The sequence below is a fragment of the Aquirufa originis genome (assembly GCF_042714495.1).
Lineage (GTDB): Bacteria > Bacteroidota > Bacteroidia > Cytophagales > Spirosomataceae > Aquirufa > Aquirufa originis.
This window is the reverse complement of the sequence record NZ_JBBKXY010000003.1, coordinates 460,997-518,224: the sequence shown is the minus strand read 5'-3', so window position 1 is coordinate 518,224 and position 57,228 is coordinate 460,997. Positions and strand designations below refer to the sequence as shown.

The window sequence follows — 57,228 nt, the reverse complement described above, 5'->3', positions numbered from 1 at the left end:
TTCGGAATGATAATGGGAGGAAATCCCGCCTTCACTAGCTGTAGGTTAATCAGTACCCTCCCCATACGTCCATTCCCGTCCACAAAAGGGTGAATCGTTTCGAATTCGGCATGAAAGTCTGCAATGGCATCTAAAAAATAGCTGGTTTTATCTTTTTTAAACCTATCCACTAACTCCTGCATAAGTGTCGCCACAAAAGCTGGATTAGCCCCTAAATGGTTGCCCACTCGCACCCATTCTTTACTAATTCTAAATCTACCAGCAATTTTATCTTCAATATGACTGAGCAGTATTTTATGCCAACCTAAAATGAGTTTGAGGTTTAAAGTAGCCTTGCTATTCTCCACAACCGATTCAGTTAGTATGGCCAAATTTTTCGCTTCATACACTTCCCTCACCTGCACATTTCGCCCTAAAATACCACCCGAAAGAATGATTTCAGTATCCTCTAAACTAAGTGTGGAGTTTTCAATGGCATTTGAGTTATAGACTAACTCTGGAATTTCAGCCAAGGCTATCTCTTTTAACAAACGCTCATTGCCCTTTATTAAGCTTTCATACCGCTTTCGCAATACTTCTATCTTATCTTTTGTGGCTTGATTGATCATGTTGAGCTTAGTAACTTACCGTGAAATATGGTATAAATATACAACTTTTCACGGCAAGTTAGAAGGGGTTATCGTTTTTTTGACTTTCGTAGGGTCACTCTCTGAATAAACCTACACGCTGCGTAATCAAATCCTTGTATTGAATTTTATTCTTATTATTCAAAAAAGAACAATCAATTAGTTCAGCGGCTTGAGGTAACCAAGCGTCCAGTTTTTTATAAACAGAAACTATCTGCTTTTCATTTAAATTTAATACTTCTCCAAAACGATTAAAATACCCTTTATTGAAGTTTTTCTTTTTTCCACCTAATAAAAGGGCCGTATCATCTAAATCCTTTGGCAAAATGATTTTGACATTTAATAAATCATAGGCCTTTGATAGCACCCAACCGAATTCCGACAGCCACATCGAGAAATTCTTCAGGTGCATGTCATTATTTCCAATGATGTAGTTAAAAAGAGTCAATTCAAAAAAGCAATATTTGTCTAACAAGGTATTGACAGATAAGTCACCAATAGTTTTCCCTAGATTTTCCATTGTCCCTAAATACTTATCTTCTAATTCTAATATTTGCAAAAAGTCAATCATGTGAATTTTAGCATTGTCTTTCCCCCTATCTATTCGTCTAGTAATGTAACATAATTCACCTGTGGCCAATCGGATCATATTAGAAGGCACTACATCAATTTTAAAGAGCTCGGCTAATTTCATCGATAAATGTTCATTTTCAGGCATTTGATCATATTGTGTATTTTGAGGTTTCAAAATATACAATCCTTCTAATGCATCCATAATAGTAAGGCGACCATTTTTGCCCTCTTCAAGTGTGCTTTTTATCCAACCAAGAGACAGCTTTGGTTGGACTCCAGGAACAGTAACAGACAAATCAACAGCGTCTTTTGCTAATTTTTCCATCTCGTCTAAACGATAAGGTAAAGCCGGCGCAGACGTAGTTCCATAGAAGGATTTAATACAAGAAAGATGGTAATCACCGGTATCATTTATCCCCAATTCCCTGTAACAAGATAAACACTTATTCATTTTCAATTTCTTTTATGGGATGAACACTTACGGCACCAATGGTATGCTGACAACAGGCCAAGAGCAACCCCATTCGATCTTTTTTATTTATTCTCCAACTTTCTGACGCAATGTTCAATAACCAACCTTCAGGTATTAATCCATCAAAAAAAGGAAAAAGAGATTTGCTTCTATAAGGGGCAGATCTGACGGGCATTTGGAAAGTAATAAATAATGATGTTTGACTTTGTACATATTGTTCGTCATACACAAACTCATATTCACCAGTATCCAATTCCGTAAGCAATCCGGCATGCAGGTTGTTATACTTAATATTCGCTTGTCTCATCAGTTCCTCTCATTTATGGGACCCACAACGTGTCCAAACATCTGCAACACTTGATTTACTTTAGATAAACTTAGGTTTTCTTTACCCTGCTCAATTTTTCTAATAACCGTTAGCGCAACTCCCGCCTTTAACGCAAATTCCTCTTGTGTAAGTTTCAATTGTTTCCTTCTCGTTTTAACAAATTGCGTGATTGTATCCATAATTATATGTTTTTACATACAAAAATAATAAATAATTTTAAATTATATGTAATTAAATATAATTATACAAAAAATGTATTGATTATATGCAATTAGATATAATTATTGCCACCTCAATTCAATTGGCAGGAACTGCAAGAAAATAGTTTGACATATAGATTTAATCCCCCTTTCGCAACTTCCTGCGATTCTTATTCCGATTGTAATAACTCCGGGAATTTATTCGATTCTTAAATGCCCTTTTAGAAGAGCTCACTCCCATTCTGGCGTGGGCTTTTCTTCTTTGACCAGTTTGAGTTGTACTCGCTCTTGAGTAAGACGACTGCCTCGTTTTCTTCGAATAGTCGATGGGTTTAAGATCGCAGGAGAAGAGAAAAGTGGAAAGCAGCAGAAAGGAAAGGATGTTTTTGTCAAACATAGGTTAATCGAATTATGTTTGAAAGTACTAGTTTAGAAATAGAGAAGCAATCCCCTGACCTTATTTGGCAATTATTTACCTCTCATCACATTACCACTAAAATCGTAGTTTAAAACACTTTTGTTTTTTACTTTGTTATTGATTTATTCATCCATCTAATCGTAAAAACCGAATGAAACCTACCCTACAATTTTTTGTGCGAGGAATAATGGGATTATTCTTCCTACTTTTTGCTGTAATGCCTTCAGAGGCTCGTTTTTCTGCCTATGCTAAAGAAGATTCGAGTTTGTACAAGCAGTTTAAAGGATCGGTTTTGGACAGCAAAACAAGAAACGAACTCATCTACGCGAGCATCACCGTTTCCGGAACCACCATCTCCACCATCAGTAATAGCGAGGGTAAATTTTCCATCAAAGTTCCTGCCGAAAATCAGCATGCAACCCTCCTCATTTCCTTCCTAGGCTACAAAAACAAAGTCGTTTCCATCCAAGATTTAAAGCCAGAAAAGAATGTACTGTATTTAGAACCTAGCACAACCTTTCTGGAAGAGGTGGTAGTAAAAGGTGGAGATGCAAAAAATATCTATACTGGGGTTTTGGCAAATCGTCTACAAAACTATGGCGACGATCCCATCCAGATGACGGCTTTCTACCGCGAAACCATTCGCAAACGCCGCACCTACGTCTCCCTTTCCGAGTCCATCGTTAATGTGCTGAAGCAACCCTTCCAAGGTGGTTCTCAAGATCAAATCAGTCTATACAAGGGCAGAAAAAATACCGATTACACGAAGTTAGACACTGTCAATTTCAAGCTACAAGGTGGTCCATTCTCCGCCCTGTTCATCGATTTAGTGAAGTATCCTGACTTTATCTTTTCAAACGAGGCCTTCGACCTGTACGATTTCAACCTAGAAGAAAACACCCAAATAAATGACAACCAGGTTTTAGTATTAGCCTTCAAACAAAAACAAGGCATCGAAACCCCGCTTTATTACGGGAAATTATACATCGATGCGAAGAGTTTGGCCGTCGTTAGTGCTACTTTCGCCCTAAATGTCGAAAATAAAGTCAAAGCCGGACTCATGTTCACGCGCAAAAAGCCAGCCGGCCTTGACATCTACCCCACTGAAGTCCGCTACCAGATTAACTATAGACAACAAAAAGACAAGTGGATTTATGCCTATTCTCGCGCGGATTTGACCTTTAAGTTGAATTGGGCCAAACGTATTTTCAACACCGTCTACACCACCTCCATCGAAATGGCAGTGACCGACTGGAAAAAACAAGATAAAAATGAGAATCCAGACACCCAAAAACTAAGTTCTAACGTCATCATGTCTGACAAGGTGAAGAGTTTAGGGGATCCAGATTTTTGGGGTAAATACAATATCATCGAACCCGAAAAATCAATCGAAACGGCTATCCGGAAACTTCAAAGAAAGGCGGTAAGTGAGGGTGTGGAATAGTTTACATCGATTTGCAGAGTCTGCAAATTGATGTAAAATTCAGTTGTTGCAAAATCTGTAACAACTGAATTTTACAGCACAATCGTTAAAACCGAATCCGCTGCTAATTCTATATTCTGCTTACCTAGGGATAGGCTCTTTTTAGCTCCCTCATTTTGAACAAGTACAACTATTTTTCCATCAGGTCGCTTAAAAGCCGCCGCCTGAATACCCAATGGAGCAGAAATGCCTATGCGTATAGATCCGGGTGGGATAAATTTAGCCGCTTGCATGATAATGTAATACGATTGATTTCGCGTAATTTCTTGACCACCAATGGTTAGTGCTCCTAGGCATTCCGTACACCCACCTTGCGTGTGAGGCCCATAGGTAGGATCGGTGGCTAAATTCCATTCGATGACTGCTTTGGCATGATTATTAACGGAACCAATAATGACATTCTTCATGTGCCACATAAATTCACTCGCAAAATCTCCCTTTGCACCGGTCCACTGCTCTGTAAAATACAAATCCTCATCAGGATGCGCCTTTTGTACTTGACTCATGGCCGAAATATCCCCACCATACAAGTGAAAGGCAGAACCGTTCACATACTTGCGAACCTCTGGCACATTTAATAATTCAATCGCATATTCTGGATGATCGCAATTGTGATCATAAATGACGATTTTCGTCTGAATACCTTGTTTCTCAAATACTGGTCCCAAAGCTTTGGCAATAAAAGTACCCTGCATCAGTGCACTCATATACATACTCGGATTATTGCCCGGATTAAGGGGTTCATTCTGTGGAGTTAAGGACCAAATCGGTATACCTTCTTTGGCCATCTCCTGTATATACTTCGCCAAATATTCCGCGTAGGTGACATAGTATTTTTCCATCAACGAGCCGCCCCTGCTAGAATAATTGTCCTTCATCCAAATAGGCGCAGACCAGGGTGACGCCATAATTTTAATGGCCGGATTAATCGCCAAAATTTCCTTCAAAAGGGGAATTAAGTCCGGTTTCGATTTGGCCAAACTAAACGTTCCTGGCTCATCCTCATAAGAAAATACCGCTGAATCTAAATCAGACGCACCCACACTAATGCGCAACACGGTCATCCCATTTTTCCCAAACAACTCCTGCAACAACGCAGCCCTCTTCACCGGTTCCAAGCGATACATCACTTGCGCACTCCCTCCCGTCAAGGCCAATCCAAAACCATCGATAGTTTGAAATGTTAAATCAGGATTTACAACCAACAGATCGCCTGAACCACTCGCTCCAGGCTTAACAATTTTCTGATAAAAGGATTTCTGTTTAGGAAGACTTTGGTAGAATTCAGCGTTTGAAAAATCAAGAGATGGCGCCGTTTGAGTCGGCACCTGTTCTTCTTTACTACAGGAAAATAAAAAAGCTAACGTGCAGATTGTTAGCAGAATGTATTTCATTAGTTGTTAATAATTTCGTTAAAGGTATTGAATCTAAACGGATAAAATGTACAATGACTGAATAAGTTTAGCTCCTCTTTAATAAACTACAAATAACTCAACCACCACTTCTCCTTGTGTGCCGTCTTGTAGGAATCATACCACTTACACAAAGGATACAGGCCGGCTATCAACAGAATCCAAATAAGATAAACGATTTCTAGACTATACCCTTCTCCCGGAATTTGAAAAAAGAAGGGGATTTTTTGAAGCGCTATCACGGCATCATCAAGCGAATGTCCTCTGTAAAAAAACAAGACGGCCGCTATCAGGTGCGCCAGATAAAAGTGCAGGATATAATAGAAAAATGCCGTTCTACCGAATGTGCGGAATACGTTCGTTACTTTATTGTGAATATTTTCTAAAAAAGCCAGAGCTAAAATAGCTATCCCAATCATCACGGACATGTAAGCCAAAGAAGGCGGGTATTTGTTTACATTGATAAAGGACAAAAAGGTATCGAACCCATTTGCCTGAGTCGACCACGGGTGCGGATCGCCATAGACATTAATCGCTCTCAGAACCACAAAAAAGACCAATAAGAATGACCCGATCCTTGTTAAGATTTTTTGTCTTTCAGTCGCTGTGAATTTGGCAGTAAAGAAAACTCCAAAACAATAACCTAAAATCATCAAACCCGTCCAAGGGACAAAAGGGTACATAATGGCCAGGTAATGATCACCTACGATAGGATAAACCGCAAATAAACCATGGTGAAACAAATCCCACCAAAACCCGGCCTTAAACCCAGGTTCAGCCTCCCAAAAATCCAACACATTATGACCCAAGACAATCACCAACCCAATGGCCAAAACCACTTTGTACGGCAGCCGACTCAGAAAACCCAAAAGAATCATACTAATCCCTATCGCCCAAATAACCTGCAACAAGACTAAATTATAAAATGGATTGAACGTAATGGCTAAAGTTATCAAAACCAACTCCACGAATACCAACCAAATCCCCCGCTTAAACAGGAACGAACTCAACTCTGCCTTAGACTTGCGAATACTCTGAAGATAAATAGAAAGCCCAGATAGAAAAACGAACGTAGGCGCACACAGGTGCGTAATCCAACGCGTAAAATACAATACCGGAGTCGTTGTCAACACATTCAGCGGGTCACCCGTATAGGCCTGATCGTGTACAAAATCCCGGACGTGATCGAGCGCCATAATAACCATGACAATGCCTCGCAACACGTCGATGGAATCGATTCGCTTCAGGGTGGGATTTGATGACATAAATGCTTATTGAATTTTACTAATCTTAATCGCTTTCACGTTCGCGTTATCGTTTGATTGCAAATGCAAAATATAATTTCCCCCATTTAAATTCCTCACCTCAATCCGTTCCCCATCATTCACCGATGCCTTTTTAAACTGAACGTTTCCAGACATATCGACAATTTTAACCATCGCTGTCTTGCCAAATTCGACAGGGAAGCTCACCTTAAATTCGCCGCCTACCGGATTAGGAGAAACTGACACCTGACCTAAAATGGTCTCCTCTGTCGAAGTAACCACAAGGTTATAAGGCTTACTTATCTCGCTTGCGCAAGGCGTAACCACCTTCACTGTGTAATTCCCACTCTTCGTAGGATTAATGGTCTTTTGGGTGGCATTATCAATTTTGACACCATCAAAATACCACTGATTACCCTCTGAAGCACTCGAAGTCAATCCACCATTCGCTTCCATCGTGATCGTAGGAATGGCAGGAATGGGATTAACGACTACAGTAGAGGCAGCACTCAACGGACTACTGCAATCACCACTAATCGCTTTCACTTTATACGTTCCTGCAGCGTTTGCGGTGTAAGTCACCGCCGTCGCATTAGCTATCAATTTGTCATTCAAATACCATTGATTGCTCGACCCATTACTGTTCAATACCACATTTTGTCCAGCGCAGAAGGTGAGTGGTGTGGTGGCGGTGATGGTGGGGGTGGCTGGGATTGATTTTTGTGTAACTACTAACGTATCACTTTTTAGCACACACCCTTCCAAACTTGTTTCAGTTATAAATAAATTACCCGTCTCTTTAACATAGGATAAGTTTTTAACTGGATCATAAACTGAATTCTTATTATTAAATGATATGGAATAACTAGATTTAGAATTAATAGAATTTAACTTAACACTCAGACTATCATTCTGTAAACAAAGACCTGAAGATCCATAAACTAACTTTGGTCTTGGTAAAAATTCACAATTCATCTTGTAAGCAATGATATTCGTGAACATATTATCTTGATCTTTATTCATTTTAAAATACTGCAAAAATGTAGTATGTGATTTATAATCATAATCAGGCCAATAGGATAAAGTATCAGTCGGTGGTTGTTCAGCTAAAAGTTTAATATCGTAGTTATGAAGTTTTTTTAGCTCATATTTTTTTATTTTCGGATTAAACAAAAAATAAGAAAATTGGCCCTTGTATTTAAAACCCATACCATGAATAGGTAAGATATCTATATATCCATCATCATTTATGTCATCAAATACGTCTGACATACCCGCGGCAATTTTACCTATTTTATAATTTAAGCTATCACTAAAGAATTTACTACTGATATCTTGTCCTTTATCATTAAATATTACTGCATAGGTTGTTTCATCTGTATTTCGCCAAAAAGAAAACAAGTATTCATTTTTCCCATCACCATCTAAATCCTGCACGAAACCTTGCCTTCCATTATTATGATGAGGCTTTCGTGATAGCCCAACTGGAATTGAAATATTAGAAATGGCTTTTTTTTCTGTAGCCGTTATATACCCAAACATATCAATCTTAGAACTACCTAATTCATTTCTTGGATCTTTCAATAAGCCAAATAATGTATCCTGTTTGGTAAACATTGGAATAAATTGCAAATTCCTAAAAAGCGTATCTGCCGAATTCCTTTGAATCAATTGAAGCGTTTTTCTCTGAAATTTCCCTTTATAATCAAAGACTTGAAGTGAATCTTCAAAAGGATATGATATCGGTATGGTTTTGTTTAGGTCATCACGCATCCCAACAAATGCCAATTCATCATCGTTATCTTTATCAATATCTATAACTTGATAATGCCTCGTCGACCCTCCTGTATCATTAAAAAAGCTACCTTCGAATGATTTATTAGACTTATTAATAAACATATACTCCCCCATATTCTCTCTTGAATCAAAATACTTAGGCATAGTAGCCCTTGTCCCGTGCCAATTGTCTGTGGGTTGATATACATCTAAAAAGCCGTCGCCATTCATATCTAGAACAATTTGACCTTCATCTCCTCCTTTAAATGTGAAAACCAAATTTGAATCCAATTCAAAATTATTATTTCCACGATTAACAAATACTGCCTTAAATCGCCTAGAATCAATTATAGAATCTTGCCAAAACATCCTTGTAGTGCCCACAGAGGCAAATTGCAATACTATATCTGGCAAACCATCTTTATTAAAATCCCCTGTCGACATCCATCTGTTTTGAGTTCCATGAAAACCAGGATACTTTTTGGTCATATTAGTCCACCAATCTTTATTAATGGCAAGACTATTCTTAGGCAATATTTGCGCGTAAATTGATGTAAATGCCGTTATTAAAAGGGCGAAAAGTAAAAGTGGTTTTCTCATTTTAATCATATTCATAAAATGAAATTACTAACTAAAATCCTTTCGGATAAAAAATCTTATTTAACGGTATCCCACCTAATTATCAGTTAACAGTAAATGTTATTTAAAATAAACCCTTAAATTCAGCCTACACTAAAAAAATCAATACACCATGGGACTATTTTCAGCCATTTTAGGAAACGCCGGAACCGTTAGTAAGGAGGATTTATTGAAAGATTTTGGCAAACTGCTCATCGAAGGCGAAGACATCGAACTAGGCTTCAAGCTCATCCGAGATACCTTCATATTTACTTCTAAGCGCTTTATTTTAGTAGACAAACAAGGGCTGACGGGCTCGAAGACGGAATACAAATCCATCAACTATAAAAGCATTTCGCGCTTCAGTATTGAAACCGCTGGGACTTTTGATCTAGATGCGGAATTGAAGATTTGGATTTCTGGGGAAGCTCAACCCAGTATCAGAAAGCAATTTAATAAATCAGTGAATGTGTACGACGTGCAAAATGTGCTGGCGTTTCATGTGTTGAAGTAGTGATATTGGAGTTGGGAGCAAATTGCAGATTTTGCAAATTGCTCCCAAATTCAGTTGTTGAATTTTATAATCCAACTACCAAGTTTTCCTCGGTAATTGGATTATAGTATCACGTTTAGCTAACCGAATTTATTTGTATTTGACCCCCAATCGCCCTTAATACTTTCATAATTGTCTCAAATTGAGGCTTAGATCCATCCGAAAGTGCTTTATATAAACTAGGTCTGCTTAAACCAGTTTCGTTAGCGATTTTAGACATTCCTATTGATTTTGCAACATTTCCAATTGCTACAATAAAGTCTGATTCATTCCCTTCAGCTAATACGGCATTGAGATATTCCGTAATCATTTCATTACTATCTAAATAGTCTGCTATATCAAATTTCGAAGTTTCCATAATTCTCAATTGTTAATTCAAAGTGTATTCATTTGGATACAATACTAATCAATAATAGGCATAAATAAAAACAGGTTATTTATAATCGAACTGTTGCAAAAAATGCAACAGTTGCCTCCCCTTCTTTGGCATAACCAATTAAAACTCATAATTTCAAGAAACCTTAACCCTACCACATTACTCATGGAAGTACACCACCATAGCCACCACCCTAAATCCTGGAAAGAATACGTTCAAGAATTTTTAATGCTATTCTTCGCCGTCTTCTTAGGCTTCATGGCTGAGTATTACCTCGAATACAGAGCGGAGAGACATAAGGAGCATGATTACTTAGTGAGCATGAAAGAGGATTTGAAAGCAGATTTAGTGGAAATAGATAGGGGCATTATGGGGATGGAAAAAATCAAATCTGTGGGTCAACGACTTGAGAAACTATTATATAAACCAGCATGGAGTGATAATGAAATTGATTCCATTTACATTTTAAGTCTTAATCTTAGCGCTACCTTAATTAAACCTAATTTTGCTACTGGCACAATAGATCAGTTAAAAAATGCGGGAGGGTTTCGATTGATTAAAAATCAAGAAATAGTCCATAAAATTTCTGCTTACGAAAAATGGAAGCAAACTATTTTACTACAAGAAGAGTCCAATTCACACAATTGGAGAAACATTCACCTGTTACAAAATAAACTCTTACATGTAACCACTTTAGGTTTACCTGAAAAACTGAATGACATTAGATTAGATAAAGCTGAACTAGAAAGAATTCAAAAATCGACTGGTAGCAAATTTCTTACTTCGGACAAAAAAACTTTATATGAATACGCGAATTATATTTGGGTCCAAAGAGGTTATGTTGCTTACTATGAAATCATGGTAAAAATGGAACAACAACAGGCGAAAGAGTTAATCAAGCTTATTGAAGAGGAACTGGAACATTAATAAAAAGGCCCCTTGTCACTAGAGGCCTTATTGATTTTATTTCTTCATCGCTCTGTCTAGCGCACTATACCGAATCTCCCAAATACGCTTACTCAATTCAGCCGTAGGAACAAATATCTCAGAGGCATGAAAGGCCCCAGGATGAACATGAAACTCGGTGGTGACTCCTGCTTCGAGTAGTCTTTTGGCAAATTCAATATCCTCATCCCTGAAAACATCCACCTCCCCTACATCGATAAAAGTAGGAGGTAAACCCTTCAAGGATTTCGCTCTTGCTGGCGCTGCATAGCCATCCGCTGACTTTCCACCAAGGTACCAATTCCATGCTTCGATATTTGGTGAACGATCCCAAATACCCACATTCGTCACTTGCTGACTAGAAACGGTCGCATTGCGATCGTCGATCATGGGATATAAGGCCATTTGAAAAGCAATTTTAGGGTAATTATTATGATCGCGCGCCATCAAACTCGTTGCAATAGTCAAACCACCGCCTGCACTTCCACCATAGACAATCAGTCGATCAGTATCGATTTTAAGTATTTTGGCATTCTTCTCCACCCAAACAATCCCCGCATAGCAATCCTCCACAGCGGCAGGATACGGATTTTCAGGTGCCAAACGGTAATCAACAGAAACCACCACCGCATTGAATTTCAAGGCAAAAGTTGTAGCTAGTCCATCATCCAACGCCGCACTTCCTATAATCATTCCACCTCCATGGATGTTATAAATGGCTGGATTCAAGTCCTTACTATTCTTAGGGGTGTAAACACGAAGTGCAATTTCCGGCGCATTATTCAATCCTGGAATTTTATACTCTTTTATAATAATGTCAGTATTTACAGGGGTACTCCCCGCTAACATCTGATCCAAAAAAGCGCGGCGCTTCACAATATCTCGAATACTATTAAATCCACCTGGAATTGCTTTTAGGAATCCATCCAATCCGACTTTCGTTTCGGGATCAATTTTATCATTGATCGATTGGGCAACAGATCCTATCGAGATCAATAGAAAGAGTGCTGTGTAAAGTATCGTTCTTTTCATGTTATAAGGTTTTTCTAGATTTTTCTATTGATGCATATTATACAGCAAGGTTTTAATTCTATATTCATTTCCCGTCTTCACCAATAAAAATACGTCTACCCCTTTATGACTAAACTTTCCGTTCAGGTAAAACTCATACGGAACCCAAGCTGTAGCAATCTCCTGATCAATTAAAATAGGTCCCCACGAAAGCACGCGCTCATCCATGTCACCCGGCTTTCTGGTCATCACATTTTGGATGAATTTAGCAGCCGGCACTTCTCTTAAGGTATTTCCCTCCGGCTTCACCTGACTAATATGCAACATAGCATTGCTCGTAAAACAAGACTTTAAGGCAACAGAATCCACGGATTTCATCGCAGAAAAGGTCTTTAAAATGACGGCTTTGATTTGGTCTTCGTCTTTGGTTTGGTTTTGACCCATCGCTAGCAATGGGCACAAGAATAAGAGTAGAAGTAATTTTTTCATCGCTTAAATAATTCGTCTAAATAGTTCGCTAATGTATGATCCTTCTCCGTCACCTGATTACCTGCATCGTGTGTTGTAATGGTCACTTGAACCCGATTATAGGTATTTGACCAAGTGGGATGATGATCCGTTTGGCTGATAAAAGGAGTGGCGTCTTGCATGAACTGCATCGCCTCTTCGAAGGTGCTGAATTCGAAGGTTTTCTCAAGGGATTGATTCGTTGTTTTCCAGGTAGTCATAGGATTAGTCAGGGATTTCATCTGGATTTAAATAGACAATTTTATCGCCTTGCATGACAACTATTTCTGAGTTCTTAGCTTTTTTGTAGGCGATTAGGTCGGCTTTTACGAGTTTCATGCCTATCTCCAGCTTTTCTGCAGTAGACATATTTTTTTTCAATTGACTTGATTTAGCTGTTGCCATTTTTCTAAGTTGTAAATGATTACAAATTTTTCTCTTGTTTTCTCAGCAATTAACTCCGTTACGATATTAGAATTATCATATAGAAACCACTCATCTACCATTGGCAAATATAGACGAAACAAATTAGTAATTCCTGATTTATAGCGTCTTTCTATTACGTCCGGTGGGATGTTGTGACCACCTTCTTTAACACGAGTGGCTACACGTGCTTTGGCAAGCTCAATCGACCTAAGCCAGAAGAATAAAAGAACGACTTTGAAGCCCTTTTCTTTGGCCTTCTTAATCAACAAATGATACGATTTAGCGGCTAAGGTTGTTTCAAAAGAGAAAGATTCCTCTCTTTCCATTAACACATCGATTCGGTTTAACATGATACGGCCTGCTTCAAAAGCCACCGACTCCGGATAAAAGGGGGATAAGTCTTTTGCAATTTCATCTGCATTCACAAATTCGCGGCAATCCAGCACATAGGGTAAAATAGTAAATGAAGCGGTCGTTTTACCCGCTCCGTTACAACCCGCGATGATGTACATGATTTTCTCCACGGGGTGAAGGTAGTGGGTTCCCACTTGGTTTATCCGAATAAAACTGATAATTTCAATAAAACCTTTTACCTCAATTTTTAACTATGGAAGTTCACCATCATTCGCATCATCCCAAAAAGTGGAAAGAATACATTACCGAATTTATCATGCTTTTTGCGGCTGTAACTCTTGGATTTTTAGCGGAGAATTACCGAGAACATCAGGTGATCGAGCATCGGATTGAACTGAATAAAATAGCCATTCTGAAAGATCTGCAAGCAGATTCATCTGAAATAGCGAAGGTTCTTACTTCTGGGGATAAAATGATTGAAAAATTTAATAAGGTCAATCACATTCTATACTTATCTAAAACCAATAGAATAAGTCAGGCCCAATTTATTGATTCAATAAAAGTTATACCTGAGTTTTTCGCTAGAACCAGCACTCTATACATGAATAATAGTTCGTTTAAAAACATGCAATCTAGTGGCCTGTTCACGTCATTAGAGGAAAGTGAACTAAAACATACCTTATCGATTTACTACGAAGTTGACTTTAAAGCGATTCAATCACTGAACGAATTTTTTGACCAAATTGGTAACAATTTCAATAACCAATTACCAATTGGCTTAGGCTCGCTTATTAGGGATAAAAATCAGTTTCAAACAACTTATGAAATGAACAATCCAGTTTTTTTTGAAAATTTCATCTTTAGCCTTCCTAAAACGAAAGCATTACTACAATCAGATGACTTTATTTATGAAGTCCAAAAATACTACAACTACATTTTTGTGTACCGAACTAGCCTAAGACAAGCTAAAAAAAGTAATGATACCCTAATCAAATTACTAAGAGCCGAAATCAAATGAACTATCTAAAAATCCTCTTTTTATGTTGTGCAGCGGCATTTTCGATGAATGCACAAATGGTAAATGACAGTACCTTTGATGCGAGTGTAAAACGTCCAAAATTCAAAAAAGGCAAAGGCCCAGCCCTCCTTATCGATGCAGCTCACCACAATTTCATTGTTGAAATGGGTTTAGCGAAGCCTTTGGTAGATGTGGCCACGGCTGATGGATACAGGCCTAGCATCGATTCTTCTTTATTTACAAAAGCATATTTATCGAACTACAAAATAGTCGTTATTACCCCTGCTATGCCATTCACGTTTGGATCGAAAAAAGAGGTCACCACGGAATCCACCTTCACTCCTGCTGAGATTGATGCCTTACATGATTGGGTGAATAATGGTGGATCTTTACTATTATTGAGCGAGCATGCGCCCATTGACAAATCAATGACGCCTGTGTTGAACAAATTTGGGATTCAGTCCAGTATCGGGATTGTTTGGGATTCTTTGAATTGCGACAAAACGATACCAATGAAGGGTTTTCAAACGCTCTTAAAATTCAACAAAGAAAACGGATTGCTAAATACGGAACATCCCATCACCAAAGGCGAGCAAATAGGCGAACAAATCAAAGCTATCGTCACTTATGGCGGCAGCGGCCTAACTGGACCTGAGTACACTTCGCTTTTTACGCTTTCACCGTCCTCTGAAATCAAACGCTGGAGCGGCATTAATCCTTCCGGCAGTGCCGCATCACAAGGTTTAGTGGGCAAAGTCGGAAAAGGCAAATTAGTGGCTTTGGGAGATTGCAATGGATTTACAGCCATGTACATCAACATGGGTGCTGGGAAAAAATTCTTTGCGGGCATGCAAGTAACGGATCATAACTGGAAACAGTTCGTATTAAACACGTTACATTGGCTATCTAACTAAAAAACACCCCATGAAACACCTTTTTTTCCTCCTCCTCTCCTTCTCCACTTTCGCGCAGGACATCCATTTCAACTCCATTCTGGTGGACACGCACAATGACTGTTTGACAGCGTGTATTGAGAAGAATGTATCCTTAGATAAGGATTTAACCGGCATTAATCACTCGGATTTAGCGCGATTTAAAAAGGGCGGGGTGGATTACCAGCTGTTTTCGATTTGGTGCGATGGAGAGAAAGCGAATCCATATGCTTGGGCGATGCGGGAGATGGACAGTTTATATGCCGTGGCAGCAAGAAATCCAGATAAGGTGGTGATTGCCAAAACCTGGAAAGACATCCAGCGCGCCTTGAAAGAGCAAAAATTAGTCGCTCAGTTCGGAGTTGAAGGTGGCCACATGATTGATAGTGATTTACAGAAATTAGAGACTTTTTATAACCGAGGAGTGCGGTATATGACACTTACTTGGAACAATTCTCCGGGCTGGGCTAGTTCGCATGCGGATGAGAAGAATCCGGAATACAAGGGACATAAAGGCTTGACGGATTTTGGCAAAACGGTGGTCAAAAAAATGAACCAACTGGGTATGATTGTCGATGTGTCACATGTGGGGGAAACGACGTTTTGGGATGTGATTAACACGACGACAAAACCGATTATTGCCTCTCATAGTAATGCGTATAGCATTTGTCCTGTTTCAAGAAATCTGAAAGACGAGCAAATTATCGCTATCGGGAAGAATGGCGGAGTGATCCATTTAAACTTCTTTTCTGGTTTTGTGGATGTGGATTTCTTCAAAAAAGATGCCGCATTCCGCAAAAACCACGCCGCTGAAATCGACTCCTTAATTAAGTCAGGCATGCAAACGGAATATGCTTTCACTGCCATCTCTGACAAGTACCCTAGTGAAAGCGATGCCATCAAACCTGATCTAGAACAATTGATGAAGCATTTCGACCACATAGTTAAACTCATCGGAGTGGATCACGTGGGTTTGGGATCTGATTTCGATGGAATTAATTCTGCTCCTAAGCAATTAAAAACGGTGTTAGATTATCCTCTTTTCTCTCAGGCTTTAATCGCCAGAGGTTATTCAAACAAGGATATTAGCAAGGTATTAGGAGGTAATTTCCTACGCGTTTACAAGGCAAATAACTAAGTTTATTTGTGCCGAAACCAGCAATCAGTTCGGTCATTTTCATAGGCTTTGAAAACCGTATTCACGGGAGCACCGTGGTGTAAATTCTCGTTAAATCGAGTTCGCGCTAGGTAATTGAAGGCTCCCATGTCACCCGTATAGGCCGTTTTATTGTTGTGATTGTAGTTCTCATGCAAGGAACACAGCTGCTGCAAGAAATCAAAAAACAGAGGGAAATGTCCTCCGAAAACGCCGCAATTTAACAGGGCCTCGGAAGCAAATCGTTCCTCATAGGCGGCATAATCTGCCATTTGCCCACGCAAATGCTCTGCATGTGCTAGCATCCACTCATTGTTCAATGTTTTGGGCTCATCCCCGCAGAAAAGGGAATCTGGATTAGCGGTATACAGTGGATGAATGAAAGGGTTTTGGGCCAACGTCACATCTGAAACATCCGTTACAAATACGCCCTGAACCTGCGTAAGCTTAGCTAGGTAATCGAGGTACACGAAATAGCGGTAGACGTTTGGATTGAATGCTGGATTATAGGTAATGCGCTCAAAAGAGATGTGCTCATTTTGAAACGTCGAACAGGTCTCATCTGAAAAATTATTGTGAAATATAACGCCTTTTAGCTTCGCTGAGGACACCGATTCTGCCCATTCCCTCACGAGTTCATAGGAATCATCCGCTAACGTCATATTCCGATTCACATCATACACTCCCGTAATGTGGCACGCTAAAACAAGATGTCGCATGCTTAATTAGCGTTCAGAAGGAGTTCTTGCTTCAGTAAGGCGCAAGTACTGTTGGGATTATTGCGGTAGTAGATGTAGGATCTTTGGAATACTTTCTTCGTTTTAAATTCAATCTCAGCACGCTCAAAGAAAGCTGAATCTGCTGCAAAACCACCTTTAAAGTCGATGCTCTTGAACACTTTTTGATGGCCAAATAAGGTCCCAAAAAGCACCGCATCATCCAAATGTATCGGTTTACTTAGATCGTTTTTATCCGGAACATAATAATCTTCCACCGTGTCCACCACGGTCTCCGCGGTAGAACAGATCAAATCGACATTTTCAATCTCCTTCAAACAGGTGCTCAAATGATAGGGCTTGTACTCATCATCACTATCTAAAATGGTGATAAATTCCCCCACACTATTTAACACACCGCGATTAATGGATTCGGCCTGTCCGCGATTGCGGTGCCTGATGTACACGATTTTCTCCTCGTAGGCTTCCACATATTCTAACAAGGCCTTACGGTCATTTTCCGTACTACCATCATCAATGATGATCAACTCGAAATCCTGAAAATCTTGCTGTAAAACAGAATCAATGGCTCTTTTGGTTAATTGAAAGTCCGTATTATAGACGGCCATCAATACCGATATTTTAACATTCTTAGGCATGATCTGCTAATAAGTTCCACCAATATAGGCTTTGCAGGAGCAAATTTAGTCAAATAATAGGTAGTAATTGTGAACTAATTATTAATTAAAATGGTGGGACACAGAGCCCCACCATAACTATTTAATTCCCTGATAAGATAGGCTAATTAATGGAGACACGGCTTAGATAATCGATTCGAATGATTGTACGCAACTTGCTCGCTTTTTTATTTAATTCAGTCAATTTCGCGTTACCCTTTCTTTTAGCATTACGCTCTTCTTGATTTGTATAATATTCTAACCGAGATTTATCAGGCAAAAGCAACATAAAGGTATTGTTAGGATACCCATCGACAGCTCGATAAACAATATAATTATAGGATAATCCAAGTGCTTTGTCTTCTTGATTCGATTGCTCAATTAATTTTTCATATTCAGTAATTTTGTCAAAAGGCACTGTAAACAAGTGGACTTTACGAAAATCATAATTTTCTATTTTAAAATCAGACATTATCGTGGTTATGTTAGTTTCTTGTACCCAAAGAGAACGCTGAATAGCCATCGAACGATTGGCTGTATTTTCATCCGTTACAGTTTTAAGCTCAATTGCTTGTTTGTCTGAAAGAACGGAACGTTGGCCTACATATTTTCCTACATTTTCCTCTCCTTTAAGATAAACCATAGAATATGTTCTACCAGTTTCAGAGGTATGTGCCGTCATGTTGTAGGTAATTCCTTTCGTGGCATTTAACCACCAATTACGTACGGCAGAATAATTTTTCTTGTAAATATCAGTATCATTAACTCGACTTTCATTCATTAAAAAATACGATTTTTCTGCGGTTTGGGCTAATAAACTTAATGCGCAAAAAAGAATTGCGAGAGTACATGTAAACTTTTTCATGGGGTTGATTTTTTAGGTTAAAATAGATACCTACAAGATTTACAAATACGAAATAAAATGAAAAGATAACAATCTAAAATTTGTCTTGAATTCCATTGAAAATGTCCATTTTTAGAGCAAAATCAACTTGAATGACACATTTCTTTCAAATAAAAACTTGGATTTACCCCTACGTATTTTTTGAAAGCCGTATAAAAAGTGGATCGATTTGCGAACCCACTTTGATAAATATAAGTCTCCAAAGTATATTGATCGAAGAATTCGCGCTGCAAAAGAAAATGATGAATTCGCAACCGATTAATATATTCTGCGAAGGAAATTCCATAATACATTTTTATCTGCTTAGACAATTTTGCGGAAGGCATATTCACTAATTTAGCCATGGTGGCAAGGTCAAAATCAGGTGATAAATACGCTTGATCCGTTTTCATTTTTTCATCAAATGCAATAGCTTCATTATCTAATGCCATAGCAACAAGCAACTCAGGTTGAATTTCAAAGATGCTTGGTATCTCCTTTTCTTTGGGCAGAATACAACCATCCATATTTTCCTGCACATTAGGCGTCGTAATAAAATAGGTAAAAAGCGAAATCCCGATAGCGCATTTAATTAATTGAGAGGGAGGATCGAACGAATTATTTAGAAATAAATTAATGTATTGATAGAATTGAAGTAGAAAATAAATGGTTACCGCCCCGCTCAGTAAATTCAACCAATTGATCGACTGCTTATTTATATGTACATAGGATGTTCCCATTTTATGTTTCGTCTGCCAAATCAAAAACAAAGTAATCACCCCATAAACGATACCAAACAAAATAGAAGCTGGTTGTACAAATCCGGCAGGAATCCATCCCATTGGAGTAGAAATGAAGTACTTGTTTTGGAAATAATAATTATCTAAAATGGTCGTCTTTTCGGTAGCTGATAAAAACAAATCAGGCATAACCCCAATAGTCATTATTACTGGAAAGACGAAATGTAAATAGTGCTTAGCTTTTACTTTTTTCGAAGGTATAAGCATCTGACGTACATACCAATAAAGAACCACAGGTAAGAAAATCCGAATAATATTAGGTGTTCTTAGAATAAAGAGCATCTGGTAAATATGCTTCGAGGTTAAGGCATAAATGTAAAACTCTAAAAATACCAACGAAAATATAATCCAACCTAGCAAATACACTTGAGGGATACGCGGAAAACGAACTAGTAGATAACAAATAAATAATACACCTATTCCACTTGTTAAAAAAGATAAATAGGGGACGAAATCGAACATAGACTTTTGGTTAACTTCTGAATTGTAGACAAAAATTAGTTAAAAATGGACAAAATACAAGTTAAATAAACGCTTGAAATCAAGTAAAAGATGAAAATTTGAATTTCACCTTAAACATGATTAACCCATGAAAAAACTAATTCTAATTTCTGCCCTGTGTTTAATTGACCTTGCTGCATTTGCACAGGCCGCAACAGCTAATTTTCAGTATTACAAAGTAAAAACTGGCCAGCGAGCAGCCTTCAATGAAGCCCTAAAAAATCATGTGGCCAAATTCCGAAAAGCGGGCACTCCCCTAGCTTGGAATGTTTTCAATTTAACCGGAGGAAGCCATCACAATGAAGTGCTTGCCATTTACAACCGAGGACTTTCTTGGGAACAACGTGATGCACTAAGCGCAACCACAGCAAACTCTGAAGCAGCAAGCGACTTCTACTTAAAAGTTTCCCCCTTTTTAGAGGGAGTAACGGGTGGCGAAATCATAACTTACAGAGCTGAATACAGCAATAGTCCCATGAAAGAGGTTACAGATAAAGTGCGTTCTAATTTTCTTACCATACGTTATGCACCAGCCCAAGAGTTTTGGGATGTAATAAAACGCTTACCAAAGGTTTGGGATAAAGCAGGCATGAAAATCGCTACTTACACAACCTCTGGACAAAACCGCTTAGTTTTCTCTCGCCGATTCCCGAATGGTTGGAAAGAATTAGACGAACTTTCTACCTTAAAAACAGCCTATGATGAGGTCTATGGAAAAGGGGCTTATGAAAAAGATATGGCTATCATGCGAACGTATGTAGTTGAAAATGAAACTTCGTATATGACATTGCAACCTGATTTATCCTCTAAATAATTCTTCCAAAGGCCCCGATAACGGGGCCTTTTTTGTTCCTTTTTCCGTTTCTGGAACAAGTGCCACATTGATTTTTCAAGTAATCCACTTATGTTTAAGAAAAAAAAACGATGAACAAACTATTACTAATTTTCTTGTCGATTTTCGCCCTTACTTCCTGCACAAAAAGTGGAGAAATGGCGGATAACTACTTTTCTTACCCTGACAGCCTGGAAGCTGGTGGAGTGAAAATGATTCCTATCACCACACCTGCGGGAAATTTCAAGGTGTGGACGAAGCGTTTTGGCACTAATCCTAAAATCAAAATCCTCTTATTACATGGTGGTCCTGCGATGACGCATGAATACATGGAATGTTTTGAGACTTTCTTCCAAAGAGAGGGCTTCGAATTCTACGAATACGATCAACTGGGTTCTTATTACAGTGATCAACCGACGGATTCGACGCTTTGGAAAACAGAGCGATTCGTTGAGGAAGTAGAACAAGTGCGCAAGGCCATCGGTGCAGATTCGTCTAACTTTTATATCATCGGAAATTCGTGGGGTGGCATTTTAGGCATGGAATATGCACTGAAATACCAGAAGAACATGAAGGGACTTTTGGTCTCGAACATGGTAGCGAGTGCTCCAGAATATGGAAAATATGCGGAGGAGGTATTAGCCAAACAAATGGATCCTAAAGTCCTAGCGGAGGTGAGAGCTTTAGAAGCGAAGAAGGATTTTGGAAATCCTCGTTATATGGAATTATTGATTCCTCACTTCTACCACGAACACTTATGTCGCTTGAAAGAGTGGCCTGAAGCTGTTAATCGTTCGATGAAACATGCAAATGGCTCCATTTATGTCCAAATGCAAGGACCAAGTGAATTTGGAATTAGCGGACTATTAGCGACTTGGGATATCAAAAACCGTTTAAAAGAGATCGCCGTTCCCACGCTGATGATCGGCGCAAAATACGACACGATGGACCCCAAAGCGATGGAAGAACAAAGTAAATTAGTCCAAAAGGGTTCCTATCTATACTGTCCAAACGGTAGCCATTTAGCGATGTGGGATGACCAAAAAGTCTACATGAACGGGGTTATTTCGTTCATCAAGAAGGTGAATGGGGAATAATCTCCCTAAATCAAAAGGAGGCCATCTCAAAAGGGGTGGCCTTTTTTTATCAAAATTTAGCTACCATTGACTCCTTATCTAACTTTAAAACTAAATACATCAGAAGTAACTGAAATAGCAGGATCCTTAGTAATGACAGACCAGAAATATAATTTGCCAGACTTAAGTCCAATTTCAACTTGGGGCACCTTTAAATCAACAAGAGTTGATGGAGGTTTCTGTTTGCCATCAATCGTATCAATTCTAATTTCATAAAGCAAAGCATCCTTATCGGGGTCCTCTGAGTACCATTCCAATTTAACTTTACCTAAATCATTTAAACTAATTGTGGAACCAGGTATTGGGAAAATTGCTTTCGCCGCTGTTGGTGAACGATTAGAAATACCATCACCGGACAGATAAAATTTCCATAAAGGGGAAACACTTGATTTAGCACTTGAGCTAAAAGCAGTAATATTCCAAGTATATGCTTGCCCTCTTGTTAAAATCACTTTTGTAGTCAATCCTGTTAAATCTGAAACATCTATGACTTTACCATTAACCGAACTATTGACGACCAGTTGATATTTTTTAGCATTTTCAGTGGCATTCCAAGAAAACTCAATTTCAGCTTTATCTGCAGAAACAATTCCTACTTCACAATCTTTGTTATTTTCAGGCAATTTTAAACTAACCTTTCCTGGCTCTAGTAAGGGCGCAACAACGGGTGGTGGGACAACCGGTTCTTCTTTTGAACAAGCTATTAATCCAAACATTAGAGCTAGCATACAACTGAATTTTCCCATGATTTAAACTTTAATAATTTTACTACTCGACTGAACTGTTTTGCCATTTAAGGAGATTAAATAGACTCCACTCTCATAAGAACTCAAATCAAATTTAACGATCCGATCATACGGAATAATCTTCTGAGACTGATGAACAATTGTACCTGATAAAGTATTAATCAACAATTCAACTGATTCATCAGACCCATTTATAAAAACATTCACAGGACCAGTAGTAGGATTAGGGAAAACGGTGCACTCTTCAGAAACAAAAATCTCCCTAAAAAAAACGCCCTGACATTCTTTGTTCGTAGAAACTCGAATTTTATTTAACCCCTTCATTAACTTCAAATCCAATTCCGATTCTTTCGTTTCAAACTTATTCTCATTAAATGTCACTTGATACATTTCTGATCCTCCTAAATTAACTTTTAAGCTTTCTGTAAGATTATCCACTTTTACAATGGCATTTAGAGCTGGAGGTTCCGCTATTTTAAATGAATAGCATCGTTCATAATTATTTATTCCATCTACTTTGATGCAGATTTGATAAGTGCCATTTCCTAGATTCCCAATTATGTGAGAATAGTTGTTTTGGGCGTTTAATTTCCCTACCATATCAGCCCCTACATGAATGCTATAACTATTATTCGTGTTTTTTGTGCTTATGACAACTGATCCATTTTTTTGACCAACACAAGAAGCTGAGTTTACTGTGACACTAAAGGTTTCTGGTGGAAGAGAGAATACTTCACAACCATTTGTATCAACCATCGCACCTGCAACTGTATTTAAGCATTTATCATACTTATCTAAAATTCCATCACCATCGTTGTCATCATATTCTTTTGTGATACTTATTTGCCCATATTCTTTAAACAACACCTTCTTTTGTACAGCAGAATCTCCCCCAAGCCATTGTTCAATGATGGATGCATAAATTTGTCGGTAATCAAATTCAGCTTCTAGATTATCATTGGAAGTAGCAAGAGGATTTATTTTAGGGTTTATACCCGCTACTTTCGGATTTAATTTATTGCCAAAAATCATCATGGGCCACGCCGCTCCATGGTCAGTTCCTCCTGAACCCCTTGAAACTATTCGTCTTCCAAATTCCGAAAACACCACAATCATAACTCTATCAGAATCTTTAGTTTCATCCAAACTCTTCATGAGAGGAATGATGCAATCATTTAACGTCTTTAATAATTTTGCATGCATACCTAAAGTATGATCTGAGGCAAGCACTTGATTGTCATGTGTATCAAATCCACCAAGACCCGTATGGTAAATTCTAGTATTTAACCCTCCCCTAATGAGCCTGCTTAATCTATAAAATTGCCCCCCCAAGTCTCCATCAGGAAATTTTATTTTGTGATTACCCAATTGATATGCTTTTTTTAGCTGAACTCCATAGCGGTTTGCTTGACTTGTAATTTGTTGTATGTAGCTCAGTTTATCACCGGAAAAAGTATTGGGATATTTATTATTAAGACTGGTATTGATTTCATTGAATGAATCTGGTGCACCACCTAGGTAACCAGGAAATGAATTTGTACCTGTAAACATTAACGGCATTCCAGCGGTAAGCTCAACTGCTAAAGGGTCAGGAAATAAATCGTTCGGGTATTTTTCTGGGTAATCCGGATGCAATGTTTCGCATAGTCTTCCAGCCCATCCGGAAGGGACAAAATCACTAAAGCCAGATCCTGATTGAATGATGTCCGATGATCTAAAATGAGATAAATCTGGATTAGCATACCCGACATTTTGAATGATTTTCATTCTTTTTTCATCAGACAGAATTTTCAGATCGGCTAAACTAGGGTGCAGCGCTAAATCATTTTTTCCTAATGCAATTAATTTGTTCTCAGGAATAATAACATGTGGACGCACTTTAGTAAGTGTGGCGTATTGATCCATAGGGACAATTGTGTTTAACCCGTCATTCCCCCCAGACAATTCAATAAATACAACGATGTTATCGGTATTTAAGGTATTGTTAAGAACAGAGTAATTCCTTTTTTCATCCAAGAAATTAAAATTTGAATGAATGGAACTCACAGCCAAGGCGTGAGAAATATTATGGATAAATTCTCTCCTTTTCATTAGTAGATATGAATTTCATTTAGCATTAAAATCTGATTTAAGATGTGCATAACCCTCACGTAGACCGTATTGTAATTATCCTTTTGAGGATTAGCCATATACTCCTTTATGGCTGTTGTCCAATAATAATCAGGGAATCCATCCGTTAAAATAGATTTCTTAATTTTCAAAAAAGTACTCTCAGGTAATGGATCTTTCAAAAATCTTCCTGACAATTCATTGATAAATGAATTAATATTTTCAGGCTCTTTACTATTTTTTAGGAGACTATACAAGTTTACCCTAAGGGATTCATAATCTGAAAACCCTCTTCCTGAACCTGCGATCTGATCAATTTGCCCTTTCTTTTGAGTTATGCTGTCTGAATTAATCCAAATTAAATCATAAACTGGTTCTTGATAATAGGCCGCCCAGCCAGCCACATTGGGAGCGGCTAATAACATCATCCCTTGTGAATTTAAAAAGTGATATCTTAACCAATCTCCTAAAGCTATCGAAGCCTTATAGTCATAAGCAAAGAACTTGGGCGAAAAAGTATTTTTATCTTCAATAAATTGAGTACCAGTAAATTGACTATTATTTTTGCGAACGATATCTCCGCTTATAATATCTAATTCTTTAAAAATAGAAAAAGCATAATCATAAGGGGATTTTATCATTGATCCTTGAAATTCTTCGGCAAAAAAGAATTCACTTTGCAATAGGACCTTCAACGTCTCAGACAAATTGAAACCATTAGTTCTCATGATTTTAGCAAGTGGTCGAATGATTTCAGCCTCCACGAAATCCGTTAAAACGGGGTAAACAAAAAACTGAACAAGGCGACGAGACAGATAAATGGCTGATTCTTCCGTCGCAAAAATCATATTTAAAAAATCCGTTAATTCTTCTTTCCCTTCCTGTCCTGTCCGTCCTTTAATCACCGTATTAGAATAGAAAGCAGAAAAAACCTTGTCTCCAGAATCATGATTGTCAGGAGAAAACCTACCTGCAGGCAAATAACCTTCTTTAAATACTTCCTCTCGTTCATCATAATACCACCCGCAAAGTAACCTAGCGGCTTCCCTAACATCTTTTTCTGTAAATTTCGAAAAAGGTCTTTTCCCTACTGTAAATAGCTCCTGCACTTCACGCGCATAATTCTCATCAGGCGCCTCTTTTTTACTAAACTGAAGGTTAAGGTAATCTAACATCAAGGGAGATATTGTTAAATCATATATAAATTCTTTATAATTTTTATTTGTGCCCTCATACAACATCTTGATGTAATGGTAATTGTATTTGTAATTACCAAAGAGACTGATAGGGGTCAAATTGTGTTGAAATAAAAACAATTTCCAGTCAATTGAGGTAGGCTGATGGTACATCTCAGAATGAACCCAAGTGTACAAGGCCTGAATTCTTTCACCACCAACAACTTCATTTACATTTCCATTATCAGCATTAGTAGGTTTTGAAATAAAAAACTCCTTGGGCCCCACATCTTTAGATTTGTATTTTTTTTCATATTCCTCCGCACTAAAATCATGATAGTAATCATTTACAGGTTGAGTAATCGGGTGATGTGTGAAAATCAAACTAATAGCCTTATCTAAAGTTAATCCATCTAAATCTTTCAAGTGACGACTAGAGTTTCCAACCAAAGTACGGTTTAACAAATGTCTTTTCTGGTTTACGCCAAATTCCCCTTCGTATTTTTTTAATGTTTTTTTTACCTCAATCGTCTTCTGCCTTGATTTTAACAATGCATCCATATCAAAATTATCCTTCTTGAAAGACTCATAGGCGTCATAGACGTTAGAGAGCTTCTTGCCTTTGTCTGAGGTTGTATTTTCCATCGAAATTTGAGTGATCGTAATTTTATTAAACAAATTAATTGGACCGATCTAGCCTTGCACTAAAAATTTGATTAATTGCGTTATAATAACGTGATAAACAATTATTATGGGGTCCAAATCGTTTAATTAGCTACTTTTACAATTAATCCCTGTGTTCCAGATGAACAAACTATTCTTATTTATTTGCGTTATAACCTTCCTGCTCATTTCTGAGAAGGGAATGGCTGAATCGAGAAATATCGATTGGATGGCAGATTATCGGACTAAGCTCAGAAAAAGAATCAATCTAGATGAATTAAGCTTTGAAGCAGAAATAAAGACAAATGAATGGGGTAAACTAGGGCTCATTTCAATCCAGCCCTCAGAACTAAAAGATTTATTATTAAAATACTCCAATGTAGACGCATTTCCAGGCCCGCGTCAAACTATACGTTTTGTAGTACAAGGAACGGGGTTGATTTATGAATTCGACGAAAATGAGAAACGCTTAACTCGCATTGATAAAACCACCCATAGCGGTTATAATTTCAGCTCACATCGCTTTTATCGAAATAACATTTTGTACTCTATTGGCGGGGAAGGCTTTTGGTCCTACAATCGCCGAATTACCTATTTTGACGAAAAAGCTAGCAAAGAGTGGGAGATTCTACGACCTAAAAATGAAGGTCCAGAGGTGATTTCTGATGGATACCAGGGGTATTCAAAAAAGGCCGATGCTTTTTTTTCAGGTGGTTCTTTAAAAAAGAACTTCCTCGAAAACGAAGAAATCATTACTCTATCAGACCTATTTAAATTCGATTTTAAATCGAAGTCTTGGGTGAATATGGGAAAAATCAATTTTCCTAAATCGAATAATGCCCTTAGAACTATTTTCTGGAATGGGATTCACTTTGTCCAATTAGAGCGGGATAGAGTGTATTTCTTAAATCCTTTGGCAAATACCATCCACGTCTACTCAGACAACACATCTTACTTCGAGGAAGCGGGGAACCATTATATTTCGAATGATACCGTCCTATATTACAATCCACAAAACAAGGGAAATCTCCGTTTCATCGCAGTTGATAATTTGTTAAAGAAATCAAAATACGTAGGTGAATTTTACCGTGATTCAACTACCACATTTCCTAATTATGCATACCTCTTCATTCTAGGTATTCTTATTGCGATAATTTTTCTCATTCGAAAAAAACGAAAAAAATCATTCAAATTAGACGATGTAGAAACTAAACTCCTGACTCATTTAGTACAAGCAAAAGAGTACAGCATTAGCACATTAGACCTAAACGAATTATTAGATTGCTCCACTAAATCACAGGAAAATCAAAGACGCATTCGGTATGTGATTTTGAATCAACTGAATCAAAAATTGGAGGCTCATTTGAATATTAAAAATTCGATAGATCGATCCCCATCAGAGGAAGATAAACGCATATTCAATTACCATCTTAAACCAGGAATAGAGGGCAAGATTCAATCCTTGGTCAAGCTTTAAATTTCGATTATCTCCAAAAATACAGGGCATCTAATCGCCGATACTTTTTACCCAAGTACCGTAAAATCTCTGAATGGACTAATTCTGGCTCTTCAAAAGGGGAGATATGCGTAGCATCAGGTACTATATAAAGAGAAGCCCGAGGAAGATTCTTGTACAAGGTAATTGTATGATCGATTGTGAACATATCATGATCTCCAGCCATCACTAAAAATGGTACCTGAATGGAATTTAATTGAACCAAGCTGATGTTGGGATTATTAAATGCATTATCCGCCACTTTCTTTTTAGAGGCCGCAATCTTAGTTTTATCTGGAGCCAAACGCTCATAAGTAGAAAAATACTTTGCAAGCGGCTTTCGGGTTTTGGCAAATAGGAGATCTGTGGAATTCATTTTCCAAGTCGTATCCATTGTCAATGCTACTCCCTTCGATTCCCCTAAAAAATTAGCCCCCATGATGACCGCTTTATCCATTTTCTCAGGATGAATCAAGGCTAATTCCAACGCAATATCTCCCCCATCGCTCCAGCCTACGAATTTAGCTTTCTTAATATGTAATAAATCCATCAAGCCATTGACATCAAGCGCCATTTGCGCATAGGTTAATTCTTTCGCATCACTATCAGTGGTTCTGCCTTGGGAGCGAGAATCGACCGCAAAGACTTGGTATTTTTTTGAGAATGCAGCAATCATTCCTCCCATTGTTTCAATAGAGCCATAGCCGCCATGCAAGAGAATCAAGGGCTCCCCTTTACCATAGGTTTCATAGTACATGGAGATGTCACCTACTTGGATGCGTTTGCCCACAGCTGGATTTGAACCATACCGAATCTGCGCGTGTGCGACCGCAGCCCAACAAACTAAAATCGAAAAAATGAATGCTTTCATATTTATTTGATTAAACTTTTCATGACCCAAGACTTAAAATCCGTCCGAATTTTTATTGGCGAAGTAGATGGACGTTGATACAAAACCATGGCGATCATCTCATGTGACGGATCAATGAAGAATATTGGACCCGTAGCACCACTCCAATAGATGGTCCCCGCTGGCCTTGGGTCATTACCAATATCCTTCCGTTTAATCGCATAGCCAAACGTAAAGCCATTATTCTTCAAATCATCTGTTGGCGTAATCGCCGCCTCTAAATTCAACGGCGTTTGATCTGTTTTCATCATCGCTATCGTTGACGGTTTCGCGATACGAACCCCATTTAATTCCCCATCTTGAAGGATCATTTGGCTAAATTTAAAATAATCAATTGCCGTTGAGTTTAATCCACCTGAGCCCGAATAATACGTTTTTGAGCCCCTAATACGTATACTCTTTTCAGATCCAGGATCAATCAATGCCAATCCCCCTTTTCCATCTGGCTGATAATACGAAGTGAACCTCGGCGCGTCCTTTGGCTCCAAGAAAAAATGCGTATCCTTCATCCCCAAGGGATCTAAAATTCTTTTCTGCACAAAATCTTGGAAAGGCATCCCACTAATAACTTCTACTATACGACCCGCAACCAATAGACCAGGGCCGTAAATCCAACCCTCACCCGGCTCATGGCTTAAAGGTAATTTGGCTAATTTCTTCACATAATTTTCAATGTCACTTGAATAGGCGTTTTTGGTAATCGCCGCATAAGCCTCGGGCATATTGCCACCATAAGCACTCGGCTGGCCTGTTGTATGTGTCAATACATGACGAATCAACATCGGTTTTGTCGCCGCGCGCGTTTTATACAGCCACATGCCATCCACACTATCTTTTGATAGCATGATTTGTTGGGTCGCGAACTCTGGCAAGTACTTACTCACGGAATCATTCGGTTTACATTTACCGTCTTCCATTAATAGCAAGAGAGCTAGCGTAGCTATGGGTTTAGTCATGGATGCCAAACGAAAAATGGCGTCTTTTTGCATCGGGATATGCGTTTCCATTTGCGATTCACCTTGGGCCTCAAAATGAACAATTTTACCCTTGCGTGCAATTAAAGTAACTGCGCCAGCTATCTCTTTTTGTTGGATACTTTTGGAGACCTCATTTTGGAAATCATCCAATACTTTTTGATCAAATCCCAAGGCTTTGACTTCGTTTTTGGAAATTTGATTCAATAATTCAAAATTTTGCGCAAGCGTGAGCTGTACACAAAAAAGTAAAAGAAAAATTAGATGTAAGATTTTCATAGGGTAAATTAGTTTGTAGATAAATGTGGATGTGCTCCAAAAAAGGTTTTGATTTTTTTCAAATGATTTTGAGATTCAATATGCCTAGCTTTTGCATCGCACATTTATGCATTTAATATTTCATCAAGATGATTTTCACCTCAGCAGGCTATCTTTTATATACTTACAAGTTGACTAAAACGGATAAAATACGAAGGGAAAAGCCCAAGAAATTTGTCTAGAAATCAACTATTCTTGTCCAAAAAAAACAATTCAATTAGCCATTTCCTTCAAATAAAAACTAGGGTTCACCCCCACATATTTTTTGAAAGCCGCATAGAAAGTGGACCGATTCGAAAATCCACTTTGGTACATGTAGGTCTCTAAGGTAAATTGGTCAAAAAATGACCGCTGTTCCAAAAAATGATGAATACGCAAACGATTGAGGAATTCGACAAAGGACATCCCATAATATTTCTTAATCAACTTAGGTAATTTGGACATGGGTATTTCCAATTCTTTTGCCATGGCCGACAAATCATATTCGGCTGATAAATAGGCTTTCGATGCTTTAACTTGCTTGTCTAAATTCATCGCAACTTGATCCACTTTAAACTCAGGAATTAAATGCGGGTAGATCTCTTGAATCGACGGGAAGGATTTCCCCTTTGGCAGAATACAGCCATCCATATTTTCCTGTACGTTCGGTGTTGTAATAAAGTAGGTAAATAACATAATACCTATCACACATTTTATTAATTGCGATGGTGGATCAAAAGAATTATTGATGAATAAATTGAGATATTGGTACAGTTGCAATACAAAATATAGGGTAACTGCCGTACTCAACATATTCAGCCACACCAATGATTGTCTGTTAATAAATACATAATCAGCCCCTTGCCTTTTTTTCGTCAAAGAAATCAAAACCAACGTTGCAATTCCATATACAATCCCCACCAAAATAGACACGGGCTGGACAAAACCCGCCGGAATCCAACCCATGGACCTCGTAATAAAGTATTTGTTCTGCACATAATAATGATTGAGGATGTCAGTCTTCTCTGCTGTCGACAAAAACAAATCGGGCATTACACCGATCGTCAACATAATTGGAAATACCAAATGCAGGTAATGCAAACCTTTTAATTGGTTATAGGGCAACAACATACCACGCACGTGAAGAAAAAGGGCAACGGGCAAAAAAACCCGAATGATGTTCGGAGTCCTCAGAATAAAAAGCATGTGATAGATATGCTTAGAGGTCAATGCATAAATATAAAACTCAAGAAAAACGACAGCGAAGATGATGTAAATCAGACCATAAACTTTTGGGAATTTTCCGAAACGCACCAACAAATAAAAAATAAAAAAGAGCCCTATGCCACTTGTCAAAAACGATAAATAGGGCACAAAATCAAACATTAAATGATCGCTTCGTTAGACATGTGTTGAAAATTAGACAAATTTTTCAAAAAACAAGACAAAGCATGGCTAAAAAAAATACGGGTCAGGAATTCTTTGGCCTAATTTTCAGATACAAATCATTTAACCCCAATTCATATGAAAAAATTACTTATCCTCTCGATTTTTTGCTTGCTTACCACAATGATTTTCGGCCAAGCAAATACAGCTAATTTCCAATATTATAAAGTAAAACCTGGTCACCGCGGCGCATTCAATGAGGCCCTTAAAAACCACACGACCAAATTCCGCAAAGTAGGCACTCCCTACGCATGGGCCATTTTCAATCTCGTGGGTGGAAGTCACCATGGGGAAGTCATGTCCTTGTACAATATAGGTACTTCTTGGGCTAAACGTGACGAATTAGGGGCAACACCCACAAACACGGAAGCTGCTGATGATTTCTACCTGAAGGTTTCTCCACACATCGAAAGCGTTACAGGCGGTGAAATCATCTCCTACCAAGCTGATTATAGTAACTCAAATCCAAGTGAACGATCAGCAAAAATTCGTTCAAGTATCTTAACATTGAAATATGCGCCGGCTACTGAGTTTTGGGATGTAATAAAACGCTTACCAAAAGCCTGGGACAAAGCAGGAATCAAAATCGCAACTTATCAAACCTCTGGTGCTGCGCGCCTCATTTTCTCTCGCCGCTTCCCGAACGGTTGGAAAGAAATGGATGAACCATCCAAACTAAAAGCATCCTACGAGGAAATCTATGGCAAAGGATCTTATGACCGCGACATCGCTATTATGCGTAATTACATCGTGGAAAACGAATCCGTTTATATGACACTTCAGCCTGATTTGTCTTCGAAATAAAAGATAATTTTTTCTTGATAAATCAAAATTTGGTCTTCAAAAGGCCAAATTTTGATTTTTTTATTTACCTTTTCGAGATATAAACAAATCCATGGAAGTACATCACCCACATCATCCACCCAAAAGTCTCAAGGATTATGCTAGTGAATTCATTGTCATATTCGTCGCTTTAACCTTGGGTTTTTTAGTTGAAAACCAGCGCGAACATTACATCGAAGGATTACGCGAAAAGGAATTAGCTAAATCTTTATTGAAAGACCTCGCTGCGGACTCCGTAGACTTCAAAGAATTCCAAGAACTCCGAATCATCGAACGAAAATCGGTTAATCAGGCCATAAAAATCCTTGAAAATCAAGGCCTAAAACCCACCGACACGACACTCTACTATCACTTTATTCGAGGAGTTTTCATTTGGCGACATCCTGAATTTCGTCAAGCAAATCTAGATCAAATCATTAGCTCGGGTTCTCTTCGCTATTTTAAAAACGACACCTTGGCAAAAGCTATCTCAGATTTGAAAATGCAATTAAAGCGCATTGAATACCGACAGGACCGCGAAAAGGAATATTTCTATGCCAATATTCAGCCATGGGTGGTGAATCATTTAAATCTAGCACATGTCGATGCACATCGGAATGGCTTAGCAAGGAGTAAAATGATGGCTATGTTGGAGAAAAACCAAAGTTCTGCACCTGGCCAACCCTTTTTTCTAGAGACAAATCAGCCAGATTTAAATCACAAAACCGCCAATATGCTTCGCGGTAGCGACTGGCTCATGAATGTCACTGAGACGGGCTATTATAAGTCCTACAAAGCGAAAAGTTACCAACTACGTAAATTAATTGAATCTAATTTCCCTGAATCAAACTAACATGGAAGTACATCACCCCCATCACGCACCTAAGAATTGGAAAGAATATTTCAGCGAGTTTTTTATGCTGTTTTTAGCGGTTACCCTTGGATTCTTCGTTGAAAACTACCGGGAACATTTCATCGAACGTGCCCGTGAAAAAGAATTCCTGAGCCTAATTGCGAAAGACATCCAAATGGATATTTCGATGGTTGACTCGAATTTACATTACCGAAATATTCGCGCCGACATCAGTAAGCAATTCACCCAAAACTTTACCAAAGACGAATACAAAAAAGATTCCGGGCCATTCTATTATAACGGTCGGCGCCTGCACGTCCGCTACTTATTCGAACGAACAGATGCGGGATTCCAACTCATGAAAAATGCAGGAGGATTACGGCTCATTCATAATCCTAAAATCATTCAAGCCATCCAACATTACGAAAATTCGATTTCGGCGATTGAGAAATTCCAAGAAGGGGAAATGAATTACTTACGTGAATATTCCAAAGCCAATGCAGAGGTCTTTGATGTAAAAATCCTCATGAAATATGCAGGCAGCAACGTAAGCAACTATACGTCAAATTTAATCCCACAGGGCAACCCTCCCCTATTAACCTATGACCGGGCAAAAATCAATGTCATGATGGCCCAGTTTTTTGCCATGGATAAAAGTAATTATGTGGTAATGCATTTTGAAGAGAAATTAAAGAAGGAAGGGCAAGATTTAATCGAACTCATTGAAACAGCTTTGTAACATGAAACCACTTTTAATCATGCTGCTCGTATGGAGTTCGCATTTGTTGGCAGCCCAACAAACCCACATCGTCCTAGATTCAATTCATTCAAACGTATTATATGAGTCCAGAACCTTTCGCGTTTATCTACCTAAAGAAATCATAGACAAAAAACAAAAACAAGCACAATATCCTGTCCTTTATGTCCTCGATGGAGATGATAATTATTTGGCAATTTCTGGGATGATGCATTACCTCACGGAGGTCAATGGCAATCGCATATTCCCCAAAATGATTGTCGTTTTTATTAACAATACGAATCGGACGCGCGACTTGACTCCTTATCGGGTTAATGCCTCCGCGATGTTACCCAAAGCCATGGCTGAGGTAACAGGTGGTGCTGAAACATTCACTCAGGTCATCGAAAAAGAAATCATTCCATATATAAATGCCAAATATCCCACGAGCCCATACCGAGCGTTAGTAGGCCATAGTTTCGGGGGAATCTTTGCGCTGTCTATTTTACAGAAGCACCCAGATTTATTCGATGACTACATCGTGATAGATCCAAGTCTTTGGTATGACGATGGTCGGTTTTCAAAAAGTGTTTTGCAAACAATTCAAGCAGGAAAACTAGGGAACAAATCTTTGTTCATTGGCCTAGCCAATACAACGAATGAACCGAATCTGAACAAAATGCTGGCTAGCAAGGCGCCATTTTCAGTCCACGAAAAAAGCATTTTACGTTTCTGCCAAAAGCTAAGTCATTCCAATTCCATGCTCTTTAGTTATCAATATTATCCAAACGATGACCATGGATCGGTTCCATTTGTGGGGGTATACGATGGACTTCGTGCGATTTTCAAGGCCCATCAATTGTCCTATTACGAAGTGGTTAAGCCAAATTTTGATCCCGAAAAACGGATTAAAACCTACTATAATAACTTGTCAGCGAAATTAAAAACCCCACTGCAAATTAGTCCAGAAGAACTCGAATATTTCGACCTGTTTTATTCAATTAATCAAGATCAGAAAGGCCAAAAAAGGCTACGTATTTATTACAAAAAACTGTATCCAAATAAATACGACGAGTGGTTAAAAAAACACTAAACAAATTTCTTCAAAAAGCCATTTCCTAGAAATGGCTTTTTTTATGCACGACTGTCTACAAAATTGAACCCTAGGGTCTATTTCTCCCCAATCGCCGCGCCCTTAATTTTGTACATCAACATTATTTAAGGCAGAGTTACTCAAAACTTCTTCTTTAACTGGCGAAAAATGAGGAAAATTTACAACCTGTTACACATCGTTTGCTTCTTTTTTATTCAAACGAATACGGCTCAAACAGAGTATCGACTAACCCCTCACATTCAAAATTTCAAATCAATTACAATTAAAAGTAGCCGATTGCCTCTACACATGAGTTTATTGGCTTTTACAGTACTACTCGCTAGTCTAGGGATCCATCAATCGCAAAGTAGAAATCGTAAAAAACTAAGTTGGTTATGCGATCCAGAACGCAAGTTACTTGACCATTTACTTCAACATAGAGACCAAAATATAACGACAATCGATTTAAATGAACTTTTAAATTGCGCTAAAAAGTCACAAGAAAGCCAAAGAAGAATCAGGCACCTCGTTATTAACCGCATCAATTTCCATTTAGAATTTAGGTTTAAGATCAAAAATGCCATAGAACGATCCCCATCAGAAGAAGACAAACGCATGTTTAATTACCACCTTAAACCAGGGATAGAAGACCAGATTAAATCCCTTCTGCATCCTTAAAACCAAGTTTAACGGCGAATCATTTTCATAGAAATCAGGGTAGAGTATATCGTTTATTTTACCTATTTTGGAGAAATAAACCTCCAACCTATGAAACTAATTGCCTTATTATTAGGCCTTTCCACTCTCGTCAATGCGCAAAGTTTATTAAAGGACGCAGTCTCTTTCCGTCTAGGGGCCTCTGTTAATCCCAGAATGTTAGTGGAAAACGAAGCCTATAGAAATATCGCCGGCAATGAATTCACGAGCATGACCGCGGAAAATCATATGAAAATGATGCTGATTCATCCAGCAGCGGATCGCTTTGATTTTTCCAAAGGCGATGAAATTGTGGCTTTCGCAGCGAAGACGAGCAAGAGAATGCACGGCCATACCTTGGTTTGGCATAATCAAGTTCCACAGTGGATGAAGGATTTTCAGGGCGACCAAAAAGCCTGGGAAGACCTATTAAAAAACCATATTCAGACGGTCGCTACGCATTATCAAGGCCAGGTTTCCGGGTGGGATGTCGTAAATGAATCCTTCTTAGATGATGGTAGTTTGCGGCCGTCACTTTGGGCAGATCATATCCCAGATTATATCGCCAAAAGCTTCCAATGGGCACATGAGGCAGATCCCAATGCCATTCTATTTTACAATGATTACGGCCAGGATGGACATCCCAAAAAGATGCAAGCCATTCTTGATCTAGTGGCTGACCTAAAAAAGCGTCAAATTCCTATTCACGGATTAGGCTTGCAAATGCACATTAATGTGGATTCGAAACACACAGAAATCGCAAGGGTAATGGAGCAATCCGCTCAGACAGGGCTAGCGATTCATTTTTCGGAGTTAGACATCGCTGTTAATCCGAAGAATAATCCGGAGTATATCTATGAAGCAAGTGCTCAAAATGAATTATTCGCCTTCGTTTTCAAGGCCTATCGTGCCATTCCGGCTAAGCAACAATATGGCATCACGTTTTGGAATGTTTCAGACAAGGATACTTGGCTCCGAGGTTATTTCAAACGACCGAAAGAATATCCCCTTCTGTTTGACGATAATTATGCCAAAAAATCTGGCTACCCCAGCCTTATAAATTCTTTAAAAACGCCAAACTAAGTGGAACCTGAGCGCGTGAATTCGAATTTTCGTCTTCTAAATAATAATACTTGATAGCTGATTTGCGAGCTTGTTTCAGGATTTTCTGAACGGCAATTTGGCCCGTTCCTAATGGCACATCATTTTCTGAGGAAGTCTTCACGTCGAGGCCCACTGGAATCCCTTTCTTTAAATCTTTCACGTGCATTAACCTGAAACGATTCGGATATTTCTTTAGATAAGCCAGCGGATCTTGTCCAAATTGATGTACCCAAAGGATGTCTAGTTCGAAAGAAACATAGGCGGGGTTCGTCTGTTGGATCAAATAGTCATACATTGTTTCATTTTGATAGGGAGTGAAATCATAGCCGTGGTTGTGGTAACTGAATTCAATTCCATTTTCCCTTAGTTTTTGGCCTACCCTATTGAAATCCTTCACCGCAACGGCTGCCTGCTGAATGGTAAATTCTCCTTTGTGCGGAATCATGCCTACTCGTACAAATTCAGCACCTAGAGTCTTCGCATTTTGAATTACCTCTTCCGTTTTATTGGTCAAAGCATCATAATAAACGCCATAACTGGTACAAACCATCCCACGCGCATCCAATAATGCCCTCATTTCAGCGGCCGTTTTACCGAACAGATTTGAAAACTCGATATTCCGAATCCCCATCTCTTTAATGAAGTCCAAAGTACCCGGAACATCTTTGCTGAACTCATTTCTGAACGTAAAGGAAACTACGCCAGGGGTATCTTGTAGGAATTTGCTGAAAGGGATTTGAGCTATAATAAACTGCGATAATAGCAGAAACACGAATAGCATTAACTTTTTCATATTCAATGGTTTAGATTTGAAAGTCAATTTACCTAAATTAGATAAAACAATTTACGTTATGCAAAATAAAACTCGGTGGATTATTCAGGCAACTTCAGGTCTTATCCTCACAGGTAGTGGACTCTCTCTTGCGATAGATGCCGGCCTCACTAAACTCCAAGGTGGCGATTGGTTCTTTTATGGAACTGGCGCATTGGTCATTTTCAATGCAGGGCTCTGTCTAGTTATTGATGCCGCGCGATTTAAATAATTAAAACAATAATTCAACTTTATGGTTTAGATAGTACAATTTTTTATTTCAATAATTATATTGATGCCAACACTTGTATACGATATTGCGATTATAGGTGCTGGAGCGTCAGGATTGCAGCTTTTGTATGAATTGACACAGGCGAATCCTGAACAAAAAATCTTACTCCTTGATTCAGGAGATCGATCGGCAAAGAGTTGGTGTTTTTGGGAAAATAAAGACGCATCCTGTTTTCCCTTTTTAATCGAAAAATCGTGGGATTCAATGCTCTTTAAAACCTCTAAAGGTGAAAGCATCACATCAGAAATTAACCCACTTGCCTACCATTACATTTCTTCAAGTAAATTTTTCACCTACTTTTTCGAGGATTTCATACCAGCGAATACAAACATTACACACCTAAATACGTGGGTTTCTGATTTACAAGAACTACCTACGGTCGTGAAAATTAGCTGTAAAAACGGAAAAACCTACCAAGCTAAAAAGGTGGCTGATTCCAGACCAGCAAAATCAACAGAGCCAGACTTAATCTTCCAACATTTCAGCGGAAAGTTTATTGAGTTTGATGAGCCTATCCTAGATGATACCTGTATGACCTTAATGGATTTCAGTTTACCGGCATCTACTAAAGAAATGGCTGTATTCCATTACATTTTACCTTTTAGTAAAACCAAATCATTAATTGAAACGACCGTCTTTACGCGTTTAGATTATGACAAGGAGGCTTATGAACGGATTTGGCAGGAATACATGTCTCTTACTTATGCAAATCAAAAATACACCCTTCTTTCCAATGAAAACGGTACAATCCCCATGGGAAAGCCTGTTAGAAAAAAGGATAGCGCCATTTTTTCTATAGGTGCAGCTGGCGGAAAAATGAAGTCATCGACCGGATATGCCTTTACGAGAATGCACCAAGATGCCATTCATCGTGCGCAAAATCAAACATTAGTATCTCCGAAAAGATTTCATTTCTATGATACAATGCTGTTGAAAATCATGCAAAAGGAAATGAACAAAATTCCTGAGGTAATGGATCGCTTGTTTGATCGGGTTTCCACTCCATTAATACTTCGATTTTTAGACAACAAAACAACGTTAAGTGAAGAGGTAGGCCTATTATCTCAATTAGATATCCCACTGTTTATTAAACATTTGCTGAGATGAAAAACTACATAGGCGCCCTTATTACCTCGCTTTATGTAGCGGCATATTTCCTGATAGGACCATGGTCTAGCTCCATTGATTTATATATAAGCGGCTTTTTACTGCTTGCCATCGGGATTCCACATGGTGCAGGCGACCACCTAATCGCGGCAAAAATCGCCCAACGAGAAAATCTCACTTTTCATTTACGACCATTTATCGTGTATTACCTGGGTATCATGCTGGCTTATGCGGCACTTTGGTTCGTTTCACCCCTCATCTCCTTTCTTATTTTCATTGCCATTAGTGTGTTTCACTTCGGAGACATGGAAGATGTGCACGAAGTTGAGCCTAAAAATACCTGGATGAATCTAGTAAAGACCCTTTGCCTGGGTTCCGGAATTTTGTCTTTTATCTTACTTAGTCATTGGGCAGAAGCCTTTGAGATTATTTCATCGATGCAAGTTAAAGTGCCACCAAACTTGCCTGAGTTTTTCTTACTTATTAGCCTTTTGTTTTTGATTTTAGGTTTCCAAAAGAAAAACTTTCACCCTTTTTTCAATACTTTTTTTGCTTTAGTTATCGGTTTTTTCCTACCGCTAATTCCCGCCTTTATCTGTTATTTTTCTTGTTGCCATGCCATCACCAGTTTTGAAGGCATGCGAGAGCACTTGAAAATGGAAATATTGGAATTGTACAAAAAAATTATTCCATTCTCTGCAGGCGCCCTTTTACTTGGAATGGTTTATATGAAATTGGTAGCCAATGACTTAGAAGTGTACCCCATTTTCATCTTTCTTTCTTTACTGACGCTACCCCATTTTTTGCTTATGCATAAATTAATAAAATGCCCAAATTGAACAATTTGTACAATTTTAATTTTTTTTTAAATTTTTTTTACAATATTTGAAACAATTGCCGACTACCCTAGTTTAATTAGTATCACTTTAAATCATTAACATTTATGGAAACATTAAACATTTTATTGAACGGCACTCTAGCTGCCGGAGATTACATCGGCTTCACCTTCTTTACAGGTTACATGTCGATGCTTGCTGCTTCGATCTTCTTCATTGTAGAGAGAGGTACTGTAAACGATAAGTGGAAAACATCTCTTTTGATTTCTGCTTTGATCACCTTTATTGCGGCAGTGCATTATTTCTACATGCGCGGTGTATGGTTAGACACTCACGAGTCTCCTACACAATTCCGTTACATTGACTGGACTTTAACTGTGCCGTTAATGTGTATAGAATACTTCTTGATTTTAAAGCCAGCAGGTGCTAAAACAGGAATGTTATCTCGTTTAATCTTTGGCTCAGTAGTAATGCTAGTTGCAGGTTACATCGGAGAAGCAGTAGTTCCAGCTCAAAACGTGATGTGGGGAATCATCTCTACCTTAGGATGGGCACTAATCATTTATGAAATCTACATGGGTGAAGCTTCTAAGTTAGCAGCAGCTTCTTCTAACGAAGACGTGAAAACAGGTTTCAAAGTAATGCGTTGGTTCACATTAGTAGGTTGGGCAATCTATCCAATCGGTTACATGATGTTACCAGGTAACTTGTTATCAGGATTCTCCGGAAACATTGATTTAGCTTACAACATTGCAGATGCTATCAACAAAATCGGTTTCGGCCTAGTTGTTTGGAACATCGCAAAAGGTGCTACAGCAGCAGAAGCGAAATAATATTTGTCTCGGCAATAAGAGAGGGGGCGGTCATCGATCGTCCCCTTTTTTTATGGCCAAAATTTAGCTAGCTTAGTACGTTATAAACCTTCGCTATGCTCACCCCTAAAAAAGTTTCTGATTCAGAAACTACCATTACCGAATTAATGATCCCCGCCTTCGCTAACTTCAGCGGAAAAATCCATGGGGGCACTTTACTCTCCTTGATGGATAAAGTAGCATACGTTTGCGCAGCAAAACACAGTGGCAATTATTGCGTCACAGTAGCCGTAGAAGGGGTGGAATTCTTTAATCCGGTGGAAGTAGGGGATTTAGTCTCGATTAAAGCATCCGTGAATTACGTAGGCAGAACCACCATGATCATAGGCATGCGAATCGAATCCTTAAAGCCAAAAACCGGTGTTGTCACCCACACGAATTCCTGCTACTTTACCATGGCCGCCAAGAACGACGATGGCGAATTGACAGAAGTTCCGGGTCTTATTTTAGAAAACGAAACACAAACACGCCGCTTCGCCGAGGGTAAATTACTCCGAAAACTATCGCTTGAAAAGCGCGAATTATTGAAATCTGACCTAAAAAATATCTACTCCGGCGACATTCGTAAGATGTGCGATGGGGAGAAATGTGAATTGACTTACTAGTATGAAAAAAACCTTCCTTTTACTGTGTTTAGCGCTGAACCTTACAGCCCAAGACGTCATCATTAAAACGTCAAAAGGGTCCATTGCAGGAGTCTACAATCCCGCTACAAAGGTGGAAAAATTCCTTGGAATCCCCTTTGCGAAACCTCCTGTGGGAGATTTACGATGGAAAGCACCTGTGCCCATGGAGTCATGGTCCGGCATTAAAGCGGCTAAAGCCTTTGGCCCTAGTCCGATGCAAGCCAAGCCTGCTCCTTTTGCGTTTTGGTCTTCCGAATTCCTCATTCCAGAATCGCCTATCAGCGAAGATTGCTTGTATTTAAATGTATGGGCGCCGCGTTCGAATAAAGGCAAAAAAGCCGTTTTAGTTTACATTTATGGTGGCGGATTTCGCAGCGGCGGAGCAGCTTGCCCTATTTATGATGGGGAAAATATGGCACAGAAAGACATCATCTTCGTTAGCATCAACTACCGTGTAGGTATTTTCGGATTCTTAGCTCACCCAGCATTAAGTTCAGAAGCTTCCTATGGGGCGTCGGGAAATTATGCCCTATTAGATATGATAGCGGGATTAAAATGGATCAAGGAAAACATCGATTTGTTCGGTGGAGATCCGAACCGGGTAACCATTGCAGGACAATCCGCTGGTGCCTTTGCCGTCAACTTCCTGTGTGCCTCTCCCCTTGCGAAAGGATTATTTCAGGGCGCTATTGCAGAAAGTGGCGCCAGCATGCTTCCTAGTCCATTAAGACCGGCGATTACAAAAAAACAAGCGGAAGATAATGGTCTTGAATGGGCGACGAAGGTAGGTGCTAAGTCACTTGACGATTTGCGCGCTTTATCCGCTGATGCCATTCAAAAAGCAGGAGGAAATGCTTCTCCCTATTCAGATGGCTATGTTTTGCCATTAACAATGCCCGAAATTTATGCCAAAGGTCTTCAAAACGATGTCCCTATTTTAGTGGGTTGGAATTCAGAAGATCGATTGAGCTCTAAAGCGGCAGAACCTGAAGTGTTCAAAGCGACGCTCGAAAAGCGTTTTGGTTCTCGCGGGGTTGAAGTTTTGGCTGCCTATGGGCCTAACGGATCCTTGGATTTAGGACGTGACGAGAGTTTTGGGGTGCAAGTGCACACCTGGGCAAAGACGCAGAACCACCATGGAAAGGCGCCGGTTTACCTGTATAACTTCAACCGAGCGATCCCGGGTTATGATGAATCCACTCGTTTTGGCGCCTTCCACACGGGAGAAGTTCCGTATGCCTATGCTAATTTGCATACAGTTAATCGACCATTTGAAGCAGTAGATACTATTTTAAGCCAAAAAATGTCTTCTTATTGGGTCAATTTCACAAAGACCGGAAATCCGAATGGAGCTGGTTTAGAGGTTTGGCCTACATTTAATTCCACAGACCAAAAAGCCCAAATCCTGGATAAGGTCATCGAGTCAAAAGAATTACCCACGCGTAAAGCATTAGAATTACTTGAAAATTTAAACTAAACCTATTACCTATGAAAAAGTACCCCTTATTAACCTTGCTGTTTGCTTTGATGGCCTTCAGCAGCTTTGCAAAACCCACAGGCACCTACAAAATCGTCGTCGAAGGCTTCGACTGGGGCGCCGGAGTAAACAAAGTCATTCTAGCCTTGAATGACACCACCTCTAAAGTGAATGCGGCAGACTATACCGTTTATGCTAGCCGAAAATTAAGCACAGGCCCTATCGCGGACCAAGACACTAAACGCGAAATCGTTACTGCTTACGTTTCAGATGAAAATGGTGAGCGTGTTAGTACCGGCAAAAATATCACCCTTGTTTTAGCGGTAGGACCTCAATTGCCTATTAGCTCCCCTTTTCAATACCTGAGAAGTAAAGGAAACGTTTGGGTAGATTATTCCTTAACGATCGTACAGCCTAAGACGGGACAAGTTTGGGATACTTCTACGGGCAAAATCATGCCATTGATTGACCAATTTGACCTCACTGGCAAATACGTGTTCAATGATAAATTGACAATGTCATATGCGACCTTCACCCCGAAGGTGAAGAAAGACAAAGCGCCTTTGATCATCTGGCTTCACGGCGGTGGCGAAGGTGGGACGGATCCTACGGTTCCTCTTTTGGGAAACAAAGCAGCCAACTATGCCGCTGAAGGTATTCAATCCATTTTCGAAGGAGCCTATGTATTATCTCCACAATGCCCAGGCGCCTGGATGCACAACACGCAAGGGGTGGGAACACAAGGAAAAGATAACGACATCTACAATGAAGGTTTAATGGCCTTGATCAAGGATTATGTCAAAGCAAATCCAGGCATCGACCCTAGCCGAATTTATGTGGGCGGTTGCTCGAATGGAGGCTATATGGCCTTGAAATTGATCTTCTTGAATCCGGATTATTTTGCAGCAGGCTACATTAGTGCTTTGGCCTATAAATCAGAATACATCTCAGATAGCGATATTCAGAAGATTAAAAACGTGCCTATTTGGTTTGTTCACTCCAAAGACGACAGAACCACCATCCCTGACATTACAGTCGTTCCTGTATTCGATCGTCTTCGCAAAGCAGGTGCAAAAAATGTACACTTTACGTATTACGATCACGTAAACGACATCACTAATTTCTACGGCGGAAAAGGCTTCGAATACAACGGCCACTGGTCCTGGGTTTACCTACATGAAAACCTGCCCAGAACGGATCTAGACGGTTCACCCGTTCGAGTGAATGGCAAGCCGGTTACCATCATGGAATGGATGGCCGCTCAGAAAATAGGGAAATAAGTAAAAAGGACAGCTTTACGTTAATACCTCCTTTTAAAATAATCAAAATGAAATTCACTAAACACCTCTTCCTCCTATTCAGCCTCCTTTTCATAGGCGAAATCAGTGCACAAGCACCTAAAATCGTGGCCGGCATCAATGTCGACCGGGTAAAACGATTAGAAAAATTTGTTCAGTCCGAAATGGATAAGGGAAACATCCCTGGAGCTGTGACTATGATTATTCATAATGGCCAGGTGGTTCACCAAGGGGCTTTGGGATACAAAAACGTTACGACTAAGGCACCCATGACGACGGACGATTTATTTTATATCCAGTCCATGACGAAGCCCATCATCTCCACGGCATTCATGATGTTGTATGAAGAAGGGTATTTTAAATTAAGCGACCCTGTTTCGAAATACTTACCCGAGTTTAAAAACTTGCGCGTCGTAAGAAGTGTAAATGATGGCCCGGATGCTCCTACGGATTCGTTAAAGTCGCAGATCACGATGACACAATTATTAAGTCATAGTGGTGGATTAACGCATGGTTTGGACCAAAACCCTGTTCAAATTCGATTCAGAAATGGCTATTTCAAACCAGGAATTAAAACAATTCAAGAGCGTGTGGCCAATATGACTAAATTCCCCTTATTAGCGCAACCGGGTACGGAATGGAATTATAGCGCTGGACCGGATGTGCTTTGCGTGTTGATCGAAAAGTTCTCAGGAATGAGTGTGAATGAGTTTTTGAAGTCACGCTTATTTGAGCCTTTGGAAATGAAGCATACGGGGTATAATGTGCCTAAAGAGGAACAAGCTAAAATTGTTGCCTTGCACACAAAGGGTAAAAATGGAGCGATTTCTGTGGCTGCGAATCAGCCTCCTTTTGAAAATGTAACGGTTTGGAGTGGCGTGAATGGCTTGTTTTCGACGGCTGCAGATTATGCGACTTTCTGCCAAATGATGCTGGCCGGCGGAACCTATAAAGGGAAGCAATACTTGAGCCGCAAGACCGTGGAACTAATGACCTCCAATCACACGGGTGACTTATTCCCAACTCCAGGAACAGAATGGGGCCTAGGCTTTGCCGTGGTAACCGACGGGCCAGCGACGAAAACTCCGGCGTCAAAAGGATTATTCTATTGGGGAGGTGCGAACAACACCCACTTCTTTATCGACCCGAAAGAAAAGCTAATCGCCTTATTTATGACCCAGGAAAGCAATTTCACCTGGGAATACCATAATAGTTTACGCCAAATGGTTTACCAGACTTTGACAGATTAATACAGAAAGCCGGGCATCGTCCCGGCTTTTTTTCTTGCTCTAGCGCAAGAATTACTTGTATATAATGGCGGACATTTGACCTAAGGATCGCGACCCTCAGGTGACTACCGAAAAACCTAATAAAAGAGTAGGTGACCATTATTTACATACCTAACCATGATATACCTAAAATCAACAACTCAGAAATCGAATCGATTTCTAACTGGAATTGCCTTAGCGGTGATGCTCATTTCAAGTATTCAATTTAATCCTAGTCCGACTTTCAAAACTTCCGAAGCTTGCTTTCTGAATATTTTCAAATTGGAAATTTTCGGTGTTCTGGATGGCGTAAAAAACAACACGGACGTTGATTTATATCTTTTCGGAATTAAAATTTTCTGATAAATGGGTTAGGACTCCGGTCCTAACCTCTTTTTTACTCCATTTACTATGCTACAAAAAATCGTATTTTTACTCGCACTTTCTTATTCCTCTCTTGCACAAATACACGTGCTAAATGAGAAAAACCGACAACCTATCGAAGGAGTGGAAGTCTACTCTGATCAGGGAATTCTTTTAGGACTTAGTGATTCAAAGGGCGAAATAGCACTGAAATCGCTTGGTTCTTTTCTATTTTCTCATTTTCTGTACGAAAGCAAGAAAAGCACCGCGTCACAAGACGTTTATTTAAAACCGCGCAGCATTCAATTAGCGGTTGTTCAGGTGAAATCCAATAAACGAAAAATGGGTGTTTTACTGAAAGGTTATTTCCGGAGCTTTCAATTCAGAAATGACAGTCTAGAGTTTTTCAGTGATGGGGAGATAGAAGTCCTAGTACCTGCCAGTCCAAACAAAAGCGTCGAATACAAACGGATTCAACAACGAAATTTGAAAGGCCAATTGTTTAAAATGGCTTCTCAGGGAAAATCGACAAGTTACGGCATGACCATCACGCTCCCTCCTATCCTCGAATTGATTAGAACTAGAGATTTGCAAGCCTCGGCTCAATCCTTAAACGCGAGGCAAGATTCAGTTGCGCTCATACAAGCTGAGACAGGGGTTCGCTGGGGTCAAATGAATCGAATAAATGCACAGCTTCTTCAAGTAGCAATTCATCACTATCCACTAGGGAAACCTCAAATACTTAAAAATTTGGGAATGGAATCGCACATAATAGTGAACGATGAAGAAAGTATCGCACAAGTCGAGAACAGAGAAAACCTCGATCCCATCCAGCTCATCTACCATAAGAATGTGCATAAAATTGATTTCAAGGCGAAAGGAAAATCTACTTTTGATCAGTATCATTCCATCACAGAATTTTTTATCCATTCCGCAGAGATAGAAACAGGGGATGAAAAAGGATTCTCTAAAAGAACGTCACTAGGGGATTTATCTATATACAGCGACCCTTATTGGGAAAAAGCAGCTTCTCATCCGAATTTCAAACCACTACCTTCTGCCATAGAAGAGGAAATTAATCGACAAACGAAGGAGAAGCATTTGCCTTAAACGACTTTCCTTTTGCCATTCTACTTCTAATTCTACTTAATTCGGAAGGACTGATATTCAGAAATTGAGCAATGTATTTATCAGGTACTTGTTTGATATGCGCAGCAAAGTGAAGACAATAATACTCGTAACGCATTTGACAATTACCCATGTGTAAAATCAAATTCAGATGTTCCATTTCAAAAAAATAGAGCTCCATTAGTTGACGAAAAAGAAGAGAGAGAACAGGAATCTGAACGAATAGTTGATCGAGTAAGCAATGGTCAAGGTAAAGTAGGGTTGTTCGCTTAATCGTTTCTGAATGAATGATTGTTACTTTAGTAGGCTGGAAACTAGCAGCTGATAAACAGAACGTCGAGGGGAGGACAAAACCTCGATCGATAGTGGAGTCTTGCTGGGTTGTGTTAGGCATTGTAGAAAAGTGTCGAAGAAGGCCATCCGCAACAAAATACAAACGCGGTTTAGAATCGACACAAGAGGTAATGGGTTGATTACGTTTAGTCTGCTGGTATTTGAAAGCGCTCAGAAAGATGGCTAATTCTTCTGTGGATAATAAGTGAAATGATTCTAAAAATGCGCTTAATCGCTGCTTTGATTGTAGGTAATTCATAGTGGTTATCTGTTTTTGGTAACACTAAACTACTGTTTTCAAAAGAGTCAAAATAACAGTAAACTGATATTATGCATTTTGCTTCCTGATTTTATCTTATTTTTGTACATGAGTAAATCATCACCTTTGAGCAGGACGCATTGGGTCGCAGACGCTGACATCGAATGGGAAATCCTAGACGAGTATTGCAAACGCAAAATCATGGCCTATAATGACGGTTTAATGGTCGTAAAAGTGCATTTCAAAAAAGGCGGCATCGGTGCCATTCACCAGCATATTCATACCCAAGGTTCTTTCGTGGAAAGTGGCGTTTTTGAAGTGATTATAGGCGATGAGAAAAAGATCCTAAAACAAGGTGACGTATTCTTCATTCCTCCCTCAGTAGATCACGGAGTTGTGGCTTTAAAAGAGGGAGTTTTAGTGGATTCGTTCAATCCCATGCGCGCAGATTTTATCCAATGAAAATAATCGTCATCGGTGGTGGAGCCGCTGGATTTTTTGCTGCCATTTCTGCTAAAGAACATAATCCTAAAGCCGAAGTAACCATCCTAGAGAAAACCTCCAAGTTCTTAGGGAAAGTCAAAATATCCGGTGGAGGTCGCTGCAATGTGACCAACGCCACGTTTAATTCCCGTTTGCTTTCAGAGAATTATCCCCGTGGGGAGAAATTCCTCCGTAAGGCTTTTGAGGTATTTAATGCATCGACAATGGTCGAATGGCTAGAGACTCGAGGTGTTGCTTTGAAGACCTATCACGACAATTGTATTTTTCCCCTTTCGAACGATTCCCAAACCATCATTGATTGCTTTCTGTCCGAGACTCGACGCTTGCACATTAACCTGCATAGCAGTCAATCGGTTGATGAAATAAAGCCCACGGCGAAAGGCTTTCGTATCCATTGCCGGGATACAGAATATGACGCGGATCGCGTGATTGTGACGACGGGTGGACAACCGAAGATGTCGGGATTGCTTTGGCTAGAAGATGTAGGACATCAGATCATTCCGCCAGTCCCTTCCCTATTTACCTTTAACATGCCACAAGAGCCTATTCGTGATTTGATGGGTATTGTAGTGGAGAAAGCGCGTGTTCGGATAGAGGGCCAAAAACTACTTGGCCAAGGCCCTCTGTTAGTCACGCATTGGGGAATGAGCGGACCGGCCATTCTGCAGCTTTCGGCTTGGGGAGCGCGGATTTTAGCAGAGAAAGAATACCGATGCGCTATCCTTGTGAACTGGCTAGACGAGACAAAAGAAGAAGAGTTACGTGCGCAAATCTCGCAAGTCATGAAAGAGCATGGGGCCAAAATGATGGCCAATTTGAATCCCTTTGCGATGCCGAATCGACTTTGGGTCTACTTATTAGAAAAGAATGAAATCAAGACCAGCCTCCGCTGGAATGAATTAGGAGGCAAATCGCTCAATAAATTAATCAATACCTTAATTAACGACCGTTATGTGGTTCAGGGAAAAACAACCTTTAAAGAGGAGTTTGTCACTGCGGGCGGCGTAGACTTACAAGACATTAGCGTCCAAACCATGGAAAGCAAAAAGTGCCCTGGCTTATTCTTTGCGGGTGAAGTAATGGACATCGATGGCATCACCGGTGGATTCAATTTTCAATCTGCGTGGACCACTGGATTTATTGCCGGAAAAAGCGCTGCTAGTTCGCCAGCATCTCCCGAATAATTTTCAAGTGATGTTCCGAATGCACATATAAAAACCGAAAAGTTTCCTTCTTTTTCAAATCCCCAAAAAACGGATGGGTGAAATAATTACCGGCTTCTACGTTTTCTAATTCCTCTACTCTTTCACGACATAAGGCCACATGCGCTCGCAAGGTCTCCTGCGTAATTTCTCCAGGAGTCACTACTTTAGGCGCGCCCACTTTTCCTCTTGGAATCACACCGCGTCCTAAAATTACATATTTCAAAGGCTTGAATCGCCACTTGTACTTAGAAGGATCTGAGTGTTTCACCCCCTCAATAACAGAACTAATCACTAACAAATCATGCTCCATTTGCCAGCCCACCGTGGAAGCTGAAATCGCCTCATTCCGCACGTCAAGCTGCGGAATATAGCTTTCTAATTCGTCTAATTGCTTATGTAGTTTTTGCATACGGCAAGTTATCAATTTTCTCGGTTTTGTAATAGCCTGAGGTACCTAGGGAAGTTAAGATACCGGCTTTGGCCAAATCCAAAAAGCCATCCTCCTCCTGCATTCCAGCCGGCACATAGGCTTCCTGCAATGATCCAATAACTAAAAAAGTATTATTCAATTCAATGGGCATCAGCTGCTCAAATTTCAACATATATTGAACGGGAGACTCCGCCACGAATGGCGCAATGCACCCTTCGCGATATTCCTCCGTCAAACCTGTCATCTCGAATTCCGAAACGCCATCCGGGTATTTCGCACTCGTCTGATGCGCCTGTTTGTACATCGATTCCGTCACTAAATTAATCGTGTAAAATCCCGTTTCTTGGATATTTTGTAAAGTGTGAGGAGCCGCCGATAAAGGGCGATTAATAAACCCAATCAAAGCTGGATCGGCACCTAAATGAACGATATTACTAAAAACAGCGAGGTTTGAAACGCCTTTGCCGTTCACCGTTCCTATCAGGGATAAGCTTTTGAATCCACTCAAGGAGTTAATGAAATTAGCGCGGGTGAAACGGTCCCAGGTTTGGAGTTCTGAAAGAGAAAAATGTTTGCTCATAAAGGAGGAAGTGACTTTTATCACTTTTTATGGCTTAAAGATAGGCTACATTTGACTAAACAAATAATAACACCATGAAAACGCAAGAGATTTTTGTAGAAAACATCAAGTGTGGCGGATGTATGACAAGCATTAAAAATGCTTTAGAGAAAATAAAAGGAATAATAAAAGTAGAAATCGATAAAGATGAGGAAAAAATTAGCTTAACCGGCGATCAGTACCAATTAAGCGAGGTCATCGATTCGTTAAATAGTATGGGTTACCCACAAAAAGGAGAAAACTCCGTGTTCAAACAAGCCAAGTCTTACGTCAGTTGTGCGATAGGAAAAATGAGCTAATCTTTCTTACTAGTATACAAAAAAGGCCCTTCTCACAAAGGGCCTTTTCTATTACAAAGCAATGATTTATCTAGCAATCAAGCTATACAATTCCGCATCTTGCTGCGGTTTCACCTCGCAGGTATTATTGAAGTGCATCGTCGCAGTATTTGCTGTATCGAACGTAGGCCAAGCTGGGATACCTTTGTGACCCGGGTTACCCGTTTTAGCAAAGTTAATCCAAGACGAACTCATACGATCCGCTAATACATAGGCTTCTTTTCCGCCTCCTGTCATTTCCTCGCAACGCGCGATGTTGTTAAAGCAGAACGGTAGTTCCATGCAGTGGAAAGCTTTGTATTTGCCATCCATCACGGGTGATTGCCATGTCATTAAATACATGTAAACGGGTGCCGCTTTCAGAGCTGATTTCTCTTTCGCCTGAACCACTGCTCCTGGACGGAACATCACGTCCACATCCATTAAATCAGATGGCTTCGTGTCATTCGGATAGGCTTTCTTTACGGCTGCCTTGAATGCCTCCGCTTTCTCGCCATAGGTTCTTTTAATGTACGCATCCACTTGTTCTGCTGTCGCATCAGACATTCCTGTCATGATGGATGGCATGAATTCGTTCTTCACCGTTCCGATTAATAAAGGCACGTCTTTTGATAGTTCGAATGCCTCTTTCGAGAACAATTGGTAAGGCAATAAGTCGCCATCTACTGATGGCCCCCAGCTAAGGCCGAAACCAACCACCGGCTTACCGGCTGCTTTCATCTGCGCTGCGATATTAGCTAAGGCTTTCTTTCCTGCTGAAGCTAAGACTGGATACGGGATCGATTGTAAGCTATCTACTTTCGCTGCTGGGATGTTAAGCGCTTTCAAGACTTCAGCTGTGATGCTTTGAGTCGTTGCTTTGTCTAACATGTTTGCGCGGAAAGAACCACTTTGGTTGATTGCTTTGCTGAATAAACCTTTCGCTGAAGGCATCGCCATTAAGGTATTTACTTTCGCGCCACCACCGGATTGCCCGAAGATGGTTACGTTTTTCGCATCACCCCCGAAAGAGCCGATGTTTTCTTTTACCCATTCCAACGCCGCACGCATATCCAACACGCTATTGTTTGCCGAGTATTTGTATTTTTCGCCGTAAGCTGATAAATCTAAATAACCCGTAATATTCAAACGGTGGGAGATGGAAACGACTACGACGTCCCCTTTTTTGGCCAAATTCTCTCCATCATACGATGGCAATTCTACCGCTGAACCAGCTGTAAATCCACCACCGTGAATCCAGAACATCACCGGACGCTTCTTGCCATCATTGATACCAGGCGTCCAGACGTTAATGCGCATGCAATCCTCATTCGTGAAACCCCAGTTGTGGTTGAATACGAATTCTGATTCATCCTGAATCTGAGTTGTTTCATCAATTAAAGGCGAAACCGGACCATAAGACATAGACGAGCGAACGCCAGCCCAAGGTTTTGGTTTGTGAGGTGCTTCAAAACGAGCCGCCTCCGCATACGGAATCCCCTTGTAGGTATAGATTCCACTGTGAATATACCCACGTACTTTACCGGCATCTGTAGGCACCACCGCCACGTCTTTACCCGTTGTAATTTGCGCTTTAATGCCCATGGAGGCCATAATCAGCGCACTAGCCATTAATAATTTTTTCATCTTATTAGTTTTTATAGAATTTGTCTAAGAACTCATAACGTGCATCATCTGTCGCCTTGATCGCTTTGGACTCTACATCAATCACCATCACACCTGGCTCCTTATCTTGTGGAGCAGCTGCAGGCCAGTTTGCCAAAGTTCCTCCGTTCGGATTCCCCGTCTTAATGAAGTTCGCAAAAAAGCTGAACATCGTTTTGGAAACCGTGTAATCATCCGCCGTAAACGCGTAATCTTTAATCAAGTGCAAGTTGCCCATGCAATATTCAATCTCACAAGCGTGAGGAGCTCCTACCGCTGGACGAGGTTTCGGTGCATTAGGATCAGCTTTCACTGTTCCCCCAGCTAAACCTGACGCGACTGACTTGTCCACTAGTGGAGCGCGGTGGCGTGAATATAAATAACGGTATACCGGTTGCGTTGAATTCTTGCGATGTAAATCAAACCATTTCCAAGTGCTGTACGAAATGAAACGATCTGCCGCTAAAGCCGTAGCCGAGCGCTCGATCACATCCTCCGATCCCGATGGATATAATTTCAATACTGTTTCGTGATCTGCCGGATACGCTTCTTTCACCTTAGCCACATAATTATCATGCGTATACGATTTGCCTTGCATAAAGGCTCCACCCGGAATCTCCGCTGAGTTCCAACCTAATAAAAGCGGAACCATCGATTGCTGTTTTGCATTGAAAATTTCTGGTAAACTTTTAGGCAAGAAATAGCCATCAAGCACCGTAGAGAAACTAACCGTACGTGTTTCTTGAGCTATCTCAAACAACTCGCGAGAAGACATCGCCCGTAAATCTTTCAAAGACTTCGCTCCTGCTTTCTCCGCAAAAGCCACTCCTGTTTTTTCAGCTTGCGCTAAAGGAACAGGAGACATGGTCGGATTAATTCCCGCACCACTCTCTCCAATCGCTCCGGCGATTAGGCCTTTTGATAAAGGCGAAGCCATTTGGACAGATACGGAAGCAGAACCTGCTGATTCCCCAGCGATCGTCACTTTAGACGCATCTCCGCCAAAAGCAGCGATGTTTTTCTTCACCCATTGCAAGGCTAAGTTTTGGTCCAAATACCCATAGTTTCCAGACGCCTTGTAAGAAGCCTCCGCTGATAATTCCGGGTGAGTAAAGAAACCGAAAAGGCCTAAACGGTAGTTCACCGTCACGACTACGATTCCTTGTTTTGACATCGCCTCGCCATCATAGCGTGGCTCCGATGCATCCCCCGCGAATAATCCACCTCCGTAGAAGTAAACTAAGACCGGTAAGTTTTTGGTATTTCTTTTAGCCGGAGACCATACGTTCAGATATAAACAGTCTTCGCTAAGACCCGCAGAACGAGATCCCATATCTCCGAATACAATCGCTTGAATAGGACGTGGTCCAAAGGCTTTCGTTTTCTTCACTCCTGACCAAGGTTCAGCCGGAACAGGTGCTTTCCAACGTAACTCTCCTACCGGTGGTTTAGCAAAAGGCACGCCAAAATAAGTCTGAATTCCCGTTTGGGTATTGTAATCACCTTCGATGATTCCTGATTCGATTTTCGCTTGAACGGGCATCTTAAAATCAGTCTGTGCAAACACGCTGGACGCAATTAGCCCTAGCAGGCAAGTAAGTTGCCAGATTCTTTTCATAGTTTACTTGTTAAATAGGTTTATTGTCAATAATTGATACAATAATAAAACATTCTTTTGGGAAGTCCTACCGCACAAATTTATAAATCGACAAAGCCACATCAAAAGGCACTTCCTCCATAGGTACGTGACCCACGTTAAAAATCACCCCTTGGCTTCCTTTGATATCCTTCATAAATTCTGCTGAATTATCTACCGATATCAACTGATCTTTCGCCCCCCACATAACGAATGTAGGCGTTTTGATTTCTTTAATGCGTTTGTAATCACCGTGGAAAGATCCTTTGAATATCTGCAAAGCCACTTCGCGATTTCCTTCCCGAATGGCAATGTCATGGAATCGTTCTACCTGCTCATCTGTCACTTTGGATTGATCAGCGTATATCGATTCTAGGCTTTTTCTTACTAATGATTTAGGCGTTACATACAACAACAAATTGTTGATCACTGGAGTGGAAGCTAGTTTAAAACCGAGTGAACCGCTCTCTCCTTTTTTAGGATAACCTGCCGCGTCAATCAAGACCATTTTCGCCAAGCGAGACGGATTATGCAGGGCATAGTTCCACGTAATGGCACCACCCATCGAATTACCGACTAATATGAAACGTTTGATCTTTAAGCGAGTGGCGAAGGAGTCTATAAACTTGGAATAATACGGAAAATCATAGTTGTTTTCCGGAGATGGTCCCGTTAGCGCAAATCCAGGTAAATCGAGACTAATTACCCGCTTGTAACGCTTTAAGTACAGCGCCACGTTATCCCAGGTATTCAAAGAAGAGGACATCCCGTGCAGTAAAATCAAAGGTAACGTATCCGTCGCTACACCTTCGTCACGGTAATGCACCTTCATTCCCATAATGGGCATAAATTTAGAGTCCTTGTTTGCATACAAAGGAATCAACTCCTCCACTGGACGATCGCGTTCAGCGAAAAATAGAAATAAGGCGATGATGACTACTACAAAGCCCCCTAAAATCTTAGCGATTGTTTTCATATAATTGATTGAATACCATTTTGAATGTGCTGTGTGTTTGGCCTCTAAACGTTATTTCCGGACCATAGACATATAAATTTCCTTTACCTACTTTAGCCTGGAAAGCAGCTACGCCGTCTTGCAAATAAGCTTGACCAAAAGCCCAGCCACTGCGCAACGTTTTCTCCGTCGCGAACCAAGCTAAAGGAGTCAATTCCCCATGAGAGATCGCCTCCGGCGCTAATTTAAATACAGGGCTTGCGGCAAAGATGACATCCGCTTTTGGCGCCATTCCCCAGTTTGCTGGCGAATTTTGATCCACCGCTACTTGCATCACGCTACCCGGAATATAGAATTTCTCACCCGGCAAATTACGCTCTTTTCCAGCCACCATCTCCACTAAAGCATTTTTTACGGGCAGATTTAAATGATAGGCCAAGTTCGCACTCGATCCAATCGTGATGATATCTCCACCCTCTTCTAAGAAAGCACGAAGTGCAGGTACCGATTTAGCTGCGGTAATCTTACCCATTGTTTCTTGGTATTCCGCTGGGATCTCTGATTCAACCGGTTCTTTCTCATCCCACTCATTTGCGGGTTCCGCTTTTAAGCCTGGAATGGCACCTTTGACAAAAATCAAGACATCGAATTTCGAACGTAATCCACCTTTATCGATCTCCTTCGCAAACACTAATTTGAAGTCAAAATGGTGTTGTTCTAAAATCCAACGCAACCAACCAGACGGCATTGAACCACCATAGGTATCCCAAAGTCCAACTCGCTTCGTGCCTACTTTACGAGAAACATCAGCTGGCAAAGCACTTAGTGCTTGTGTTTTCACGGTCGCCTTCGCTAAAATATCCGCTGCCGCCGCACTGTGTTTCACATAAAACGACGAGGCGTTTTTCGACACTTCTACACCCGCTTTTAATAAATCATTCAATAAGGTGAACGAGGCGTTGTCCGAAGTGGAGAATGTATAATAGGCTGCTGAAGCAAATGCTGGTTTTACCTTTTGAATTTCGCCATAAGGAAGAGTTTCGAAGGGACCGTTTACATCTTCCAACATGCGATCAAACTGAATCCCCATCGTATAAGCGGGCGTCCAGCCAGCGGCATCATACGGACGAACTGGAGGACCTCCTGGGTATTGGAAGTCATTCGGGTGGTCTTGAGGTTCGAACATATCGATCACGTGTGGTCGGAACGCTTGATTCGTTTTCACCACATAAGAACCCGCTGGATAGGCTTTTCCATTCACCTCAAAAGCCTTCATTGCTTTCTCCACGCGAATACCACTCTTGATCAAGATATTGATAAAGGCGATACCTGAAGTGGGTTGATCTGCCGTCACGATGTACGCACGGGCATCACGCGTTTGTGGGTTTTTATAAACCACCGTAAATAAACTATCTGCTTTCTTCTTGTAATTCCCTCCCGAAATCTCCGCTAGTTTCTCCACCTTATTAGGGGACATCGTCCAGTAATCCTGAGAACCTAAATCGATCGATTTCTTACCCATTTTGTAGATATTCATTAAAACCTCTTCGCGGTAACGGGTTGCATAATTCAAGACTGCATAATTCAACGAAAGCGAGTAATCTATCGAGTTCTTGAAGAACCACTTGCGTGGCGTGATGGGGAATGGTGTCGCTGAATTAGGGATTAAGCGGTTAGGCACCAAGGGAATGTTTTCTGGCGTCGGATCCCCGATGATCTCCGTTAATAAACCGATGATATTGTGGTAATAGGCTGTGGTACGTAATCCACCATTCCACCAAGTCGAATAAACGGAACCAGATTTCATCGTATAACCCGGTTTGCCTTCCGCGTTTAAGCGTGAGCTCATCGCCGCACCTAAGGCGTCGATTCCAGTAATTAGAAGCGGATCGTACACATAATTGAATGGATCGCGGTATGGAGGACCAGCCACAACAGTTCCGTCTGGACCTGTTTGGTGGTGATTATACAGGATTTGTGGCATCCATTCGATGTATTGTTGGCGAGCCATGTTAGTCGACTCGCTCATATTCATCATGTAGAAATCACGGTTATTATCGTGTCCGATGTATTTTTCATACAAACGAGGCAAATTATCCGTCGAGCGTTTCAGC

The 57,228-nt window shown here is 40.0% G+C and carries 57 protein-coding genes (2 of these 57 only partly in view); 26 read left to right on the top strand and 31 right to left on the bottom strand.

What is annotated here, in order from left to right:
* From SKC35_RS10660 to SKC35_RS10645, 4 genes are all read right to left on the bottom strand, one after another.
* A protein-coding gene (locus SKC35_RS10660; RefSeq protein WP_377979354.1) for a Fic family protein crosses the window boundary here: on the bottom strand, window positions 1–608 show its 5' portion. It extends 277 nt beyond the left edge of the window; 608 of the gene's 885 nt are visible here — the first part of the coding sequence; its start codon is at window positions 606–608; the stop codon falls past the left edge of the window.
* A gap of 94 nt (window positions 609–702) precedes the next feature.
* Window positions 703–1,650 carry a HipA domain-containing protein gene (locus SKC35_RS10655; protein ID WP_377979353.1) on the bottom strand — a complete coding sequence of 316 codons (948 nt, stop codon included), beginning with the start codon at window positions 1,648–1,650 and terminating at the stop codon, window positions 703–705.
* Window positions 1,643–1,978: a HipA N-terminal domain-containing protein gene (locus SKC35_RS10650; protein ID WP_377979352.1), complete on the bottom strand. Its 336-nt coding sequence runs from the start codon at window positions 1,976–1,978 to the stop codon at window positions 1,643–1,645. Before SKC35_RS10650 ends, SKC35_RS10655 begins: the two co-directional genes overlap by 8 nt.
* The gene (locus tag SKC35_RS10645; protein WP_377979351.1) at window positions 1,978–2,178 is read right to left on the bottom strand and encodes a helix-turn-helix domain-containing protein; all 201 of its coding nucleotides are present in this window, start codon (window positions 2,176–2,178) and stop codon (window positions 1,978–1,980) included. The genes SKC35_RS10650 and SKC35_RS10645 overlap by 1 nt, the downstream gene beginning before the upstream one ends.
* A gap of 590 nt (window positions 2,179–2,768) precedes the next feature.
* Between SKC35_RS10645 and SKC35_RS10640 the strand changes: the two genes are divergently transcribed.
* Complete coding sequence (locus SKC35_RS10640) at window positions 2,769–4,061, top strand: carboxypeptidase-like regulatory domain-containing protein (protein WP_377979350.1); 1,293 nt, start codon at window positions 2,769–2,771, stop codon at window positions 4,059–4,061.
* 71 nt (window positions 4,062–4,132) lie between these two features.
* Here SKC35_RS10640 and SKC35_RS10635 read toward each other — a convergent pair whose 3' ends face one another.
* From SKC35_RS10635 to SKC35_RS10625, 3 genes are all read right to left on the bottom strand, one after another.
* A complete protein-coding gene (locus tag SKC35_RS10635; protein ID WP_377979349.1) occupies window positions 4,133–5,494 on the bottom strand; it encodes a glycoside hydrolase family 30 protein in 1,362 nt (453 codons plus the stop codon).
* Between the two features lie 86 nt (window positions 5,495–5,580).
* A complete protein-coding gene (locus SKC35_RS10630; RefSeq protein ID WP_377979348.1) occupies window positions 5,581–6,777 on the bottom strand; it encodes an acetyltransferase domain-containing protein in 1,197 nt (398 codons plus the stop codon).
* A gap of 6 nt (window positions 6,778–6,783) precedes the next feature.
* On the bottom strand, window positions 6,784–9,168 hold the full coding sequence (locus SKC35_RS10625; protein WP_377979347.1) for a T9SS type A sorting domain-containing protein: 2,385 nt from the start codon (window positions 9,166–9,168) through the stop codon (window positions 6,784–6,786).
* Between the two features lie 136 nt (window positions 9,169–9,304).
* Here SKC35_RS10625 and SKC35_RS10620 point away from each other — a divergent pair, with 136 nt between their 5' ends.
* Window positions 9,305–9,685: a PH domain-containing protein gene (locus SKC35_RS10620; RefSeq protein WP_377979346.1), complete on the top strand. Its 381-nt coding sequence runs from the start codon at window positions 9,305–9,307 to the stop codon at window positions 9,683–9,685.
* Window positions 9,686–9,800: 115 nt separating this feature from the next.
* On the opposite strand, the gene SKC35_RS10615 is transcribed toward SKC35_RS10620, so the two are convergent.
* A complete protein-coding gene (locus tag SKC35_RS10615; RefSeq protein ID WP_377979345.1) occupies window positions 9,801–10,082 on the bottom strand; it encodes an addiction module antidote protein in 282 nt (93 codons plus the stop codon).
* Window positions 10,083–10,265: 183 nt separating this feature from the next.
* On the opposite strand from SKC35_RS10615, the gene SKC35_RS10610 reads away from it, so the two are divergent.
* Window positions 10,266–11,027, top strand: a complete 762-nt coding sequence (locus SKC35_RS10610) for a hypothetical protein (RefSeq protein ID WP_377979344.1) — start codon at window positions 10,266–10,268, stop codon at window positions 11,025–11,027.
* Window positions 11,028–11,063: 36 nt separating this feature from the next.
* Here SKC35_RS10610 and SKC35_RS10605 read toward each other — a convergent pair whose 3' ends face one another.
* Genes SKC35_RS10605 through SKC35_RS10585 form a run of 5 tightly spaced genes read right to left on the bottom strand, consistent with a single transcriptional unit; the run spans window position 11,064 to window position 13,537 of the window.
* A complete protein-coding gene (locus SKC35_RS10605; RefSeq protein ID WP_377979343.1) occupies window positions 11,064–12,077 on the bottom strand; it encodes an alpha/beta hydrolase in 1,014 nt (337 codons plus the stop codon).
* 24 nt (window positions 12,078–12,101) lie between these two features.
* Window positions 12,102–12,545: a hypothetical protein gene (locus tag SKC35_RS10600; RefSeq protein WP_377979342.1), complete on the bottom strand. Its 444-nt coding sequence runs from the start codon at window positions 12,543–12,545 to the stop codon at window positions 12,102–12,104.
* Complete coding sequence (locus tag SKC35_RS10595; RefSeq protein WP_377979341.1) at window positions 12,542–12,784, bottom strand: 4a-hydroxytetrahydrobiopterin dehydratase; 243 nt, start codon at window positions 12,782–12,784, stop codon at window positions 12,542–12,544. The genes SKC35_RS10600 and SKC35_RS10595 overlap by 4 nt, the downstream gene beginning before the upstream one ends.
* Window positions 12,785–12,788: 4 nt before the next feature.
* Window positions 12,789–12,968: a hypothetical protein gene (locus SKC35_RS10590; RefSeq protein WP_377979340.1), complete on the bottom strand. Its 180-nt coding sequence runs from the start codon at window positions 12,966–12,968 to the stop codon at window positions 12,789–12,791.
* On the bottom strand, window positions 12,941–13,537 hold the full coding sequence (locus tag SKC35_RS10585; RefSeq protein ID WP_377979339.1) for a zeta toxin family protein: 597 nt from the start codon (window positions 13,535–13,537) through the stop codon (window positions 12,941–12,943). Before SKC35_RS10585 ends, SKC35_RS10590 begins: the two co-directional genes overlap by 28 nt.
* A 59-nt stretch (window positions 13,538–13,596) precedes the next feature.
* Between SKC35_RS10585 and SKC35_RS10580 the strand changes: the two genes are divergently transcribed.
* The 3 genes from SKC35_RS10580 to SKC35_RS10570 are packed head-to-tail and all read left to right on the top strand — an operon-like array spanning window position 13,597 to window position 16,431.
* Window positions 13,597–14,361 (top strand): hypothetical protein, encoded by a 765-nt coding sequence (locus tag SKC35_RS10580; protein WP_377979338.1) that lies wholly within the window; start codon window positions 13,597–13,599, stop codon window positions 14,359–14,361.
* A complete protein-coding gene (locus SKC35_RS10575; protein ID WP_377979337.1) occupies window positions 14,358–15,275 on the top strand; it encodes a hypothetical protein in 918 nt (305 codons plus the stop codon). The genes SKC35_RS10580 and SKC35_RS10575 overlap by 4 nt, the downstream gene beginning before the upstream one ends.
* Before the next feature lie 10 nt (window positions 15,276–15,285).
* Window positions 15,286–16,431 (top strand): dipeptidase, encoded by a 1,146-nt coding sequence (locus SKC35_RS10570; protein ID WP_377979336.1) that lies wholly within the window; start codon window positions 15,286–15,288, stop codon window positions 16,429–16,431.
* A gap of 2 nt (window positions 16,432–16,433) precedes the next feature.
* On the opposite strand, the gene SKC35_RS10565 is transcribed toward SKC35_RS10570, so the two are convergent.
* The 4 genes from SKC35_RS10565 to SKC35_RS10550 form a co-directional block, all read right to left on the bottom strand.
* Window positions 16,434–17,168, bottom strand: a complete 735-nt coding sequence (locus SKC35_RS10565; RefSeq protein ID WP_377979335.1) for a hypothetical protein — start codon at window positions 17,166–17,168, stop codon at window positions 16,434–16,436.
* A 2-nt stretch (window positions 17,169–17,170) separates the two neighbouring features.
* Window positions 17,171–17,824, bottom strand: a complete 654-nt coding sequence (locus SKC35_RS10560; RefSeq protein WP_377979334.1) for a glycosyltransferase family 2 protein — start codon at window positions 17,822–17,824, stop codon at window positions 17,171–17,173.
* A gap of 142 nt (window positions 17,825–17,966) precedes the next feature.
* Window positions 17,967–18,707, bottom strand: coding sequence for a hypothetical protein (locus SKC35_RS10555; protein WP_377979333.1), 741 nt, complete (start codon window positions 18,705–18,707; stop codon window positions 17,967–17,969).
* 122 nt (window positions 18,708–18,829) lie between these two features.
* Window positions 18,830–19,987 (bottom strand): helix-turn-helix domain-containing protein, encoded by a 1,158-nt coding sequence (locus tag SKC35_RS10550; RefSeq protein ID WP_377979332.1) that lies wholly within the window; start codon window positions 19,985–19,987, stop codon window positions 18,830–18,832.
* A gap of 127 nt (window positions 19,988–20,114) precedes the next feature.
* On the opposite strand from SKC35_RS10550, the gene SKC35_RS10545 reads away from it, so the two are divergent.
* Both SKC35_RS10545 and SKC35_RS10540 read left to right on the top strand, forming a co-directional pair.
* Window positions 20,115–20,840, top strand: a complete 726-nt coding sequence (locus SKC35_RS10545) for a hypothetical protein (RefSeq protein WP_377979331.1) — start codon at window positions 20,115–20,117, stop codon at window positions 20,838–20,840.
* A gap of 110 nt (window positions 20,841–20,950) precedes the next feature.
* Entirely contained in the window at window positions 20,951–21,955 is a 1,005-nt protein-coding gene (locus SKC35_RS10540) for a proline iminopeptidase-family hydrolase (protein ID WP_377979330.1), read from the top strand.
* Between the two features lie 74 nt (window positions 21,956–22,029).
* Here the strand turns inward: SKC35_RS10540 and SKC35_RS10535 are convergent, their stop codons facing one another.
* Genes SKC35_RS10535 through SKC35_RS10525 form a run of 3 tightly spaced genes read right to left on the bottom strand, consistent with a single transcriptional unit; the run spans window position 22,030 to window position 26,669 of the window.
* Window positions 22,030–22,740 carry a hypothetical protein gene (locus SKC35_RS10535; protein WP_377979329.1) on the bottom strand — a complete coding sequence of 237 codons (711 nt, stop codon included), beginning with the start codon at window positions 22,738–22,740 and terminating at the stop codon, window positions 22,030–22,032.
* Between the two features lie 3 nt (window positions 22,741–22,743).
* Entirely contained in the window at window positions 22,744–24,831 is a 2,088-nt protein-coding gene (locus SKC35_RS10530) for a DUF1501 domain-containing protein (RefSeq protein WP_377979328.1), read from the bottom strand.
* Entirely contained in the window at window positions 24,831–26,669 is a 1,839-nt protein-coding gene (locus tag SKC35_RS10525) for a DUF1800 family protein (RefSeq protein ID WP_377979327.1), read from the bottom strand. Before SKC35_RS10525 ends, SKC35_RS10530 begins: the two co-directional genes overlap by 1 nt.
* A 160-nt stretch (window positions 26,670–26,829) precedes the next feature.
* On the opposite strand from SKC35_RS10525, the gene SKC35_RS10520 reads away from it, so the two are divergent.
* Window positions 26,830–28,164 carry a hypothetical protein gene (locus SKC35_RS10520; RefSeq protein ID WP_377979326.1) on the top strand — a complete coding sequence of 445 codons (1,335 nt, stop codon included), beginning with the start codon at window positions 26,830–26,832 and terminating at the stop codon, window positions 28,162–28,164.
* 7 nt (window positions 28,165–28,171) lie between these two features.
* Here SKC35_RS10520 and SKC35_RS10515 read toward each other — a convergent pair whose 3' ends face one another.
* The 3 genes from SKC35_RS10515 to SKC35_RS10505 all read right to left on the bottom strand — a co-directional run bounded on the left by SKC35_RS10515 (window position 28,172) and on the right by SKC35_RS10505 (window position 31,569).
* Entirely contained in the window at window positions 28,172–29,053 is an 882-nt protein-coding gene (locus SKC35_RS10515) for an alpha/beta fold hydrolase (protein ID WP_377979325.1), read from the bottom strand.
* 2 nt (window positions 29,054–29,055) lie between these two features.
* Window positions 29,056–30,273, bottom strand: a complete 1,218-nt coding sequence (locus tag SKC35_RS10510) for a serine hydrolase domain-containing protein (RefSeq protein ID WP_377979324.1) — start codon at window positions 30,271–30,273, stop codon at window positions 29,056–29,058.
* 324 nt (window positions 30,274–30,597) lie between these two features.
* Entirely contained in the window at window positions 30,598–31,569 is a 972-nt protein-coding gene (locus SKC35_RS10505) for a helix-turn-helix domain-containing protein (protein ID WP_377979323.1), read from the bottom strand.
* Window positions 31,570–31,887: 318 nt separating this feature from the next.
* Here SKC35_RS10505 and SKC35_RS10500 point away from each other — a divergent pair, with 318 nt between their 5' ends.
* The 5 genes from SKC35_RS10500 (at window position 31,888) to SKC35_RS10480 (ending at window position 37,092) form a co-directional block, all read left to right on the top strand.
* A complete protein-coding gene (locus tag SKC35_RS10500) occupies window positions 31,888–32,613 on the top strand; it encodes a hypothetical protein (protein ID WP_377979322.1) in 726 nt (241 codons plus the stop codon).
* 91 nt (window positions 32,614–32,704) lie between these two features.
* Window positions 32,705–33,484, top strand: a complete 780-nt coding sequence (locus tag SKC35_RS10495) for a hypothetical protein (RefSeq protein WP_377979321.1) — start codon at window positions 32,705–32,707, stop codon at window positions 33,482–33,484.
* Window position 33,485: 1 nt separating this feature from the next.
* Entirely contained in the window at window positions 33,486–34,223 is a 738-nt protein-coding gene (locus SKC35_RS10490; protein WP_377979320.1) for a hypothetical protein, read from the top strand.
* Window position 34,224: 1 nt separating this feature from the next.
* A complete protein-coding gene (locus tag SKC35_RS10485; RefSeq protein ID WP_377979319.1) occupies window positions 34,225–35,313 on the top strand; it encodes an alpha/beta hydrolase in 1,089 nt (362 codons plus the stop codon).
* 768 nt (window positions 35,314–36,081) lie between these two features.
* Window positions 36,082–37,092 carry an endo-1,4-beta-xylanase gene (locus SKC35_RS10480; protein WP_377979318.1) on the top strand — a complete coding sequence of 337 codons (1,011 nt, stop codon included), beginning with the start codon at window positions 36,082–36,084 and terminating at the stop codon, window positions 37,090–37,092.
* Here the strand turns inward: SKC35_RS10480 and SKC35_RS10475 are convergent.
* Window positions 37,064–37,906 carry a sugar phosphate isomerase/epimerase family protein gene (locus SKC35_RS10475; protein WP_377979317.1) on the bottom strand — a complete coding sequence of 281 codons (843 nt, stop codon included), beginning with the start codon at window positions 37,904–37,906 and terminating at the stop codon, window positions 37,064–37,066. The two genes, SKC35_RS10480 and SKC35_RS10475, sit on opposite strands and share 29 nt — an antisense overlap.
* Window positions 37,907–37,964: 58 nt before the next feature.
* Here SKC35_RS10475 and SKC35_RS10470 point away from each other — a divergent pair, with 58 nt between their 5' ends.
* The 9 genes from SKC35_RS10470 (at window position 37,965) to SKC35_RS10430 (ending at window position 47,173) form a co-directional block, all read left to right on the top strand.
* Window positions 37,965–38,156: a hypothetical protein gene (locus tag SKC35_RS10470; protein ID WP_377979316.1), complete on the top strand. Its 192-nt coding sequence runs from the start codon at window positions 37,965–37,967 to the stop codon at window positions 38,154–38,156.
* Window positions 38,157–38,219: 63 nt separating this feature from the next.
* Window positions 38,220–39,323: a lycopene cyclase family protein gene (locus tag SKC35_RS10465; protein WP_377979315.1), complete on the top strand. Its 1,104-nt coding sequence runs from the start codon at window positions 38,220–38,222 to the stop codon at window positions 39,321–39,323.
* Window positions 39,320–40,162 carry a Brp/Blh family beta-carotene 15,15'-dioxygenase gene (locus SKC35_RS10460; protein WP_377979314.1) on the top strand — a complete coding sequence of 281 codons (843 nt, stop codon included), beginning with the start codon at window positions 39,320–39,322 and terminating at the stop codon, window positions 40,160–40,162. The genes SKC35_RS10465 and SKC35_RS10460 overlap by 4 nt, the downstream gene beginning before the upstream one ends.
* A gap of 104 nt (window positions 40,163–40,266) precedes the next feature.
* Window positions 40,267–40,992: a bacteriorhodopsin-like gene (locus SKC35_RS10455; protein WP_223131335.1), complete on the top strand. Its 726-nt coding sequence runs from the start codon at window positions 40,267–40,269 to the stop codon at window positions 40,990–40,992.
* Between the two features lie 95 nt (window positions 40,993–41,087).
* Window positions 41,088–41,636 (top strand): acyl-CoA thioesterase, encoded by a 549-nt coding sequence (locus tag SKC35_RS10450; RefSeq protein WP_377979313.1) that lies wholly within the window; start codon window positions 41,088–41,090, stop codon window positions 41,634–41,636.
* A gap of 1 nt (window position 41,637) precedes the next feature.
* On the top strand, window positions 41,638–43,134 hold the full coding sequence (locus SKC35_RS10445; protein ID WP_377979312.1) for a carboxylesterase/lipase family protein: 1,497 nt from the start codon (window positions 41,638–41,640) through the stop codon (window positions 43,132–43,134).
* A gap of 11 nt (window positions 43,135–43,145) precedes the next feature.
* On the top strand, window positions 43,146–44,414 hold the full coding sequence (locus tag SKC35_RS10440; RefSeq protein WP_377979311.1) for a prolyl oligopeptidase family serine peptidase: 1,269 nt from the start codon (window positions 43,146–43,148) through the stop codon (window positions 44,412–44,414).
* Window positions 44,415–44,461: 47 nt separating this feature from the next.
* The gene (locus tag SKC35_RS10435; protein WP_377979310.1) at window positions 44,462–45,682 is read left to right on the top strand and encodes a serine hydrolase domain-containing protein; all 1,221 of its coding nucleotides are present in this window, start codon (window positions 44,462–44,464) and stop codon (window positions 45,680–45,682) included.
* Window positions 45,683–46,111: 429 nt separating this feature from the next.
* Window positions 46,112–47,173, top strand: a complete 1,062-nt coding sequence (locus SKC35_RS10430) for a hypothetical protein (RefSeq protein ID WP_377979309.1) — start codon at window positions 46,112–46,114, stop codon at window positions 47,171–47,173.
* Here SKC35_RS10430 and SKC35_RS10425 read toward each other — a convergent pair.
* Window positions 47,139–47,783 carry a Crp/Fnr family transcriptional regulator gene (locus SKC35_RS10425; RefSeq protein ID WP_377979308.1) on the bottom strand — a complete coding sequence of 215 codons (645 nt, stop codon included), beginning with the start codon at window positions 47,781–47,783 and terminating at the stop codon, window positions 47,139–47,141. The two genes, SKC35_RS10430 and SKC35_RS10425, sit on opposite strands and share 35 nt — an antisense overlap.
* Window positions 47,784–47,891: 108 nt before the next feature.
* Between SKC35_RS10425 and SKC35_RS10420 the strand changes: the two genes are divergently transcribed.
* Both SKC35_RS10420 and SKC35_RS10415 read left to right on the top strand, forming a co-directional pair.
* Window positions 47,892–48,245, top strand: a complete 354-nt coding sequence (locus SKC35_RS10420) for a cupin domain-containing protein (RefSeq protein WP_377979307.1) — start codon at window positions 47,892–47,894, stop codon at window positions 48,243–48,245.
* Window positions 48,242–49,471, top strand: a complete 1,230-nt coding sequence (locus tag SKC35_RS10415; RefSeq protein WP_377979306.1) for a BaiN/RdsA family NAD(P)/FAD-dependent oxidoreductase — start codon at window positions 48,242–48,244, stop codon at window positions 49,469–49,471. Before SKC35_RS10420 ends, SKC35_RS10415 begins: the two co-directional genes overlap by 4 nt.
* Here the strand turns inward: SKC35_RS10415 and SKC35_RS10410 are convergent.
* A complete protein-coding gene (locus tag SKC35_RS10410) occupies window positions 49,446–49,901 on the bottom strand; it encodes a DinB family protein (RefSeq protein WP_377979305.1) in 456 nt (151 codons plus the stop codon). The genes SKC35_RS10415 and SKC35_RS10410 overlap by 26 nt on opposite strands.
* A complete protein-coding gene (locus SKC35_RS10405; RefSeq protein WP_377979304.1) occupies window positions 49,885–50,502 on the bottom strand; it encodes a flavin reductase family protein in 618 nt (205 codons plus the stop codon). The genes SKC35_RS10410 and SKC35_RS10405 overlap by 17 nt, the downstream gene beginning before the upstream one ends.
* Before the next feature lie 74 nt (window positions 50,503–50,576).
* On the opposite strand from SKC35_RS10405, the gene SKC35_RS10400 reads away from it, so the two are divergent.
* On the top strand, window positions 50,577–50,840 hold the full coding sequence (locus tag SKC35_RS10400) for a heavy-metal-associated domain-containing protein (protein WP_130922968.1): 264 nt from the start codon (window positions 50,577–50,579) through the stop codon (window positions 50,838–50,840).
* 66 nt (window positions 50,841–50,906) lie between these two features.
* On the opposite strand, the gene SKC35_RS10395 is transcribed toward SKC35_RS10400, so the two are convergent.
* The 4 genes from SKC35_RS10395 to SKC35_RS10380 all read right to left on the bottom strand — a co-directional run.
* Window positions 50,907–52,505, bottom strand: coding sequence for a carboxylesterase/lipase family protein (locus SKC35_RS10395; RefSeq protein ID WP_377979303.1), 1,599 nt, complete (start codon window positions 52,503–52,505; stop codon window positions 50,907–50,909).
* A gap of 4 nt (window positions 52,506–52,509) precedes the next feature.
* Window positions 52,510–54,141: a carboxylesterase/lipase family protein gene (locus SKC35_RS10390; protein WP_377979302.1), complete on the bottom strand. Its 1,632-nt coding sequence runs from the start codon at window positions 54,139–54,141 to the stop codon at window positions 52,510–52,512.
* A gap of 67 nt (window positions 54,142–54,208) precedes the next feature.
* Window positions 54,209–55,135, bottom strand: coding sequence for an alpha/beta hydrolase (locus SKC35_RS10385; protein WP_377979301.1), 927 nt, complete (start codon window positions 55,133–55,135; stop codon window positions 54,209–54,211).
* On the bottom strand, window positions 55,119–57,228 hold the 3' portion of the coding sequence (locus SKC35_RS10380; RefSeq protein ID WP_377979300.1) for a M14 family metallopeptidase. The gene runs 539 nt beyond the window's last position; only the last 2,110 of its 2,649 coding nucleotides appear in the window; the start codon falls outside the window, past its right edge; its stop codon occupies window positions 55,119–55,121. The genes SKC35_RS10385 and SKC35_RS10380 overlap by 17 nt, the downstream gene beginning before the upstream one ends.

What these genes read in the sequence shown, in the direction of transcription:
- SKC35_RS10655 (WP_377979353.1), bottom strand. Translation starts at nt 1,650, where the DNA reads ATGAATAAGTGTTTATCTTGTTACAGGGAATTGGGGATAAATGATACC.
- SKC35_RS10650 (WP_377979352.1), bottom strand. Translation starts at nt 1,978, where the DNA reads ATGAGACAAGCGAATATTAAGTATAACAACCTGCATGCCGGATTGCTT.
- SKC35_RS10645 (WP_377979351.1), bottom strand. Translation starts at nt 2,178, where the DNA reads ATGGATACAATCACGCAATTTGTTAAAACGAGAAGGAAACAATTGAAA.
- SKC35_RS10640 (WP_377979350.1), top strand. Translation starts at nt 2,769, where the DNA reads ATGAAACCTACCCTACAATTTTTTGTGCGAGGAATAATGGGATTATTC.
- SKC35_RS10635 (WP_377979349.1), bottom strand. Translation starts at nt 5,494, where the DNA reads ATGAAATACATTCTGCTAACAATCTGCACGTTAGCTTTTTTATTTTCC.
- SKC35_RS10630 (WP_377979348.1), bottom strand. Translation starts at nt 6,777, where the DNA reads ATGTCATCAAATCCCACCCTGAAGCGAATCGATTCCATCGACGTGTTG.
- SKC35_RS10625 (WP_377979347.1), bottom strand. Translation starts at nt 9,168, where the DNA reads ATGAATATGATTAAAATGAGAAAACCACTTTTACTTTTCGCCCTTTTA.
- SKC35_RS10620 (WP_377979346.1), top strand. Translation starts at nt 9,305, where the DNA reads ATGGGACTATTTTCAGCCATTTTAGGAAACGCCGGAACCGTTAGTAAG.
- SKC35_RS10615 (WP_377979345.1), bottom strand. Translation starts at nt 10,082, where the DNA reads ATGGAAACTTCGAAATTTGATATAGCAGACTATTTAGATAGTAATGAA.
- SKC35_RS10610 (WP_377979344.1), top strand. Translation starts at nt 10,266, where the DNA reads ATGGAAGTACACCACCATAGCCACCACCCTAAATCCTGGAAAGAATAC.
- SKC35_RS10605 (WP_377979343.1), bottom strand. Translation starts at nt 12,077, where the DNA reads ATGAAAAGAACGATACTTTACACAGCACTCTTTCTATTGATCTCGATA.
- SKC35_RS10600 (WP_377979342.1), bottom strand. Translation starts at nt 12,545, where the DNA reads ATGAAAAAATTACTTCTACTCTTATTCTTGTGCCCATTGCTAGCGATG.
- SKC35_RS10595 (WP_377979341.1), bottom strand. Translation starts at nt 12,784, where the DNA reads ATGACTACCTGGAAAACAACGAATCAATCCCTTGAGAAAACCTTCGAA.
- SKC35_RS10590 (WP_377979340.1), bottom strand. Translation starts at nt 12,968, where the DNA reads ATGGCAACAGCTAAATCAAGTCAATTGAAAAAAAATATGTCTACTGCA.
- SKC35_RS10580 (WP_377979338.1), top strand. Translation starts at nt 13,597, where the DNA reads ATGGAAGTTCACCATCATTCGCATCATCCCAAAAAGTGGAAAGAATAC.
- SKC35_RS10575 (WP_377979337.1), top strand. Translation starts at nt 14,358, where the DNA reads ATGAACTATCTAAAAATCCTCTTTTTATGTTGTGCAGCGGCATTTTCG.
- SKC35_RS10570 (WP_377979336.1), top strand. Translation starts at nt 15,286, where the DNA reads ATGAAACACCTTTTTTTCCTCCTCCTCTCCTTCTCCACTTTCGCGCAG.
- SKC35_RS10565 (WP_377979335.1), bottom strand. Translation starts at nt 17,168, where the DNA reads ATGCGACATCTTGTTTTAGCGTGCCACATTACGGGAGTGTATGATGTG.
- SKC35_RS10560 (WP_377979334.1), bottom strand. Translation starts at nt 17,824, where the DNA reads ATGCCTAAGAATGTTAAAATATCGGTATTGATGGCCGTCTATAATACG.
- SKC35_RS10555 (WP_377979333.1), bottom strand. Translation starts at nt 18,707, where the DNA reads ATGAAAAAGTTTACATGTACTCTCGCAATTCTTTTTTGCGCATTAAGT.
- SKC35_RS10550 (WP_377979332.1), bottom strand. Translation starts at nt 19,987, where the DNA reads ATGTTCGATTTCGTCCCCTATTTATCTTTTTTAACAAGTGGAATAGGT.
- SKC35_RS10545 (WP_377979331.1), top strand. Translation starts at nt 20,115, where the DNA reads ATGAAAAAACTAATTCTAATTTCTGCCCTGTGTTTAATTGACCTTGCT.
- SKC35_RS10540 (WP_377979330.1), top strand. Translation starts at nt 20,951, where the DNA reads ATGAACAAACTATTACTAATTTTCTTGTCGATTTTCGCCCTTACTTCC.
- SKC35_RS10535 (WP_377979329.1), bottom strand. Translation starts at nt 22,740, where the DNA reads ATGGGAAAATTCAGTTGTATGCTAGCTCTAATGTTTGGATTAATAGCT.
- SKC35_RS10530 (WP_377979328.1), bottom strand. Translation starts at nt 24,831, where the DNA reads ATGAAAAGGAGAGAATTTATCCATAATATTTCTCACGCCTTGGCTGTG.
- SKC35_RS10525 (WP_377979327.1), bottom strand. Translation starts at nt 26,669, where the DNA reads ATGGAAAATACAACCTCAGACAAAGGCAAGAAGCTCTCTAACGTCTAT.
- SKC35_RS10520 (WP_377979326.1), top strand. Translation starts at nt 26,830, where the DNA reads ATGAACAAACTATTCTTATTTATTTGCGTTATAACCTTCCTGCTCATT.
- SKC35_RS10515 (WP_377979325.1), bottom strand. Translation starts at nt 29,053, where the DNA reads ATGAAAGCATTCATTTTTTCGATTTTAGTTTGTTGGGCTGCGGTCGCA.
- SKC35_RS10505 (WP_377979323.1), bottom strand. Translation starts at nt 31,569, where the DNA reads ATGCTTTTTATTCTGAGGACTCCGAACATCATTCGGGTTTTTTTGCCC.
- SKC35_RS10500 (WP_377979322.1), top strand. Translation starts at nt 31,888, where the DNA reads ATGAAAAAATTACTTATCCTCTCGATTTTTTGCTTGCTTACCACAATG.
- SKC35_RS10495 (WP_377979321.1), top strand. Translation starts at nt 32,705, where the DNA reads ATGGAAGTACATCACCCACATCATCCACCCAAAAGTCTCAAGGATTAT.
- SKC35_RS10490 (WP_377979320.1), top strand. Translation starts at nt 33,486, where the DNA reads ATGGAAGTACATCACCCCCATCACGCACCTAAGAATTGGAAAGAATAT.
- SKC35_RS10485 (WP_377979319.1), top strand. Translation starts at nt 34,225, where the DNA reads ATGAAACCACTTTTAATCATGCTGCTCGTATGGAGTTCGCATTTGTTG.
- SKC35_RS10480 (WP_377979318.1), top strand. Translation starts at nt 36,082, where the DNA reads ATGAAACTAATTGCCTTATTATTAGGCCTTTCCACTCTCGTCAATGCG.
- SKC35_RS10475 (WP_377979317.1), bottom strand. Translation starts at nt 37,906, where the DNA reads ATGAAAAAGTTAATGCTATTCGTGTTTCTGCTATTATCGCAGTTTATT.
- SKC35_RS10470 (WP_377979316.1), top strand. Translation starts at nt 37,965, where the DNA reads ATGCAAAATAAAACTCGGTGGATTATTCAGGCAACTTCAGGTCTTATC.
- SKC35_RS10465 (WP_377979315.1), top strand. Translation starts at nt 38,220, where the DNA reads ATGCCAACACTTGTATACGATATTGCGATTATAGGTGCTGGAGCGTCA.
- SKC35_RS10460 (WP_377979314.1), top strand. Translation starts at nt 39,320, where the DNA reads ATGAAAAACTACATAGGCGCCCTTATTACCTCGCTTTATGTAGCGGCA.
- SKC35_RS10455 (WP_223131335.1), top strand. Translation starts at nt 40,267, where the DNA reads ATGGAAACATTAAACATTTTATTGAACGGCACTCTAGCTGCCGGAGAT.
- SKC35_RS10450 (WP_377979313.1), top strand. Translation starts at nt 41,088, where the DNA reads ATGCTCACCCCTAAAAAAGTTTCTGATTCAGAAACTACCATTACCGAA.
- SKC35_RS10445 (WP_377979312.1), top strand. Translation starts at nt 41,638, where the DNA reads ATGAAAAAAACCTTCCTTTTACTGTGTTTAGCGCTGAACCTTACAGCC.
- SKC35_RS10440 (WP_377979311.1), top strand. Translation starts at nt 43,146, where the DNA reads ATGAAAAAGTACCCCTTATTAACCTTGCTGTTTGCTTTGATGGCCTTC.
- SKC35_RS10435 (WP_377979310.1), top strand. Translation starts at nt 44,462, where the DNA reads ATGAAATTCACTAAACACCTCTTCCTCCTATTCAGCCTCCTTTTCATA.
- SKC35_RS10430 (WP_377979309.1), top strand. Translation starts at nt 46,112, where the DNA reads ATGCTACAAAAAATCGTATTTTTACTCGCACTTTCTTATTCCTCTCTT.
- SKC35_RS10425 (WP_377979308.1), bottom strand. Translation starts at nt 47,783, where the DNA reads ATGAATTACCTACAATCAAAGCAGCGATTAAGCGCATTTTTAGAATCA.
- SKC35_RS10420 (WP_377979307.1), top strand. Translation starts at nt 47,892, where the DNA reads ATGAGTAAATCATCACCTTTGAGCAGGACGCATTGGGTCGCAGACGCT.
- SKC35_RS10415 (WP_377979306.1), top strand. Translation starts at nt 48,242, where the DNA reads ATGAAAATAATCGTCATCGGTGGTGGAGCCGCTGGATTTTTTGCTGCC.
- SKC35_RS10410 (WP_377979305.1), bottom strand. Translation starts at nt 49,901, where the DNA reads ATGCAAAAACTACATAAGCAATTAGACGAATTAGAAAGCTATATTCCG.
- SKC35_RS10405 (WP_377979304.1), bottom strand. Translation starts at nt 50,502, where the DNA reads ATGAGCAAACATTTTTCTCTTTCAGAACTCCAAACCTGGGACCGTTTC.
- SKC35_RS10400 (WP_130922968.1), top strand. Translation starts at nt 50,577, where the DNA reads ATGAAAACGCAAGAGATTTTTGTAGAAAACATCAAGTGTGGCGGATGT.
- SKC35_RS10395 (WP_377979303.1), bottom strand. Translation starts at nt 52,505, where the DNA reads ATGAAAAAATTATTAATGGCTAGTGCGCTGATTATGGCCTCCATGGGC.
- SKC35_RS10390 (WP_377979302.1), bottom strand. Translation starts at nt 54,141, where the DNA reads ATGAAAAGAATCTGGCAACTTACTTGCCTGCTAGGGCTAATTGCGTCC.
- SKC35_RS10385 (WP_377979301.1), bottom strand. Translation starts at nt 55,135, where the DNA reads ATGAAAACAATCGCTAAGATTTTAGGGGGCTTTGTAGTAGTCATCATC.